Source organism: Actinomycetota bacterium (assembly GCA_035765775.1).
GTDB lineage: Bacteria > Actinomycetota > CADDZG01 > JAHWKV01 > JAOPZY01 > DASTWV01.
Map to the genome: position 1 here is coordinate 1 of DASTWV010000041.1, position 57,174 is coordinate 57,174.

Genomic DNA, 57,174 nt, shown 5'->3' on the forward strand with positions numbered 1-57,174 from the left:
GGCCTCGCCGTCCCCCACCGAGGCCCCGTCGCCCGCCCTGCCCTCCTACGAGCCCTCCGGTGAGGCCCTGCCCACCGGCAACCTGGCGGGCTGGACGCAGGTGTTCACCGACGACTTCCGGGGCTCGTTCTTGAACCGCAGCGCCTGGGGGCCGTACACCGGCATGCCGGGCGGCGACCAGGGCGGCTGGTGGGACCCGTCCCACGTCGGCGTCCAGAACGGCATGCTGCAGCTGAAGAGTTACCGCGACACCGCGCACGCCAACCCGGCCAACCCCGGCGGGTATGTCTCGGGCGGCGTCTCCAGCGCCCCCGCCCTGCGCCAGACCTACGGCAAGTACCTGGTCCGCTTCCGCATGGACAGGGGCGCCGGCATCGCCGGTGTCCTGCTGCTGTGGCCGTCCAACGACATCTGGCCGCCCGAGATCGATTTCGGCGAGGACGGCGGCGGCACCCGCGATCACTCCACCGCCACGCTGCACTACGGCCCGTCCGACCAGCAGATTGCCCGGACTGTGACCGCCGACTTCACGAAATGGCACACCCTGGGCGTCGAATGGACCCCGGGTCAGCTCGCCTTCACGATGGACGACCGGGTGTGGGCGACGATCGCCAACCCCGGCGTCCCGAGCGAGACCATGGAAATGGACCTGCAGACCCAGGCGGGCACCTGCGGCAACGCCGACGACCCGTGCCCGGACGCCAGCACCCCCAACGAGGTGGACATGGACATCGATTGGGTCGCGGCCTACTCCTACACGCCCAATGCCGGCTGACTACACCTCGACGTAGACCACGCCCCGTTCGACCTTGGTCCGGTAGCTGGCCGCCGCTTCGGTGGCCGGGCCCCGCAGGACCTCACCGTTGGTGACGTTGAACTGCGAGCCATGGCACGGGCAGGTCACGGTCGTCCCCTCCAGCGTTCCCTTGGCGAGGGAGCAGCCCTTGTGGGTGCAGAGGTCGCCCATGGCGTAGACCTCGCCGTCGATCTCCGCCAGGAGGACCCAGGTCTCGCAGACGTCGTAGGCGACGAGGTCGCCCTCCGGCAGCTCGATCTTCTTGGTCACCGTCTCGAATTCCATGGGCGGGCTCCTTGTCGTCGTCCGGGCTTGGTCTCCCCTGGTTGATTCCCCCAGCAGCCATATTCTGCTGCCTTCCGGGAAAAAAATCGGGGAAGAGGGTGGTCCGATGGACGAACGAACCTACGACGTGGTGGTGATCGGCGCCGGTCCGACCGGCGAGAACGTCGCCGAACGGGCCCACCAGGGCGGCCTGAGCGCGGCCATCGTCGAGGCCGAGCTGGTGGGCGGCGAGTGCTCTTACTGGGCCTGCATCCCCTCCAAGGCCCTCCTGCGCCCCGGTGCCGCGCTGGCGGAGGCCAAGGCGGTCCGGGGCGCCCGGGAGGCCGTCACGGGGAGGCTGGACACCGCAGAGGTCCTCGCCCGGCGCACCTCCTTCGTCGAGGACTGGAAGGACGCCGGGGGCGAGGAGTGGCTCGCCGGGGCGGGAATCGACCTCTTCCGTGGACGGGGGCGCCTGGCGGGCGAGCGCCGGGTGGTGGTCACCCGGGACGGCACCCCGGCAGCCGAGCTGGTCGCCCGGCACGCGGTCGCCATCGCCACCGGCACCACGGCGGCGATCCCCGACATCCCCGGCCTGGCCGAGGCGTCGCCCTGGATCAGCCGCAACGCCACCGGCGCCCAGGCCGCGCCCCCCCGCCTCGGCATCCTGGGCGGCGGCGTGGTCGGCTGCGAGATGGCCACCGCCTGGAGCCGGCTCGGCTCCCGGGTGACCCTCCTCCAGGCCGGGGACCGCCTGATCCCCGCCCTCGAGCCCTTCGCCAGCGACGCCCTCAAAGCCGGCCTGGAGGCCAGCGGCGTGCGGGTGCGCACCGGTGTCTCGACCACCCGGGTGCAGCGCGAGGGGACCGGGCCGGTCACGCTGGACCTGGCCACCGGCGAGACCCTGACCTGCGACGAGCTCCTGGTGGCCACCGGGCGTCGGCCCGCCACCGCCGACCTCGGCCTCGAGACCGTCGGGCTGGAACCCGGGTCGTGGCTGGCGGTGGACGACACCCTGCGGGTCACCGGCGCCGGCGGCGGGTGGCTGTACGCCGCAGGCGACGTCAACCACCGGGCCCTCCTTACCCACATGGGCAAGTACCAGGCCCGGGCGTGCGGCGATGTGATCGTCGCCCGGTCGAAGGGCGAGGGCCCGGCGGGGGACCCGGCGCCGTGGAGCCGTTTCGCGGCCACCGCCGACCACGCCATCGTCCCCCAGGTGATCTTCACCGAGCCCGAGATCGGGGTGGTGGGGCTCTCTGAGGCCGAGGCTGGCACACGGGGCCTGCGGGTGCGGGCGGTGGACTACGACATCAACAACGTGTCCGGGGCCGGCCTCTTCGCCGACGACTACCAGGGCCACGCCCGGATGGTGGTGGACGAGGACCGCCGGGTGGTGGTGGGCATGACGATGGTGGGCATGGCGGTCGGCGAGATGGTCCATGCCGCCACCATCGCCATCGCCGGCCAGGTCCCCCTCGAGCGGCTCTGGCACGCGGTGCCGTGCTTCCCCACCCTGAGCGAGATCTGGCTCCGCCTGCTGGAGACGTACGGGCTGTAGCCCGGCCCTTGAGCCGGCGGCTACGCCGGCAGGAAGTCGATCAGCAGCCGGTTGATCACGTCGGGGCGGTCCAGCTGCATCCAGTGGCTGGCGCCCTCCACCCGTTCGTAGCGCCACGGTCCCACCACGTAGGCGCCCGAGTCCACCATCGGGGCCTCGGTGAGGAAGCGGTCCCCGGTGCTCCAGAGCCCCATCGTCGGGGCCTGGACCGGCGGCAGATCGGGGAACCCCTCGATGAGCACCTCCGGCGGGACGTTGGCCCGGTACCAGTTGAGCCCCGGGGTCAGGGACCCCGACGCCTCCAGTTCGCCGACCACGGCGTCGTGGTCGGGGTGGCCGCCCCACTCCCGCATGTTCGCCCAGTTGTTGCTGCTCAGCCACTGCTCGGCGATCCCAGCGAACTGGAACAGCAGCATGTACCAGGACTTCTCCCGCTGGGCGAACCCGGCTTTGGCGAATGCTCCGGGAGTCCCCACCGACATCGCAACCAGGTGGTCCACCTGGTCGGGCGCCAGGTGGGCGAACGCCCACGCCAGGGCGGCCCCCCAATCGTGCCCCACGATGTGGGCGCGCGGGGCGCCGACCGCGGCCAGGATGCCGCTCACGTCCTGCAGCATGAAGGGGATGCCGTAGGCATCGACGTCCTCCGGTTTGCCGGAGCGCCCGTAGCCCCGCAGGTCGGGCACGATGACCTGGAACCCGGCGTCCACCAGGGCCGGGACCTGGTTGCGCCACAACCGGCCGGTGTCCGGGAAGCCGTGCAGCAGGACGACGGGCCTGCCGGATCCGTGGACGTCGAACTCGATGCCGACGCCGCCCATGTCGCTCCGCATGCCGCGATCCTACGGGAACGGCCCTCAGGCCGCCGGCTCCAGGTGGGCCACCTCCGGCGGGTGGCAGCACTGCCCCACCGAGGCCTGGGTGGTGGGTGACACCGGCACCGACCGCCGGATCGTCACCAGGGCGATGATGCCCCCGGCTGCCGACAGGCCCGCGGCGATCACCATCGCCTCCCGGTAGCCTGGTCCGAGCAGCGCCGCACTCCCGGTCTGCAACCCGACCACCGCGGGCAGCACCGCCACCGACAGCAGGCCGGCCAGCCGGGACACGGCGTTGTTCACCGCCGAGCCCACGCCCACGTGGTGGTCGTCCACCGCCGCCAGGACCGCAGCGGTGAGCGGGGCGACGGTCATCGCCAGGCCGAACCCGAACACCGCCAGCGCCGGCATGACGGTCGAGACGTAGTGCGACCCCGGGGCCACCCGCGACAGCCACAGCAGGCCCGCCCCCACGATCACGGGGCCGGCCGTCATCGGCAGCCGGGGCCCGGTGCGCTGCGCCAGGGCGCCGAAGCGGGCGGAGAGCGCCAGCATGATCCCGGTGACCGGGAGCAGCGACACGCCCGCCGCCAGGGCGGAGTAGTGCAGCCCGATCTGCAGCTCCAGCACCACCAGGAAGAAGGTCACCCCCAGGCCGGCGTACACCGCCAGCGTCACCAGGTTGGCGCCGCTGAACTGCCGGGAGCGGAACAGGTTGAGGGGCAGCATGGGGGAGGGGCGCCGGCCCTCGATGAGCACGAAGGCGATGAGCGCCGCCCCGCCCACCACCCCGGCAGCGGCGTCGAGGCCGGAGAAGTGCCGGGCGCCCTCGATCACCGCGTAGCACGCTCCCGCCAGGCCCAGCGTCGCCGCCATCGCTCCCGGGATGTCCACCCGCTGGCCGGCGGCCGACTCCCGGGTTTCCGGGACGTGGCGGAGGGCGATCGCCACCGCCGCGGCAGCGAGGGGCAGGTTGATCAGGAACACGTAGCGCCACGAGCCGATGTCCACCAGCCACCCGCCGAGGAAGGGCCCGACCGCGCTCGAGATGCCCGCCAGGCCCGACCAGGCCCCCACCGCCCGGGCCCGGTCCTCCGGGTGGAAGGTGGCGGAGAGGATGGACAGCGAGCTGGGCACCAGCAGCGCACCCGCCACCCCCTGGAGAGCCCGACCGGCGATGAGCACGCCGATGGTCGGCGCTGCGCCGCAGAGGGCCGAGACCGCCCCGAAGCCCGCCAGCCCGGCGACGAACACCCGGCGGCGCCCGAACAGGTCGCCCAGCGACCCCCCGAGCAGCATGAGCGCGGTCAGGGTGATCAGGTAGGCGTCGAGCGTCCACTGGAGGCCGGCGATCCCGCCGTGCAGGTTCCGGCTGATCGCCGGCAGCGCCACATTGACGACGGTGCCGTCCAGGAAGGCGATGCCCGATCCGAGCACGGTTGCCGCCACCACCCAGCGCCCGGCCGGTGTGCCCATCCGGACCTTGGGCGCCGCCGCACCATCGGCCATGTCTCATTATTGCCGGGCATCCAGTCCCAGCCCCCAGTCAACTCGGGGCCGGTCTGCGGTGGTCCCCGGCGCTACGGCGTGACGGTCACCGTGGTGATGTACACGGGCACCGCCGGGGCCCCGTCGTAGCTCGCCTGGCCGCTGGGGATGTCGGCGAAGATCTTGCCGACGACGTCCAGCCCGCTGGTCACGTTCCCCAGCAGCGCGTAGTCCGGCCCGATGTCCGAGGACACCCCGGGCGGGACGATGAAGAACTGGCTGCCGGCGGTGCCGTTGGGGTCGGACCCGGTCTTGGCCATGGCCACCAGGCCGGATCCGTAGGTGCCCGAGTTGAGGCTGGAGGGCACCGGGTCCACCACCGTGTAACCCGGCCCGCCCGACCCGTCGCCGTTCGGGTCGCCCCCCTGGATCACGTTGGCGGTGTGGGAGATCCGGTGGAAGTCCAACCCGTTGAAGAAGCCCTTCTTGGCCAGGTACACGAACGAGTTCACCGTGTTGGGCGACTCCTTGGCGTCCAGGGTCATCACGAAATCGCCGCAGGTGGTCGAGAAGGCAGCCGTATAGGTGGTCGTCTTCGAGATCGTCATGGGAGGCGGTGAGGCCTGCGTGGCGTGGTTGCCCTGGGCCGGCTTGGGCGCCGAGGGACAGGAGGCGGCCGTGGTGGTGGCGGCGGACGAGGCGGCGGTGGACGGGCTCGAGAGGGGGGAGGGCGTGGCGGCGGGGGTCGGGCTGCCGCTGGTGGAGACCGTGGTCGTCGATTTCTTGGTCAGCTGGTGGATGGCGAGGAAGGCGACCGCGGCGACCACGATGACCCCGAGCACGATGTTCAGGTTGCGCTTCCGGCGCTGCTCGGCGGCCTTGGTCTCGGCGGCGATGCGGTCCCGCCGTCCCTGCTTCTTGCGCGCGCGCTTGGCTGCTTTACCCACGGTTCAGTGATCTCCTGTGATCTGGAAGACGAGCCCGTCAAGGATATCTTTCTCCGACACCCGGACGCCGCGGAAGCACCAGCGGTCGGCGATGCAGGACAGGATGGCGCAGCCGGCCACGATGACGTCGGCCCTCCCCGGGGGCAGCGAGGGGATGGCCTCACGCGCCGCCAGCGGCATCGTCGCCAGCGAGGCGTAGAGGTCGTTGATCTGCTCCTGGCTCAGCCAGGACCCGTGCACCGCCTTGGGGTCGTAGGCGGCCAGGCCCAGGGTGATGGCCGCCAGCGACGTGACCGTCCCGGCAACCCCCACCAGCATGGAGTTTCCGGGCTCAGCGAGGGTACCGGCCGCGGCCTCCAGGGTGGCCAGCACGTCGCTCTCCAGGGCGGACAGCTCGGCTCCCCCTGGTGGGTCGTGGTGCAGGTGGCGCTCGGTCATGCGGACGACGCCGAGCGGGAGCGAGACCGCCTGCTCGACCTCCGCCGCCCGGGCCCGCACCCTCCCCACGGCCAGCTCGGTGGACCCGCCGCCGATGTCGCACATCAGGTAGCGGCCCGCGCCGAGGTCCCGGGTCGCCCCGGCGAAGGACAGGGCCGCCTCCTCCTCGCCCGGGATCACATCCAGCTCATGGCCGGTCGCCTCCCGCACCGCGGTGCGCAGCTCCTCCCGGTTGGCGGCCTCCCGGACCGCGCTGGTGCCGGCGATCCGCACCCGGGACACCCCGAGCGCGGCGCACTGGTCGGTGTAGTCCTTGATGGCGGCCACCGTCCGGGCGATCGCCGCCGGCGCAAGGCGGCGATGGGCGTCGACGCCCTCGCCCAGGCGGGTGAAGATCAGCCGGCGATCCAGCTCGGTGAACGTCCCGTCGGCGGCCACCTCCACTGCCAGGAGCCGGGTGGTGTTGCTGCCGGCGTCGATGGCGGCCACCCGGGGGCTCATACGCAGGGCACCGCCGGTTCGACCCAGCCCAGCTCGGCGAGCACCGCCGCCCCCACCGGGTTGTCGCCCGCCACGAGCTGGTGTGCGGTGTGGGCGTGCAGGCACTTGACCCGCCCGCCCGGGGTCCCGCCCCCGCCCGGGTGGCCCCGCCGGGGATTGGTCGGCAACGGGAGCTGGCCCCGCCGGGCGGCATAGGCCTGGGTGGCGCTCGCCAGGGCGGCGGCGAGGTCGGGCTCGGCGGCGAGGCGCCGGTTGCAGGCTGCCATCCACCCCCCCGCCTCCAGGCGCCCGATTGACTTGCCCAGCGACCGGCACGTCAGCCACCACAGCGTGGGGAACGGGGTGCCGTCGGCCAGGGCCGGAGCGGTCTCGATCACCATGGGGAGCCCGCAGGCGCACCGCCGGACGACGGTCCACTGGCCGCGCGGCGGCCGGCCCAGCTGTGCGGTGACCGCCACGGCATCGTCAGGTGTCATGGATCCAGCCGCGCGTCGCCGGGGGCGGCACGCATGGAGGTGGTTTCGGGCTTACGGCCGCTTGGAATCGCGGTGGCGCCGGACGTCCGCAAGCCGCTCCTGGGACTGGCGCATGAACCGCTTCAGCTTGGCCTCGAATTCGGGGTCCCGGTCGCCCTTGCGGGGCGGGTGGGCCTGCCACGAGGGGTCGGCCTGCTTGATCGACAGATCGATCTTGCCGTCCTCCTTGATGGCGACCACCTTGACCGTGACTTTGTCCCCCTCGTGGAGGTGGTCCCGGATGTTGCGCACGTAGTTGCGGTCGACCTCCGAGATGTGCACCAACCCGGTTTCGCCCCCACCGAGCTGAACGAATGCACCGAAATCTGCGATCCGAATAACAGTCCCCTCAGAAATTGCTCCTACTTCTGCCAAGTACCCTCCCACTCATTGCCCTGCACGGTTGTTGTGCCGTCCACTGTATCGTGTCCCGGTTTGCTACCTGATTCGGGTGGCCCGTGCTGAACACTCCTCCCAAACGCCCCGGCTCTCGAGACGGACCCTAGGCGGCGAGAGCCTGGCGCACCCGCTCGGCCACCAGTTCAGGGTGATCCAGGAGCGTGATCCAGACGATGGGCAGCACCCGCCACCCGAGGGCAGCGAGATCCGCCGCCCGCAGGCGGTCCCGGATGAACTTTTCCCGCCCGTAGTGCCAGGTCAGGCCCTCGAACTCGATCGCCAGCCGGTGGTCCGGGTAGGCGAAGTCGATGCGGGCTCGGGAGCCGTCCGGTCGGCGCACCCAGTACTGGCGCACCGGCATCGGGACTCCGGCATCGCGGAGCGCATGCTCGAGCTTCGTCTCCGCCAGGCTCTCGGTGCACGCGGCATCCGGGTCCCGCCGCCCAACGATCTCGGCCAACACCCGTGCCCCTCCTGGCCCCCGAAGGCTGCAGCGACTGAGGCGTTCGATGATGGCGCCCAGCCGGTCCTCATCCCGCCGGAGGGCGTCCTCGAAAGCCGCCTCGACCTGTACCGGCGGGAGGACCGAGCCGAGGTCGATCAAGGTGCGCACGACGCCGGTCACTTCGAACGGCCCGAGCGGGGCGTAGTCGCGCTCCAGCAGCGTGCAGGTCCGGTGGACCCGGATGGCAGCGGGAGCGTCGGTGCGGTGGGCGATGATGCTGACCCGCCCGCTCGGGACACCGCTCAGGGCGAACAGCGCCCCGGCGGCCTCGTGCGAGATGACCGCCCCCGGCTCACCCCACAGCTGCGCCGCCATGAGCTTCTGCTTCCACGAGATGGGCGCCCCGGCAATCCGGTAGACCCGGGGGTGCACCTGCTGCCAGGCCCCGGAGCGGAGCCGGTAGGCGATGGCATCCGCCTTGAGCCCGGCGTCGACCGCCTGCTGGCGGGAGAAGACCCCATATTGACGGGCAGCGATCCGCGCAAGGGGGCGCTTCCTGGCCTCGACATCTGCAACCATGCGCAGAAGTGTATACATGGCGATCGCATATCTGCAACCGGGTACATGTCGGAACAAACTTGTGGATCCTGCCGCCATATTGGCGGCTGTTTCCACATGTTTCTGCCCCGTGCCGCTCAGGTCAGCGGATGCCGGTATCGCACACGATGTTGACGGTCGTCAGCGCACCGGGAGCAACCACCGCAGCCGTATCGGGGCACCGGGGGAACGTGCCCGGCACGACGACGACCAACGTGTAGCTCCCGGGCGCCACGCTGAGGCTGTAGGTGCCCGTGGCACTGGTCTGGGCTGAAGCCACGACGGTGGCGCTGCCCGTCCGGGCCTCCACCCGGCCCACCACGGGGGCCGGGGGGCAGGGGGACCCGACCCGTTCGACGGGGCACGTGGGGCCGGCGCTCACCGTCCCCCGGATCCCGGAGCTCACGGCGGGCGAGGCCGAGGCCGAGGCCCGGACCGTAGCGGCCGGAGGCGTCGCGCCCGGCGGGCGTCCCCCGGCCCCGCGGGCTGCCCCGGGCCCCGCGTTCCCGCACCCGGCGAGCGCCAGGGCCACCACGGCCAGCCCCACCCACCCCCACGCCGGGCGGGCGCGCACGGGGTCTACTCGGCCCGGGCGAGCGGGGATCCCACCGGCTGCACGTGGGCGTGCAGCAGGCCCACGACGATGGAGTCGATCAGTGCCTGCCAGGAGGCCTCGATGATGTCGGTCGACACCCCGACCGTCATCCACGACCCGCTCTGGTCGGTGGTCTCGATCAGCACCCGCACCTTGGCCGCCGTGGCCGAGGCCGGGTCCAGGATGTGCACCTTGTAGTCCGTCAGGTGGAAGGCGGCGATCTCGGGGTACGTCGGGCGCAGCGCCACCCGCAGCGCCCGGTACATCGAGTCCACCGGCCCCTGGCCCTCGGCGGCCGCCACCGTCCGCTCGCCGTCGATCTCCAGGCGCACCGTCGCCTCGGCCGCCGCCGTGCCCCGGGAGGCGCCGGGGGCCTCCTCCACGATGGCCCGGAACGAGATCGGCGTGAAGTAGCGCTGCTGCCAGCCCTGGGCCGAGCGCAGGAGCAGCTCCAGCGACCCGTCGGCCGCCTCGAACGAGAACCCCTCGAACTCGAGGCGCTTCAACCGCTCCAGCGCCGAGGCGATCGCCGGCGGGTCCATCGACAGCCCCAGGGCGGCGGCGGTGGCCCGCAGCGTGGCGGCCCCGGAGAGGTCCGAGGTCAGCAGGTGGCGGTCGTTGCCCACGTCGCTGGGGTCGATGTGCTCGTAGGCCCGGGCGGTGCGGACCACCGCCGACACATGCAGCCCGCCCTTGTGGGCGAACGAAAAGTTGCCCACGTAGGCCCGGTGGGTCTCGGGGGGCTGGTTGAAGACCTCGGCGACATAGCGGCTGACGTCGGTCAGCTCCGCCAGCCGCCCCTCGGGCAGCACCGGGATCCCCATCTTCAGCTGCAGGTTGGCGGCCACCGCCAGCAGGTCGGCGTTGCCGCACCGCTCGCCGTACCCGTTGACGCAGCCCTGGATCTGCGAGGCTCCCGCCTGGACCGCGGCCAGCGAGTTGGCCACCCCGCACCCGGCGTCGTCGTGGAAGTGGCCGGCCACCGCCACCGGCAGGCGCTCCACCATGGACGACACCACGGCGGCCACCTCGTGGGGCAACGTCCCGCCGTTGGTGTCGCACAAGACCACCACCTCGGCCCCCGCGTCGGCGGCACGCTGCACCACAGCCGTCGCATACGAAGCGTCGTCGGCGTACCCCTGGAAGAAGTGCTCGGCGTCGAAGAACACCCGCCGCCCGTGCGCCGTGAGCCAGGCCACCGACTCGGCCACCATGGCGAGGTTCTCGTCCAGCGAGACTTTCAGCGCCTCCCGCACGTGCAGGGTCCAGCTCTTGCCCACGATGCACACCACCGGGCACCCGGCCTCCACCAGGGCGGCCAACTGCTGGTCCTCGTCGCAGGAAACCAGCGGCCGGCGGGTCATGCCGAAGGCGCACAGGGTGGCGGTCTCCAGGGTGCGGGACTGTGCCCGGGCGAAGAACTCGGCGTCCTTGGGGTTGGAGCCTGGCCAGCCGCCCTCCACGTACGGCACCCCGAAGCGGTCCAGCCGGCCGAGGATGCGCAGCTTGTCCTCCACCGAGACGCTGATCCCGGCGCGCTGGGTGCCGTCCCGCAGGGTGGTGTCGTACAGGTCCACCCGGCGCCCGGGGTTCATGTGCAGGCCTCCACCAGGGCATCGCCGATCTGGCGGGTGGACAGTCCCGGGCTCTTGCCCGCCACCGCGGCCACGGCCGCCTCCACCCGGGCGGCGCCGGCGGCCTCACCGAGGTGGCGCAGCAGCAGCGCAGCCGAGATGACGGCGGCGATCGGGTTGGCCCTGCCCTGCCCGGCGATGTCGGGGGCGGAGCCGTGCACCGGCTCGAAGACCGACAGCTCGCCCGGGCGCAGGTTGCCGCTGCCCACCAGGCCGAGGCCGCCCACCAGGCCGGCGGCGAGGTCGGAGAGGATGTCGCCGAAGAGGTTGTCGGTGACGATGACCTGGAAGCGCCGGGGCTGGGTCACCATGAGGTAGCCGCAGGCGTCGACGTGCTGGTAGGCGGTGGGGACGTCGGGGTACGTCGCTGACACCTCGTCGAAGATCGACTTCCACAGACCGCCGGCCCGCTCCAAGACGTTGATCTTGTGGACCAGCGTCAGGCTCCGCCCGGCCGCCTGTGCCAACTCAAAGGCGTAGCGCACGCAGCGCCGGATGGCCCGGTCGGTGTTGACGGAGATCTCGGTGGCCGGCTCCCCGCCGCCGCCGGCGGAGCCCCGGCGGGCGTAGAGGCCCTCGGTGTTCTCCCGGACGATGGTGATGTCGAGGTCCTCGGGGGTGACCCCGGCCAGCGTCGAGGCCACCCCGTCGAACAGCTTCGAGGGCCGCAGGTTGATGTAGAGGTCCAGCTGCTGGCGCAGGGCGAGCAGCAGGCCGCCCTCCAGCACCCCGGGCGGCACCCGGGGGTCGCCGACCGCCCCCATCTGGACCGCCTCCAACGCCGGGAGCTCCTCCAGCACGGACCGGGGGAGCACCTCCCCGGTGCGCAGGTAGCGATCGGCACCGAGGTCGTAGTCCACGGTCTCCAGCGAGAACCCCTCGGCCTCGCCGACCGCCGACAGGACCCGCATCGCCTCGGCCGTCACCTCGGGGCCGATGCCGTCCCCCGGGATGACCCCGATCCGGTGTGAGCGCCGCGCAGAACTCACGCCGCGTCGACCCCCAGCTTCGCCCGGAGGTACGGCACCAGGCCGCCGGCTTCGATGATCGACCGCATGAACTCGGGGAAGGGCACCGCCTGGGCGGTGATCCCCTGGGTCAGGTTGGTCACCGTGCCGGAGACCAGGTCGACCTCCAGCTGGTCACCTTCCTTGGTCACCTCGACGATCTCCCGGCACTCGACGATCGGCAGGCCGACGTTGATGGAGTTCCGGTAGAAGATCCGGGCGAAGGTGGACGCCACGACGCACGCGATCCCCGCCCCCTTGATGGCCACCGGGGCGTGCTCGCGGGACGATCCCGACCCGAAGTTGTCCTCGGCCACGATGATGTCGCCCGGGTTGACCCGCTGGACCCACAGCGGGTCCAGGTCCTCCATGCAGTGCTTGGCCAGCTCCTTGGGGTCGGTGGTCGTCAGGTAGCGGGCCGGGATGATCACGTCGGTGTCGATGTTCGCCCCCATCCGGTGGACCTTGCCCTGAATCGTGCTCATACCAGTGCTCCCAGGTTCTCGGGGTGGGTGATGCGGCCGGTGACCGCCGTGGTCGCCGCCACAGCCGGGTTGGCCAGCCAGACGTCGGCGTCCCGGTGGCCCATGCGGCCCCGGTAATTGCGGTTGGAGGTGGACAGGCAGCGCTCGCCCGGGCCGAGCACACCCATGTAGCCGCCCAGGCACGGCCCGCACGCCCCGGCGGAGATGGCGGCGCCGGCGTCGGCGAACACCTGGATGAGGCCCTCCCGGAGGGCCTGCTGGTACAGGTCCTGGGTCGCCGGGATCACGATGAGCCGGATCGAGGGATGCACCTTGCGCCCGTCGAGGATGGCCGCCGCGGTGCGCAGGTCCTCCATCCGGGCATTGGTGCACGACCCGATGAACACCTGGTCCACCTCCTGGCCCTCGACCTCGGACACCGGTACCGCCCGGGAGGGCAGCGACGGCTGCGAGACCATCGGCTCCAGGGCGGCGACGTCGATCGCCAGGGTGCGGGCGAAGACCGCGTCGTCGTCCGACGCATCGACCGGGAAGGGACGCTCCCGGCCGTGGGCCTGCTGGCGGCTACGGACGTAGTCCACGGTCACCTCGTCGGCGGGCACGATGCCGGACTTGGCCCCGGCCTCGATGGCCATGTTGGTCAGCGTGAGCCGGCTCTCCATCGAGAGGGTGGCGATCGTGTCGCCGGTGTGCTCCATCGCCATGTACAGGGCGCCGTCGTCGCTGATCTCCGAGATCACCTTGAGGATCATGTCCTTGCCCACCACCCACTTGCCCGGCTTCCCGGAGTAGACGATGCGCAGCGTCTCGGGCACGCGCAGCCAGATCTCGCCGGTGGCCAGCACGCCCGCCAGGTCGGTCGACCCGACGCCGGTCGAGAAGCACCCGACCGCCCCGTAGGTGCACGAGTGCGAGTCCGCCCCGATGACCACGTCACCGGGCGCCACCAGGCCCTCCTCGGGCAGGAGGATGTGCTCGATGCCGGCCCGGCCGATCTCGAAGAAGTAGGTGATGTCCTGCTCCCGGGCGAAGGCGCGCATGCGCTGCATCAGCGAGGCGGAGGCGATGTCCTTCGAGGGCACGAAGTGCGACGGCACCAGGGCGACCCGGTCCTTGTCCCACACCTTCGGCACGCCGATCTGGCGGAACGAGTCCACCGCCATCGGGGCGGTGACGTCGTTGGCCATGGCCAGGGACACCCTGGCCATGATCAGGTCGCCGGGCGCAACGGACTCCCGCCCCGCGGCCCGCGCCAGGATCTTCTCGGTAACCGTCATTGGTCTCATGGCGCCTGCACTTTCTGCGAGGGGCTGGTCGATACCGCACGGTTGATGGCGTTGACGTAGGCCTTGGCCGACCCCTCGACGATGTCGGTGGCCACCCCCCGCCCGGTGTAGAAGTTGCCGTTCATCTCGATGCCGATGGTGATCTCACCCAGGGCGTCGGTCCCGCCGGTGATCGCCCCGACGTTGAAGGAGATCAGCCGGGCTTCGACGCCGACCGCCCGCCGGATGGCGCTGCACGCCGCGTCCACCATGCCGTCGCCCAGGGCCGACTCCTCGATCACCTGGCCGTTGTGGCGCACCCGCACGGTGGCGGTGGGGGACAGGTGGGTCCCCCCGGCGACGCTCATCGACTCCAGCGCGTAGACGTCCTCGACCTGGGACAGCTCGTCGGTGACGATGGCCACCAGGTCGGCGTCGGTCAGCTGCACCTTGCGGTCCACCAGGTCCCGGAAGCGGGCCCACGCCCGGTCCAGGTTCTCGCCGGTCAGCTCGTAGCCCAGGTCGGCCAGCGTCTTGGCGAAGGAGTGCCGCCCGGAGTGCTTGCCCAGCACGATGCGGTTGGAGTCCCAGCCCACCGAGGTGGCGTCCATGATCTCGTAGGTGGTGCGTTCCATCAGCACGCCATGGGCGTGGATGCCGGATTCGTGGGCGAAGGCGTTGGCCCCCACGATCGCCTTGTTGGGCTGCACCGGGTACCCGGTCAGCATCGAGATCAGCCGCGAGGTGCGCACGATCTGCGTGGTGTCCACCCCGGTGGCCACCTCCAGCGAGGACCCCCGGGTGTGGATGGCCATGACGACCTCCTCGATCGAGCAGTTGCCCGCCCGCTCGCCGATGCCGTTGATGGCGCCCTCGACCTGCCGGCACCCCGCCCCCACGCCGGCGACCGCGTTGGCCACCGCCAGGCCCAGGTCGTCGTGGGTGTGGGTGGACCAGATGACGCCCTCCGCCCCCTCGACGTGCTCCATCAGGTAGCGGAACAGCTCGGCGTACTCGTGCGGCAGGGCGTAGCCGACGGTGTCGGGCACGTTGCACGTGGTCGCCCCGGCCTTGATCGCGGCCGAGTAGATCTGGGCCAGGAACTTGGGGTCGCTGCGGGTGGCGTCCTCGGCGGAGAACTCGACGTCGGGCGTGTAGCCCCGGGCCCGGGTCACCCCGGCGATGGCGGCCGCCAGCACCTGGTCGGCGTTCATCCGCAGCTTCTTCTCCATGTGGATGGGTGAGGTGGCGATGAAGGTGTGGATCCGGCAGGATTCCGCCTCCTTGATCGATGCCCAGGCCTGGTCGATGTCGCCCGGCACCATGCGGGCCAGGGCGGCGATGACCGGCCCCTTGACCGTGCGGGCGACCGCCGCCACGGCGTCGAACTCGGCGGGGGAGTTGATCGGGAAGCCGGCCTCGATGACGTCGACGCCCAGGTGGGCCAGCTGGGTGGCGATCTCCACCTTCTCCTTGGCAGACAGGTTGATGCCGGGCGACTGCTCGCCGTCGCGCAGGGTGGTGTCGAAGATGCGTACGTGGTCAGGCATGGTGGTCAGGTCTCCTCGTGTGCGTGTGAATGCTGCGACGGGCCTTGCGGTCAAGCCTCGGGCGTTTCCTTACGGCAGCGCCCGAGGCTCCCGAAGGGAGAGCAGCAACCACGTCACAGTGTGGAGCACAGTTATCGCCTCTTCAACCACGGCATCATTGCCCGCAGCTCGGCGCCGACCTGCTCGATCTGGTGGTCGTTGGCCACCGCCCGCATGGCGTTGAAGTTGGGCGAGCCGGCGTCGCACTCGGCCACGAACTCGTCGGCGAAGGCGCCGCTGCGGATGTCGGCCAGCAGCTGGCCCATGGCCTCCCGGGAGGGGGCGCCCACGATGCGGTCGCCCCGGGACAGGTCGCCGTACTCGGCGGTGTCCGAGATCGAGGAGCGCATGTTCGCCAGGCCGCCCTCGTAGATGAGGTCGACGATCAGCTTCACCTCGTGGCAGCACTCGAAGTACGCCACCTCGGGCTGGTAGCCGGCGGCGACCAGGGTCTCGAACCCGTTGACGATCAGGCGGGTCAGGCCGCCGCACAGCACGGCCTGCTCGCCGAACAGGTCGGTCTCGGTCTCCTCGGCGAAGGTGGTCTCGATCAGCCCGGCGCGGGTGGCGCCGATGCCGTAGGCATAGGCGATGGCGGTCTGCTTGGCATTGCCGCTCGGGTCCTGCTGCACCGCCACCAGCGCGGGCGTGCCGATGCCCTCGGTGTAGGTCCGGCGCACCAGGTGGCCGGGGCCCTTGGGGGCCACCATGCAGACGTCGATCTCGGGCGCCGGCTGGATGCGGCGGAAGTGGATGTTGAAGCCGTGGGCGAAGAACAGGGCGTTGCCCGGCTGCAGGTTGGGGCCGATCGCCTCGTCGTAGGCCGCCTTGGCGTGCTGGTCGGGCAGCAGCATCATGACCACCTCGGCCTCGGCCGCTGCCTTGGCGGTCTCCAGTACCCGCAGCCCCTGGCTCTCGGCCTTCTCCCACGAGGCCGAGCCGTCGCGCAGGCCCACCCGGACGTCGAAGCCCGAGTCCTTCAGGTTCAGCGCGTGGGCGTGGCCCTGCGAGCCGAAGCCGAGGATGGCGATCGGCCGCCCGGACAGGACGGTGGGGTCGGCGTCGGCTTCGTAATACATGGTGGCCATGGCGGTCTGTCCTCTTTCCCCTGACGGTACGGCGTAACGGTTAGACGGCGGCTCGGAGCTGGCGGTCCGAGATGCCCCGCGTGCCCCGCCCGAGGGCGATGCGGCCCGTCTTGACCAGCTCGATGATGCCGAAGGGGCGCACCAGGTCCTCGAAGGCCGCCAGCTTATCCGGGGGACCGAGGATCTCGGCGGTCACGCTGTCGCTGGTGACGTCGACGATGTTGGCGCGGAACACCTCGGCCAGCTCGAAGACCTGGCCCCGGGTGGCGGACTCGGCGTGCACCTTGATCAGCATCAGCTCGCGCACCACCGACGACCCCGGCTCCAGCTCGATGACCTTCAGCACGTTGATCAGCTTGTGCAGCTGCTTGGTCACGTGCTCCAGCGGCTTGTCGGGCAGGTCGACCACCACCGTCATACGGGAGACGCCCGGGCTCTCCGTGGTCCCGACCGCCAGCGAGTGGATGTTGAACCCCCGGCGCGAGAACAGGCTGGAGACCCGGGTGAGCACACCGGGCTTGTTCTCGACCAGGATCGAAACGGTGTGCTTCACGCGTCCTCCTCGGGGGGCTCAGGGTCGTAGAGCATGTCGCCTTGGGGTTCATGAACTCTCTCGTGGTCCCGCTCGAACTCCGGGCCCATGATGATGTCGTCGTTCGAGGCGCCCGCCGCCACCATCGGGTAGCAGTTCTCGAAGGGGTCGCAGCGGAAGTCGATGACCACCGGGCGGTCGTCGATGCCCCGGGCCTTCTCGATGACGGCGTCGACGTCGTCCACCGACTCCGCCCGCAGCCCGACGCAGCCGTAGGCCTCGGCCAGGCGCACGTAGTCGGGGATGTCCCAGCCGAACTTCACCTCGGAGTAACGCTCGGCGTAGAACAGCTCCTGCCACTGGCGGACCATGCCCAGGTAGCCGTTGTTGACGATGGCGATCTTGACCGGGATCTTCTCGTAGGCCATCGTCGCCAGCTCCTGGCAGGTCATCTGGAAGCACCCGTCGCCGTCGATGCACCACACCTCGTCGCCGGGCATGGCCACCTTGGCCCCCATCGCCGCCGGCACGCCGAAGCCCATCGCCCCGAGGCCGCCCGAGTTGATCCAGGTACGGGGGCGCCTGAAGTTGATGAACTGCGACCCCCACATCTGATGCTGGCCGACGCCCGAGGCGTAGATGGCGTTGCCGTCGGTGATCTGGCCGAGGCGCTCGATGACGTACTGCGGCTTGATCAGGCCGCCCTCGGGCTGGTGGTAGCGGTAGGGGAACTGGGTGCGCCAGTCGGTCAGCTGGCCGGTCCAGGCGCTGTAGTCCGGCATCGGCCGGGTGGCCAGCTCCGCCTCCAGGACGGCGATCAGCTCCTGGATGACCAGCTTGGCGTCGCCCACGATCGGCACGTCGGCGTGGCGGTTCTTGGAGATCTCGGCCGGGTCGATGTCGGCATGGATCACCTTGGCGACCGGGGCGAAGGCGGCCAGCTTGCCGGTCACCCGGTCGTCGAAGCGGGGGCCGAGGGCGATCAGCAGGTCGGAGCGTTGCAGCGCGCTCACCGCGGTGTAGTTGCCGTGCATGCCGGGCATGCCCAGGCACAGCGGGTGGGCGTCGGGGATGGCGCCCCGGGCCATCAGCGTGGTCACGACGTGGATGCCGGCCAGCTCGGCCAGCCGGCGCAGGTCCTCGGCCGCCCCGGCCTTGATGATGCCGCCGCCGGCGTAGATGACCGGCCGCTCGCTGGCCAGGATCAGCTTGGCCGCCTCCTTGATCTGGCGCAGGTTCGGCTTGACCTTGGGCTGGTAGCCGGGCAGGTTGACCGGCCCCGCCTCGGCGTAGGGGAAGCGGGCCTGCAGGACGTCTTTGGGGATGTCGACCAGCACCGGCCCGGGCCGCCCGGTGGAGGCGACGTGGAAGGCCTCGGCGATGGTCTGGGCGATCTCGCCCGGGTCCATGACCAGCCAGTTGTGCTTCGTGACCGGCAGCGTGATCCCGGTGGCGTCGCACTCCTGGAAGGCGTCGCCGCCGATGGCCGCCCGGGTGACCTGGCCGCTGACCGCCACCACCGGCACCGAGTCCATGTAGGCCGAGGCCAGCCCGGTCACCAGGTTGGTCACCCCGGGGCCGGAGGTCGCCATGCAGACCCCCACCCGGCCCGATGCCTGGGCGTACCCGTCGGCGGCGTGAGCCGCCCCCTGCTCGTGGCGGCAGAGGATGTGGCGGATCGGCGAGTCGAGCAGCGGGTCGTAGGCCGGCAGGATCGTCCCGCCGGGGATGCCGAAGATGGTGGTGGTGCCGACGGCCTCGAGCGCCCGCATGAGGGCCTGGGCTCCGGTGATCTCGTTGCTCACGTCTGCCTCCGACGACTAGTGGGGTATTCCATCAAACAAAAAACCTCTCGGTCCGAGAGGTTTCGTAGCGCACGCTGCTGGCCTGAGGCGCGCGCTACGTGCATACAAGGAGGAGGATGCTGCGGCCGTCCCCGCCCGGCAGGTATGGGTGCTTTCCCGAAACAAACGAGCGCGTCATGTCACTCCTCAAGCGACGGTTATCCGCTTGCATTGTGCTGGAACATGCTCGGTTCGTCAAGAGGGTCGCCCCGGAGGGTGGGCGCCGGGGTGGGCCAGGCGTCGGCCGGAGGGAGGGCAGTGACCGGGTCGCCCAGGCGAACCGCACCGCCGGCAACGATGCGCGCGTTGAGCCCCCGGAGGCGCACGGCACGGCCCACTTTCGAGTTGACGAACGCCAGGACGTCGGTGCCGAAGCGTTCCCGGAACTTGATGCAGCCAAGATGGGGCTCGGGGCTGACCTGGAGCACCACCTCGCCGCCGATTGCCAGGAGCGACCCGGCCGGCAGCCGTTCGGCGCTGAGGTCGAGGTCGACGTAGAGCTGGTCGCCGCACAGCTGCCGCCGGCCGGCGTCGGCAGCCACCAGGGCAGCGGCCCTGACGTTCATGACGGTGATCTGGTGGTCAATGCTGGCCAAGCCACCCGGGGATTTGGATCCCCGTACCAGCCAGTTGTCGCCGATCAGTCCCACCTCGGCGTCCAGCACCGCGGCACCCACGGTCTCCCGCTCGTTGGTCGCCGGCCGGCGGACGATGAGCGCGAGGGTCCCATCGGGGGTGGGGGAGGCCCGGATGTGGCCCAGCCCGGCTTCCAACTCGAGGCGGCTCAGGTGTTTCATGGACCGAGTATGCGCCGGGTTTCTCCGGGTTCCAAGGCTCGAACGGGAGGGTGACCATGCAGGCTGACGAGGCGACGGCGGCGGCGGTCCACGACGCGGTGCAGCGCTTGCTCAAGGTGTATGAGGCCGGTGACGCCGAAGCTGTCGCTGGCCTGCTGGTCGACGATCCGTGCCTGGTGATGATCGGCACGGCCGCCGACGAGGTCCGCCGGGGTCCGGCGGAGGCGAGGGCCCAGTTCGACCGGGACATGGAACAGTCCGAGGCCCGTTCGCTCACGCTTGAGTGGACCTCGGTCTCGGCGTCGGGCGCCGTCGCCTGGATGGCGGGAGGCGTGACCGTCGAGGTGACGGCGGGCGCCGAGCAGCTGCGCTTCCCGATCCGCCTGAGCCTGGTGCTGCTCCGAGACGACGCCGGGGCTTGGAAGGTGGCCCAGGCCCACTTCTCCACGCCGGACGCCTCGACTCCCGAGAGGCAGTCCTTCCCGGAGGCGGCCGGGTAGTTGCTGCTCTGTCGGCGAGATCTCCCGGCGGGGGCTCACGGTGCGCGTCGGGATCCCCACCGCGCAGGGCAAAGACAGACGCGCTCTTGACCTCGGTCCCGGTTCAGTCCGTGCTCGCCCGGACCTGTCCATGGCCAGGGTCCTTTCTTGCCTACCGAGGCGCGGACGACCGAGGAGCGATATGCGATTTCGAGTCAGAGCCGCCTCACCAACCTCGGCACGAACCGGCTCTGCCTGAAGGATCTGGGATGCCCGCCTACCAGAGCATCGAGCCCGGCACGCCCTTGAAGGGGCCGACGATGTCGCCGGTGATCCAGCCACCGTAGAACCGGCCCGGCTGCGGCTCCACCACTTCGCCGTCCACGGCGCAGCGGTCCATCGGGCTGGCGTAGACGGCGACATGGTCCGCCATGTCGGCGTACGGGTCCTTCGGCTCGGCGTAGGCCCAGGCGGCGTTGTGCTCGGTGCGCCCGCCGCCGGTCACGGAGAAGTAGGAGGCCCACCCCTTCCACTCGCAGTAGCTGCCGTGCTTGCGTCCCGGGGTGAGGACGCCGGCGACGAACGCCGAGGGCGGCAGGTAGTAGACCGGCGGGTGGCTGGTCTCCAGGACGCGGAAGGCATCGCTCGTCTCGGCAATGGTCTCGCCGCCGAGGACGATCACGATGTGCTTGGTCGTCCGCTCAAGGCGAGGGGGCCGTGGGTAGTCCCAGACGGACTCCTGTCCGGGGGCGATGGGGAGTGGCTCGGGTCGGCGCACAGGGCCAATAGTATGATCAAAGTATGAGCAATGCCAAGAAGCGGGTGACCTTGACTTTGGACGCCGCCCTCGTCGAGGTGGGTAACCGGGCGGTGGCGACCGGCACAGCCCGTTCGCTGAGCGCATGGGTCAATGACGCGCTTACATCCAAGGTGGCCCACGATCGGCGCCTCAGCGCGTTGGACGCCGTCCTCGCCGACTACGAATCGGAGCATGGCGCGATCACGGAGGAGGAGATGGAAGCCCAGGCGCGCAGCGACCGCGGATCGGCGATCCGCGTCGCTTCCAAGGATCGCCCGGCTTCGGCATGAATCTGGTGCTCGACGCCGGAGCACTGGTTGCCCTTGAGCGGAACGAACGACCCATGTGGCGGCGTTTGTGGGAGGCCCGGCAGCGCGGGGACGGGTTGGCAACGCACGGGGGCATTGTTGGCCAGGTATGGCGGGGAGGTCAGCGCCCATCCCGCTTGGCTGCGCTGCTTCTTACGCTCGAGGTTCACCCCCTCGACGCGACTCTGGGACGGTCGGCCGGCGAACTTCTTCGGGCCACGGGTCTGGCGGACGTGATCGATGCTGCGCTGGTCGCCCTGTGCGCGGATGGCGATTGGATCGTTACCTCGGATGCCGATGACCTCGCGCCCCTGGTGCGGGCCGCTGGGCGTGACATCGTGCTCGTGCGACCGTGAGGGCGATGGCTGCTCCACGCCGCCCCGGGCACCCTCCCGCGCCGGCCCCCGCCCGCCTTTTGGCACACTAGTGTCCGGATATCGACCGCTGACCAGCAGGGCAAGGAGAGCACCCACGATGAGTGAGAGGGACCGTGACGACGAGTACCTTCGGCTGAAGCCCCGTTCCGTCGACGTGACCGAGGGCCCCCAGCGCGCCCCGGCCCGGGCGATGCTCCGCGCCGTCGGGATGCGGGACGACGACTTCCGCAAGCCCCTGGTTGCCGTCGCCTCCTCGTGGAACGAGGTCACCCCGTGCAACCTGCACCTCGACAAGCTCGCCGACCGGGCCAAGGCCGGGGTGCACGAGGCGGGCGGCTACCCGATCGAGTTCACCACCATCGCCGTGTCCGACGGGATCTCGATGGGCACCGAGGGCATGCGGGCATCGCTGATCTCCCGGGAGGTCATCGCCGACTCCGTCGAGCTGATGGTGCACGCCGAGCGCCTGGACGGCGTGGTCACCATCGCCGGTTGTGACAAGAGCCTGCCCGGCATGGTGATGGCCGCGGTGCGCCTCAACCTGCCGGCCGTCTTCGTCTACGGGGGCACGATCATGCCCGGGCGCTTCCAGGACCGCGACGTCACCATTGTGGACGTGTTCGAGGGGGTCGGCGCCCACGCCCTCGGCAAGATGACCGACGCCGAGCTCCACGAGCTCGAGTCCAACGCCTGCCCGGGCGAGGGCTCCTGCGCCGGCCACTTCACCGCCAACACCATGGCGAGCGCCGTCGAGGCCATGGGCCTCTCGCTGCCGGGCAGCGCTTCGCCGCCGGCCATCTCCGAGCGCCGGGCCGAGGCCGCCTTCGCCGCCGGCATGTGCGTCGTCGACCAGCTCCACTCCGGCCTGCGCCCGAGCGACATCGTCACCCGCAAGTCGCTGGAGAATGCCATCACCGTGGTCATGGCCACCGGGGGGTCCACCAATGCCGTGCTGCACCTGCTGGCCATCGCCCACGAGGCGGGCGTGCCGCTGGCCATCGAGGACTTCGACCGCATCTCCCGCACGGTGCCCTACATCGCCGACCTCAAGCCCGGCGGGCGCTACGTCATGGCCGACCTCGACCGGGTCGGCGGCGTCCCCCTCGTCATGCGCCAGCTTCTGGAAGGCGGCCACCTGCACGCCGACTGCCTGTGCGTCAACGGCAAGACCATCGCCGAGAACTACGCCGGCGCCCCGGAAGCCGACGGCTCCATCGTCCATGCCGTCGCCGACCCCATCCGCCCGACCGGCGGCATCGTGATCCTCAAGGGGTCCCTGGCCCCCGAGGGGGCGGTGTGCAAGGCGTCGGCGATGGAAGGCGATTCGTTCCGGGGCCGGGCCAAGGTCTTCGACGACGAGGCCGCGGCCTTCGACGCCGTCATCAGCGGGCAGATCGGCAAGGGCGACGTGGTGGTCATCCGCTACGAGGGCCCGGTCGGCGGCCCCGGCATGCGGGAGATGCTGGCCGTCACCGGGGCGATCTACGGCGCCGGCCTGGGCAAGGACGTCGCCCTGATCACCGACGGCCGGTTCTCCGGCGGGACCCACGGCTTCTCGGTGGGCCACGTCGCCCCTGAGGCGGCGGCGGGGGGCCCGATCGGCCTGGTGCGCGACGGCGACGAGATCGTGCTCGATGCCCCGTCGCGGCGCCTGGACCTCCTGGTGGGCGAAGACGAGCTGGCCCGTCGCCGGGCGGCCTGGTCCCCGCCGCCGCCCCGCTACCCGAGGGGAGCGCTGGAGAAGTACTCGAGGATCGTGAGCTCAGCATCGCTGGGTGCGGTCACGACGCACTGAGGCCTCGAAACCAAAAAGCCCAGTGCCGCAGCCGCCAGGCCCGCGGAGCCGGTCCACTCCCCCAAGCGGACGGCACTCTGCGGGCCCGGCGGCCTGCGGTCCAGGTCGCAGTCCTAGCTTTTCCTAGGCCGCCGTCCAAAGGAATCGTGCTAGCAGGCCCATTTGCTTGGTGGTGCTAGCACCACTATCTTCGCCGGCATACCGCAGGTGCATCCGGGGCACCGGGACCTGATCAGGCGCCCGGCCTTCAGCGGACGGGAGAAATCGCAGTCATGGTGCAGCAGGAGCCGCTGAAGGTCCTGGTGGTCGATGACGACTACCTCGTGCGCGAGGGCGCCCGTAGCGTGCTTTCGTCGGTCCCCGGCGTCGAGGTGGTGGGCACCGCCGCCGACCCGGCCGAGCTGGCGGAGAAGATCGCCGCCACCCACCCCCAGGTGGTGGTCCTCGACATCCGGATGCCCCCCACCTACCGCATGGAGGGCATCGAGGCGGCCCACCAGATGCGCTTGGCGCACGCCTCGCTCGGCGTGGTCATCCTGTCTCAGCACGCCGACCCCGAGTACGCCCTGGAGTTCCTCCGGGACGGCTCCGCCGGGCGGGCCTACCTGCTGAAGGAGCGGCTCGGCAATCCCGCGCAGCTGGTCGAGGCCATCCGGGAGGTGGCGGCCGGCGGCTCGGTGCTGGACCCGAAGGTGGTCGACGGGCTCCTCGAGGCGCAGCGCCGCCGGGCGCAGTCCCGCCTGCAGGGCCTGACCGAGCGGGAGCACGAGGTGCTCGGCCTCATGGCCTCCGGCCGCAACAACGCCGCCATCGCCCGGGATCTGGTGCTGTCGGAACGGGCGGTCGAGAAGCACATCAACGCGATCTTCCGCAAGCTCGGGCTGAGCGAGCAGCTCGACGTCAACCAGCGGGTGGCGGCGGTGCTGTTCTTCCTGCAGCGCTCGGGCTGACCCAGCCGCAGAACACTTACTTCACCGTCACCACTTGGTACATCCCCGCGGCGTAGTGCCCGGGAAGGTTGCAGACGAAGAGGTAGGTGCCCGGGCTGGTCAGATCCACCGTCCGGGTCTGGGTGGTGCCCGGGTCGAGGTTGTCCCCGTCGCTGACCTTCTGGATGCCTGCACCTTCCTCGTCGATGCCGCCGTCCGCCTTCGGGTAGGCGCCCGGGGCGAGGTCGCTGCGGAACACCAGGAGTTCGTGCTGGATCTTGCCCGCGTTGGTGATGGTCAGGGTCACCTGTCCCGGAGCGATGGTCGTGGCCGCGGCCTTGACGGTGAACTCGGTGAGGTCCACGGTGACCGGGCCGGTCGCCGGTGCTGCCCCCGGGGCGGCCACTGCGCCAGCCGGGGCGCCCGGCGGCGCGGAAGGCGCACCGTCCCGCCCCACGGCAACGAAGAGCACGGAAAGCCCCACGCACCCGGCGATGATGCCGGCGAGGGCCAGCACAGCCGTCCTCCTGCCGCCGGGGGGGCGGGTGGTGTCGCTGGGGTCTTCTGCCGGGATCTGCGGGTCCTGCGCCTGCTCCTGGATCACGGTGCTCACGGTCGGCCTCCCTCGGTTGGCTTCTACCGTGATTCTCGGCGGGGGGCCCCGGCTGGCCATGAGCCTATTGCCCCGCGTTCTGGAGGCCATCCGGCACCGCCGCACCGGGCCGGTCGGCTGGCCAGCCGGCCGAGTTGTCGAGCCGGGGGCTACCCGCCGGACGCCAGCGGGGTCACGCCCGATGCGGCTTCAGGAGCGCCGTTGGGAGCCACGTCGGGGGCCATCCCGGGCTCCTCCTCGGCCGCCTCCTCGAGGTTCAGGATCTGCACCCCAGCCACCCGGGCCAGGGACTCGGCCCGCCGGGTCAGGTCCGCCACCACCGCGTCGGTCCGGGCCATGCCCAGCTCCCCGGTGATCCGCCCGGCTTCCTTCAGCAGCGCCATCGCGGCCACGACGTCGCCCGGCCCGTTGCGCGAGGTGAGCATCGCCGCGTGGTGGGCCAGGGTCATCGCCGCCATCGGCCGGTCCCCCAGGGCCACGTTGCGCTTCAGGCCGAGCTCGAAGAGGCGCTGGGCCTCATCGAAGCGGTGCAGTGTCTCGGCGAGCATGCCCAGGAAGGTCGCCGCCGACCCGAGGCAGAACGCCCCGGCGTGCACCACGATGCACCGGTCCTCGTAGGGGCTCAGGAGGTCGAAGAGGGTTGCGGCCCGGGTCGAATCCCGCAGGAAGGAGCACACCAGGCCGCACAGCGCCACCGAGCCCAGCCAGTTGCCGTCCCGGGGCAGGTCTGCGAAGTCGTGCGTGGCCAGGTTCTCGAAGTGCTCCCGGGCGTCGATGATCCGCCCCATCTCGGCGTAGATCACCGCCAACCCGGTCCGCCAGCCGGGGAGCCACGGGTAGCTGTTGTTGAGCTCCCGGGCGGCCACCTCCATCTCGTCCAGGCGGCCCACCACCCAGTGGTGGAAGAACAGCTCGGCCCCGAAGCGGATCATCGCCGCCTGTCCGGGCCCCTGCCGGTTGGTCTGCAGCGCCTCCCGCATGTGGGTCTCGCCCTCGGCGAAGCGGCCCTCCATCAGTGCCACCATCGCCTGGAAACACAGCGCCTGCCAGCGGTAGAGCGGTTGGCGGAGCTCCTCGGCGAGGGTGATCCACTCGCCGAGTGCGGCGTCCAGGGCCTCCCGGTCGCCCAGTTCCAGCAGGGTGAGCAGCCGGAAGTGCCTTCCCCGCACCGCCATCTCCGGGTCGCCGATCTCCTCGGCCAGCCGGACGATTTTGCCGGCATCGTCCAGCCGCTCGTCGAGCCGGTCCGGGCCGAGCATCGACCGGAACCGGCTGTACAGGGCGATGAGCTCCGTGGCCGGGTCCCCCAGCTCCTGCGCCAACTCGACGGCCTGTTGCGCCAGGCTGGCTCGCCGGTCCACCTGGTCGGTGTAGTAGAGCTCGACCGCCAGCCGGGCGAGCACCCGCACCCGGTATCGGGCGGCAGTGACCTCGGGCTTCTCGGCGGCCGCCTCGGGGCTGTGGCGCCCCCGCCCGGCCGGGCGCGGCGGCCACTGCTCGATCGCCGTGAGGGCCTCCTCGAGCCGGCCGACCAGCACGTCGTCGGCGCCCTCGGCGAATTCGAAGCTGCCCAGGCCCTCGCCGTACCCGACCGCTGCCCGGGCCAGCCGGTTGGGGTCGTGCAGGCGCCGCGCCATGGTGGCGGCCTGGGTGAAGCTCTTGCGGGCCGATGGGGTATCGCCCGCCCGCCACTGGGTCTCGCCGAGGGCCAGCAGCAGGTCGCACTGCATCGGCTCCGATCCCTTGGCCCCCCGCTCCTCGCCCAGCGCCCGCAAGGCCCGCTCGTAGTGCCCGGCCGCCTCCTCGAAGGCGAGCAGCTTCGCTGCCCGGGCGCCGGCCCAGGCCGAGTAGTAGATCGCCTTGGCCCGGCTCCGCCCCCGGCCTGCAGCCTGGTACTGCACCGCCAGCTCGGCGGGGCGGGCGTTGGGGTCGCCGGTGTAGATCCCCTCCAGCACCTGGCCGATGCGCCGGTGTAGGCGGCGCCGCTGATTGACCGGGATCTGGCCGTAGATGGTCTCCCGCATCAGGGCGTGGTTGAACCGGAAGCTCCGGCCCCGGGGCGAGGCGGTGGGCAGCTCGACCAGGACCCGGGCGGCCGACGCCTCCTCGACCGCGCTCACCAGGCGGTGCGGGGTCAGGTCCGAGGCGCGCTGCAGCACGCCGATGTCGAACTCCCGGCCGATGGCCGAGGCGACGGAGAGGACCTCGTTGCACTGGGGCGACAGGTAGTCGAGGCGGCGCTCGATGGCGTCGCGCACCGAGATCGGGATGTCGATCTCCCACGAGGCCCGCTCCGCGGCATCCTGCAGGTGGCCCTCGGAAGCCAGCAGCCGCACGACCTCCCGGACGAACAACGGGTTGCCTTCGGTCCGGCTGAAGACCGCGGCCACCAGGTCGGGCGAGGGCCGGCGCCCGGTGGCCACCTCCATGAAGCGGGCGACCTCCCGCTCGTCCAGGCCCCGCAGCGTCAATGTGGTCGAGAGCTGGCCGATCTCCAGGCCGGTCAGCGTGCTGCTCAGGGGGTGCCCGGTCGGCCAGGTGGCATCCCGGTGGGTGCCCACCAGCAGGACCCGGGCGGTGCGCAAGGTGTCCGCCAGGAACTCGAGCAGGCGCAGCGACGGCTTGTCCGCCGACTGGAGGTCGTCCACCACGATCAGCATCGGGCGGGCTTCGGAGGCCCTGCGCAGGAACGAGGAGATCGAATCGAAGAGCCGGAAGCGGGCCTGGCGGGGGTCGGCCAGCTCGGCGTCATCCGCCGGGGGGAGCGGGGGCTCGACCGCCGTTTGCAGCCGGGTGGCCAGCTCGGCGTCCATCTGCGCGATGTCGGTGGCGCCCGGTCCCATCTCCTCGAGCAGCTCCTCGACCCGCCGCCGGCGGACGTAGGTCCGGATCACCTGGATCCAGGGCGAGTAAGCCGGGGTCCCCTCGGGGTCGAAGCACCGGCCTACCAGCACCACGGCGCCCCGGGAGGCGGCGTAGGTCGCCAGTTCGTTGGCCGTGCGGGTCTTGCCGATGCCCGGCTCGCCCGCCAGCAGCACGAGGCTGCCGTGCCCGCCGAGGGCGGATTCGAACGCCGCCCGCAGGGCGTCGATCTCCTCCTCCCGGCCGACGTACGTCCCCGCCCCCGAGGACTCGACCAGGAGCTGGTCCACCGACGGCGTCGCCTCTCCCGGCGGCCGGGCCGGCATCCGGAGGGGGTTGAGGGGCAGGAGGGCCCGGATCGCCGTGCCCGCCGATCCCGAGGTCACGAACATGCGGCCGCCCAGCGAGCGGATGCGGTCGTCGAGGAAGGTCAGCCCTCCGGCGGTCGCGCCGGCCAGGTCGGCCTCCCGTTGGAACCCCCGCCCGTTGTCGGCGACGGCGAGGGCCAGGCAGTCGTTCTCGATCGCCAGGTCGATGGTGGCCTCCGTGGCCCCCGAGTGCTTCAGCACGTTGGCGATCGCCTCGGACACGATGAAGTAGGCGCTGGATTCGATCTCCCGGCGCAGCCGGGGCAGCGGGTCGGGGTTGCTGGAGAGGTGGGTCGTGATCGGCAGCCGGCCCGCCTGCGAGCGCACCGCGGCGGTGAGCCCGGCGTCGCGCAGGATCGAGGGGTAGAGGTCCTGGCTGACCTCGCGCACCCGCTCGATCACCCGGTCGAGCTCGGCCCCCAGCTCGGCGAACACGTCCTTGGCCTGCTGGCCCCCGCTGCGCACCCGCTCGGGGGCCATGCCGATGCCCATCCGCAGCACGACCAGCTGCTGCTGCAGGCCGTCGTGGAGGTCCCGGGCCAGCCGGCGGCGCTCCTCGTCCCGGACCGTGGTCAGCCGGAGCGAGCTTTCCCGCAGGGCGTCGGCCTGGCTCTGGATGAGGTCGAGGTGCGAGCGCAGCTCCAGCTTCATGGTCTCGAGCGCCCCGGCCAGCTGGCCGATCTCGTCGTTGGAGCGCTGGGCGAAGTGGGCCTCCAGGTTGCCCGCCGCCACCTGCCGGGCGGTGCGGGCCAGGATGCCAAGCGGCCGGGTCACCGCCCGCAGGGTCAGCAGCGAGAGGACGACGGCGGCGAGCAACAGCACGAAGACGATGAGGACGATGTCCAGCACCGACCCGGTCTTCTCCGGTGCCCCGCTGGCGGCGAAGATCGCGGTCACCAGGCTCCCGATGGCGAGTGCGGCGGCCAGTGACCACACGATCTTGATGAGCACCGTCGCCCGCATGCGGCCCGGGAGGGCCCGCAGGGTGGCGGCGGTCGAGTGGTCCACCCGCAGCCCGCTGGGGGAGCGCGCCGCCCGCCCGGCCCGCGCCGCCCGCCCGCCCCGGCCGAACCGGCTCCCGTCGCGGGGGTGCACGCCGGCGCTCACGGGCGCCCCGCTTCCGGGCTGAGGAGGCCGCGCGCCGCCCGCGACGCCCCCGGTGCGCGCCGCCGGGAGGCCCCCGAGGGGCCTGCGGTTCGCAAACTATGCATACCGGACTGGAGCAGGTCTGTCTCCGTCCTGTTGGGTTCCCCGTTGTTTACTCGGCAAAACGGGTGAGACCTGTAGGAAAACATCCCGAGCCGGTCCGGGGTCGACGCATGCGACCCCCGGCCGAGGTCGGGGACATTCGTCCCGGGGCGTGGGACAAATGTCCCCGAGATGTTGTGGGCGGCGGCCCGGGTGCCACTCTGGCCTGCCCCCCCGCCGCCGGGCGGCTAGAACCAGCTCCCGATGGCGTCGATCGCCCGGTGCAGCCACATCTTGTGCCCGGCGTGCGCTCCCGGCGTACCCGCGGGCGCGGATGGCGCGGACGCGGCTGACGGGGACGGGGCGGCCTTCGCCGCCGCGGGCGCGTGGGCCTGGCCGGCCGCCCCGCCCGCCGGCGGCTTCACCGTGAAGTACGACGTCTCACCCGGCCGCACGTAGCCGAGCTCGGCCCGGGCGAGCGCCTCGATCGCATGGGGATCCTGCAGCTCCTGCAGCCGGTTGGTGAGCCGGTTGGTCTCGGCAGTCCCGGCGGCGAGCCTGCCCTGGTCGGCATGGATCGCACTCTCCTCGTGGTAGAGCTGGCGGGCCGGGCCGACGGCCATCATCGCCAGCACCAGGAGGATCAGGGCAAGCAGCGTCCCGTGGAAGGTGATGCGGATGGCCATGTCAGCCTGCCCGGGCGCCCAGGCGGGGGAAGGCGGCGGTGCCTGCGTAGCGGGCCGAGTTCCCCAGCACGCCCTCGATGCGCAGGAGCTGGTTGTACTTGGCCACCCGGTCGGTGCGGGCGGGCGCCCCGGTCTTGATCTGCCCGGCGCCCCAGGCCACCGCCAGGTCGGCGATGGTGGCGTCCTCGGTCTCGCCCGAGCGGTGGCTGATCACGGCCGCGAAGCCCGAGGTCATCGCCAGGCGCACGGTCTCGGCGGTTTCGGTCAGCGAGCCGATCTGGTTCACCTTCACCAGCACCGCGTTGGCCGACCGGCTCTCGATCCCCTTCCGGAGGCGGACCGGGTTGGTGACGAAGAGGTCATCGCCCACCAGCTGCACCTGGCCCCCCAAGGCGGCGGTCATCGACTCCCAGCCCGCCCAGTCGTCTTCGGCGAGGGGGTCCTCGATGGAGACGATGGGGTAGCGTTCCACCCAGCCACCGAAGCGGCCGGCCAGGCCGGGGGCGTCCAGGGTGACGCCTTCGCCCGCCAGGACGTAGGACCCGTCCTTGAAGAGCTCGTTGGCGGCGACGTCCAGGGCGAGGGCCACTTCGGCGCCGGGCTCGTAGCCGGCGGTCTCGATCGCCTCCACCAGCAGGCCGAGGGCATCCTCGTTGCGGGCCAGGTTGGGGGCGAAGCCACCCTCGTCGCCGATCCCGGTGGACAGGCCCCGGGTGAGCAGCACCTTCTTGAGCGTGTGGTAGACCTCGGCGCCCATCCGGAGGGCCTCGGAGAACGAGGGCGCCCCGTGGGGCACGATCATGAACTCCTGGACGTCGAGGGTGTTGTCGGCGTGCGCGCCGCCGTTGAGGACGTTCATCATGGGCACCGGGAGCAGGTGGGCATCGGCTCCGCCCAGGTAGCGGAACAGGGGAAGGTCGAGCTCGTCGGCCGCCGCCTTGGCCACCGCCATCGAGGCGCCCAGGATGGCATTGGCCCCCAGCCGGGACTTGGCCTCGGTGCCGTCGAGGTCCAACAGGGCGGCGTCGACCCGGCGCTGGTCGCCGGCCGGCAGGCCGTGCAGGGCCGGGGCGATGACCTCGTCCACCGCCCGCACCGCCCGGCGCACACCCTTGCCCAGGTAGCGACCGTCGCCGTCGCGCAGCTCGAGGGCCTCGAAGCTCCCGGTGGAGGCCCCGGAGGGCACCGCCGCCCGGCCGTGGCCGCCGGATTCGGTGGTGACATCGACCTCCACCGTGGGGTTGCCCCGGCTGTCGAGGATCTCCCGGGCCCCTACCTGCTCAATCGCACTCATGAGCGAACTCCTGTTAACTGAAGTAACGGCAGTGTACCTGCCGCACCGGGCGGGAGGCGGCTTTCGGCCGCCCACGGACGTACCTGGCTGCTTCTACGGTTCGGGGTCAGGCCCCCCGGCCGCTCGGGCCGCATCGGCGGCGGACAGGTTCCGGGTGGCGACCCGGCGGAGCGCCCCCTCGGGGTCCACCCCCGCCCGCAGGGCGAGGGCCGAGATCCCGTACAGCACTTCCCCGAACAGCATGTCGGTCTCGGCCCGGGTCTCGGGCCCCGGCTTCGCCGCCGCCGCGGCGGCCAGCAGGCTCGCCAGACGGCCCTCCGGGACCTCGGGCCCCAGTCCCGCCCCCGACAGCCGGCGCAGCACCTTGTGGGCGTACAGCAGCGCCGGCAGGCGGGTGGGGATCCCTTCCCCGAGCGATGCCCGCTGCTTCTGCTCGTGCTTCAGCGCCTCCCAGTTCGCCACCACCTCGCCGGCCCCGCTCACCGACACCGAGCCGAAAACGTGCGGGTGGCGGTGGATGAGCTTGGCAGTCAGATCTTCCACCACGTCGCCGATCTCGAAGGCCCCCACCTCGGCGGCCATCTGGGCGTGGAAGACGATCTGCAGCAGCAGGTCGCCCAGCTCCTCCCGAAGTTCCACCAGGTCGCCCCGGTCGATGGCGTCCAGGACCTCGTGGGTCTCCTCCAGGAGGTGGATCGCCAGCGAGGTGTGGTCCTGCTCGGCGTCCCAGGGGCACCCGCCCGGCCCCCGCAGGCGGGCCATCACCGCCACCAGGCGGGCGAAGGCCTCGGCGCCCCGCACGGCCGCCGGCCCCACCGCGACCGGGCCGCGTATGGGGTCCGCCGGAGACACCTGCTCCACCCGGCCTCAGCCCCCCAGGCCGCTCAGGCCGCCGAGGCCGGAGGAGCCCGACGTCGACTGGTCGGCGTTGGGCGCGCTGACCGACCCGGCCGGCGAGGACACCGCCAGCGTGTCCGCATCGAAGGACCCGAAGGCGGGATTCACCTCGATGCGGGTGTGGGCCACGGCCTGCTGCAGGAACGAGTTGGCCGCCTGGTTGCGGGCGCTCTGCTCCAGGGTGGCATTGATCTGGTCGGCCGCCGCCGCCTCCGGCTCCCCCTTGGCGATCAGCTTGATGACCTGGTACCCCACCGCCGTCTGTACCGGCTGCGGGGTGACCTGGCCCGGCTGCAGGGCCAGGGCGGCCGATTCGAACGCCGGGATCAGCGCCCCGGCCTGCTGCCAGCCCAGGTCCCCGCCCGTCGCCTTGGTACCGGTGTCGTCGGAGTACTGGCGGGCCAGCTGGGCGAAGTCCCCACCCGCCTGGGCCTTCTGCGCCACCTGCTGGGCGATGGCCAGGTCGGCGGCGGTCGGGGCGCAGCTGTGGTCCGGGGCGGGGTGCGAGCAGATGAGGATCTCGGCGGCGTCGTAGCTGCCGGCGAAGGTGGACTGGTTCTGCTGGTAGAAGGCGTGGATCTGATCGGCGCTGGCGTCGATCCCCTTGGTGACTGCAGTGCTCACCGCCTGGACGGCAAGCTCCAGCTTCTGGGCTTGGCGGTAGTCGTCCAGGCTCAGCCCCACCTTGCCCAGCGCGGTCTCGAACGCCGCCTCGGACGGGTACTGCGCCGCGGTCCGCTGCACGGCGGCATCGACCGCCCCCTGCGTGACGGCCGCCCCGGCGGCGGTGCCCCGCTGGACGAAGGCGGTCTCCTGGATGAGGTTGGTCAGCTCCTGCTGCTTGGCGTTGAGGGCCACCACATTGGCGTTCGGCCCCTGGAGCAGGTTCGGGTACTGGTTCTGGGCGTGCTGGAGGCGCACATGGGCATTGACCTCGGCCTCGGTGATCTGCGTGCCACCCACCACGGCGGCCACCGGGGCGGCAAAGGTGCCAAAGCCACCCCCGCAGGCGGTGAGCACCACCGCGGCCGCCAGCGCAACGGGGAGGCCCCGCCAGTGAGACCTCATAGTCAGGCGAGGATAGCGCGCAGGGTCTCCAGCACCCACCCCGGGATGTTGCGGGCCGGGGCGGGCAGGATCACCGTGCCGGTGACCGGCTTGTACGCCGAGCCCGGCCATTTGCGCTCCAGGCGCACCTCCTGGGAGTCCAGCAGCGACGGCAGCGGCGAGGCCTTCAGCACCCCGTTGCGCACGCTGACGTCCAGGATGCCGACCGAGCCCATGTACGCCCGCAGCTCCGCCACCGCCAACAGGTTCTCGGTGGGCTCGGGCGGCGGGCCGTAGCGGTCGGTGAGCTCCTCGCGGAGGGCGGCGACCTCCTCGGCGGTGCGAACCTTCTCGATCTGGCGGTAGGCCTCGATGCGCAGCGACTCCCGCCCGATGTACTCCGGCGGGACGAAGGCGTCCACCGGCAGGTCGATCCGCACATCGACCGAGGGCGCCACCGGCGTGCCCGCCAGCTCCTGCACCGCCTCCTGCATCATCTTCACGTAGAGATCGAGGCCGACCGCGGCGATGTGGCCCGACTGCTCGGCGCCCACCAGGTTGCCCGCCCCCCGGATCTCCAGGTCCCGCAGGGCGATCTTGAAGCCGCTGCCCAGCTCGGTGAACTCCGAAAGCGTCTTCAGCCGCTCGTGCGCCTCCTCGGTCAGCACCGCCTCGTCCGGGAAGAACAGGTAGGCGTAGGCACGCTCCCGGGCCCGCCCGACCCGGCCCCGGAGCTGGTAGAGCTGGGCCAGCCCCAAGCGGTCGGCCCGCTCGACAATCAGCGTGTTCATCGCCGGGATGTCCAGGCCACTCTCGATGATGGTGGTGCACACCAGGACGTCGGTGTGCCCCTCCCAGACGTCCACCATGACCTTCTCCAGCTCGGCCTCGGTCATCTGGCCGTGGGCCACCGCCACCCGCGCCTGGGGCACCAGCGCCTGGATGCGCCGGGCGGCGCCCGGGATCGAGCGCACCCGGTTGTGCACGTAGAACACCTGGCCGTCCCGGGCCAGCTCCCGGCGGATGGCGGCGGTCACCATGCGTTGCTCGTAGGCCCCCACATAGGTGAGGACCGGGCGCCGGTCGGCGGGCGGGGTGTCGACGATCGACAGGTCCCGGATCCCGGTGAGCGCCATCTCCAGGGTGCGGGGGATCGGGGTGGCGGTGAGGGCCAGTGCGTCCACCTCGGCCCGCAGCCGCTTCAGCGCCTCTTTGTGCTTGACGCCGAAGCGCTGCTCCTCGTCGATGACCATCAGGCCGAGGTCGTGGAACTTGATATCGCGCTGCAGCAGCCGGTGGGTGCCGATCACCACGTCCACCTTCCCGGTGGCCAGGCCCTCCACCACCTCGGCCTCCTCCTTGGCGGTCAGGAAGCGGGAGAGCTGGGACACTTTGACCGGGAAGCCGGCGAAGCGGTCCCCGAAGGTCTGGGAGTGCTGCTGGGCGAGGATCGTCGTGGGCACCAGCACGGCCACCTGCATGCCGTCTTGCACGGCCTTGAACGCCGCCCGCACCGCGATCTCGGTCTTGCCGTAGCCCACGTCGCCGCAGATCAGCCGGTCCATCGGCACCGCTTTCTCCATATCGGCTTTGACCTCGTCGATGGCCCGGGCCTGGTCGGGCGTCTCCAGGTAGGGGAAGGCGTCCTCCAGCTCCCGCTGCCAGGGCGTGTCGGGGGCGAAGGCGTGCCCCACGGCGGCCTGGCGCTTGGCGTAGAGCACCACCAGCTCCTTGGCGATGTCCGCCACGGCCCGGCGCGCGCGGGACCGGGACTTCTCCCAGTCCCCGCTGCCCAGCCGGTTGAGCCGGGGGGCCTCGCCGCCGGCGTACTTGGTGATCACCTGGAGCGACTCCACGGGCACGTAGAGCCGGTCGTCGCCGGCGTACTCGATGAGCAGGTAGTCCCGGGAGATGCCGGCGATGGTCCGGGTCACCATCCCCAGGTAGCGCCCGACGCCGTTGGTCTCGTGCACGACGTAGTCGCCGGTGGCCAGCTGCAGCACGAGGGCGGAGGCCCGGGCGCCCGCCTCGGCCGGGGCCGACACCACCGGCCGCCGCTTGCCGAACACGTCCCCCTCGCCCACCAGGGCGAGGGCCGGCGTGCCGTCCAGCTTGAGGAGGAAGCCCCGGTCGATGGCCGCCGTGGTGATGGCGGCGTCGCCGACGGCCGGGGGGTGCAGGGGCAGCCCGATGCCGGCTTCGCCCAGCACCTCCCGCACCCGGTTGGCCGACCGGCCCCCGGCCACGGCCACCGTGGTGCCCGCCGCCCGGAGGGCCTGGAGCGAGGCCGCCAGCTTCTCGGGCGCGCCCAGGGACTCGTCCCACCCGGTGACGTCGAAGTCGATGCCTTCCTCGCCCCGCCGGAAGGGCCACAGGTCGATGACCGGGGCACCGGCATCGGCCTCGTCCCAGGGGAGAAACATTGTCGCCGCCTCGGCTGAGGCCCACTCGGCGGCCTGGGCCAGGAAGTCGCTCGCCCGGTCCCGGCACGATTTGGGGTCGCACACCACCACGGCGCCGCCGGTCGAGCCGGCCAGCAGCGCCGCCGGGGCGTGCAGCGGCCCCCCCACGATCGCCAGGTAGCCCTCCATCCCGGGGAAGGCGAGCCCGGCGGCGATGCGCTCCAGGTCGCCCGGCCGGGCGGGCTCCCGGGGGGACTCGTCGTCGTCGGCGTCCTCGACCGCGGGACCCGGCTGGGCGGTGCCGTGGTCGTGCCCGGTCCGGAGCAGCTGGCTGGCCCGCTCCATCGTCGCCGCGTTGAGCAGCAGCTCGCGCACGGGCAGGAGGTCGACGGGGCCGGCGTCGGCGTGGCTGCGCTGGCTGGCCAGCGAGAAGACCCGGAGCGAGGTGATCTCGTCGCCGAAGAAGTCGGCCCGCACCGGGTGCCCCCCGGGCGGGTAGACGTCGAGGATCCCGCCCCGGACCGAGAACTCGCCCGCCCGCTCCACCAGGTAGTTCCGCTCGTAGCCGAATGCCGCCAGGGCGCGCTCCACGGCTTCGAGGCCGACGCTGGCGCCCGCCTCCAGTCGGAGGGCGCCGGCGCCCGGTTCGCCGACCCGCTGCAGGTAGGCCCGTACCGAGGTCACGACGATGCTCGGCCGGTCCGCATCCGGTCCCCCGCCCCCCACCGCCCACAGGGTGCGCAGGCGCTGGCCCATCACCTCCAGCGTGGGCGACATCGCCTCGCCCGGCAGCACCTCCCAGGCAGGGAACAGGGCGACCTTGTGCGCTGGCAGGAAGGGGGCCAGCGCGGTCACGAAGGCCTCGGCGTCCCGGCTGCGGGGCAGCACCACCAGCAGGGGCGAGACCCGCCCGGCCAGCCCGGCCACGGTGAAGGCGCGCGCGACGTCGGGGAGCCCGGCCTCGCCCTCGTCGACAACGGCATCGAGAAGGGTGCTGCGGTCCCACAGGGCGAGAAGCTGCGACAGCTCGGCGGACACTCTTGGAAGCGGCTCCGGATCCCTAGGCGGTGCCCGAAACGGGCTGCGGTGTGAGGTTGGCCCTCGGGCCTCGGGAGCCCGGGCTCCTCACTGTACCCGGCACCCGCCCGGCCGGGCTCGGGGTCTCACAGGAATATGCAGAAGTTGACAGGGTGCGCACGAGAAGGGCCTGAACCGGGCGTGCATCACCTGCCCCACATCCGTCGGGGCACTGTCGATTTGCATCCCGATCCGGCCCTGGCGTAGCCTGTCGCGCCGGAATCGAGACGTTGCCACGTTTGCAGTCCGAGGACCGTTTTTCAGGCCCTGGGGCGCCACCTTTTGGAGGGCTTCTGTTGCACGGCACCCCCCGGCCCAGTAAACCCGATACCCGCCGGAAACATCGCCAAACATCTCACCGCACAAGGACCACATCCCTCTGGGTAATCCGGCCCCGTGCCCGCCGCCGGGTGCCCCGGGGCCGCCCCTTGCTGTTCCGCTCCTGGTCCCCGACCGGCCGGATCGGGGCGGTCGCCCTGGTGGTGTCCCTGATGCTGACCACCGCCGGCATCGAGGCGGGGCTGCAGAGCCTGGCCGCGGTCCCTACCCCGGTGGTGAACGGGGCGGTCATCGAATCGGACACCTTCAGCGGGCGCACCACCGCCGGAGGGTGGGGCACCGCCTCGAACGGGGACCCCTGGACCGTGCAGACCGGTAGCGCCAGCGTGCTCTCCGTATCCGGCGGCGAAGGCCATGTGAACGGATCGCTCGCCATGGCGATGCTGGTGGCAACTCTGGGGACCAAGACCGCCACCAACAGCGAGGTGCTGGCCCGCTACACCTCGGGGCACTACGCCAACGACGACGGCCATGTGCTCCTGGCGTTCTCCGACGCATCGACGTTCTACGTTGCCGGCCTGGACTCGCCCAACGCTTCACCGGTGGTCAACATCTGGCGGACTTCCCGAGGCACCGAGACCCAGGTGGCCAGCGTGCCCTTCCCGGCTGCCACCGGGACGTCCTACTGGGAGCGCGCCCGGGTGACCAACACCGGGGCCAGCGCGCAGATCTCGGTCCGGGTCTGGGCCGACGGCACCGTCGAGCCCACCGGCTGGACCCTGCAGTGGACGGACTCCTCGCCGCTGCCAGCAGGCCGGGTGGGCGTCGAGGCGTGGGACGACGGCCTCGGCTGGACCATGGACAACTTCGCCGCGGGGAACCTCGACGCCGCCCCCACGCCGAGCCCCTCGCCGTCCCCGTCCCCGAGCCCGTCGCCGTCCCCCAGCCCGTCGCCGTCCCCGAGCCCGTCGCCGTCCCCCAGCCCGTCGCCGTCCCCCAGCCCGTCGCCGTCCGGCAACGTGGCGGGTGGCACGCTCATCGAGCAGGACACCTTCGCCGGGCGCACCACCACCGGGGGCTGGGGGACCGCCTCCAATGGCGATCCCTGGAGCGTCCAGGCGGGCAGTGCCTCCGTCCTCTCGGTCTCCGGCGGCCTCGGCATCGTCAAGGGTTCCGGCTCCATGGCCCTCCTGCGGGCCACGCTCGGCTCGCAGATTGCCGGCGACACCGAGGTGCTCAGCCAGTACACCTCCAAGGACTACGCCAATGACGCCGGCCACGTGATGCTGCGCTTCTCGAATACCTCGTCGTTCTACGTCGCCGGCCTCGACTCCCCCAACGGCTCCCCGGTCGTCAATGTGTTCAAGGCCTCGGGTGGGGGGGAGAGCCAGGTGGCCAGCGTGCCGTACCCGGCCACCAACGGGACGTCGTACTGGGAGCGGGCCCGGGTGCAGAACTCCGGGGCCAACGCGGTGGTCTCGGTGCGGGTATGGCCGGTGGGCGCCACCGAGCCCTCAGCCTGGACCCTGACCTGGACCGACTCCTCGCCGCTGCCCGCCGGCCGGGTCGGGATCGAGGCCTGGGACAGCGGTCTGGGCTGGACCATGGACAACTTCTCGGCCGGCAGCCTGTCGGGGCCGGGCCCCAGCCCGAGCCCCAGCCCTTCGCCGAGCCCCAGCCCCTCGCCGAGCCCGAGCCCCTCCCCGTCGCCCACGCCAAAGGCTTCCCCGTCGCCCAACCCGTCGCCCACAGCGCCGCCCTCGGCTCCCGCGGTCACCGGGCTGAGCCCGAACTCGGGGAGTACCGCCGGCGGCACCTCGGTGGCGATCACCGGCACCAACCTCTCCGGGGCCACGACGGTCACCTTCGGCGGCGCTTCGGTCGGCTTCACCGTCGACTCCTCGACGAGGATCACCGCCACCTCCCCCGCCGCCTCGGCCGGGACGGTGGACGTCCGGGTTACGGGCGGCGGCGGGCAGAGCGCCGTCACCGCCGCCGACCGGTTCACGTTCGTGACCCCCACGGGGCCGCCGGCGGTGACCTCGGTGAGCCCGCCCTCCGGCGCCTCGGCGGGCAGCACCTCGGTGGTCATCACCGGCACCAACTTCACCGGCGCCAGCTCGGTCCAGTTCGGCGGGGTCGCGGCCAGCTACACGGTCAACTCGGCCACGCAGATCACGGCCACCGCCCCCGCCGGCTCGGGCACCGTGGACGTGATGGTGACCACGCCCGGCGGCGGCACCAGCGCCCGGGTGGTGGGCGACGAGTACAGCTACACCTTCGCCCGGAACGGCTACTCGGTGTCGCTCGTGGCGTCCACCGTCTCCCCGGCGCTGGGTGGCATCGTCAGCCTCAACGCCACCGCCAACCAGGACATCACCACCTCCGGGTTCGGGATCTCGATCTTCGATGCCAGCACCGGCGTCGAGCTCACCCACGTCGTGGTGGGCTCCACCGCCGTGGCGCTGGTCAGCCAGGCCTCGGCCCTCACCCAGCGCTACGTGGCCGAGGTCTCCAATGCCGGGGGCACCAACGCCCAGGCGGCGTCTGCACCGGTGATCGTCACCTGGTCGGGCGGGGCACCGCCGCCCCCACCCGCGGTGACCGGCGTCTCGCCCGGCTCCGGGCCGGCAGGTACCGCGGTGACCATCAGCGGGACGAACTTCACCGGCGCTACGGCCGTGGCCTTCGGCAGCGTGTCCGCCGCCTTCACCGTCACCTCGCCCACCCAGATCTCGGCCACCTCCCCGGCGGGGAGCGGGACCGTGGACGTCCGGGTGACCACCCCCGCCGGCACCAGCCCCTCGGGTGCCCTCGACGTCTACGCCTACACCACAAGCGGTGGCGGCGGGTCGCCCTCCGGCCTGGCCATGCCCACGGGCGACATCCCGGGCTGGCACATGGTGTTCTCGGACGACTTCACCGGCAGCTCGCTGAACAGCAACGCCTGGGGGACGTACTCGGGCCAGCCCGGCGGCGACTCGGGTGCCTGGTGGGACCCCTCCCACGTGGTGGTGAAGAACGGGATGCTCGTGCTGGAGAACTTCGTCGACCCGTCCCATGACGGCGGCAAGTCGGGCATCTACGTCTCCGGTGGCGTCTCCAGCGCCCCGGCCCTGCAGCAGCTGTACGGCAAGTACCTCATGCGTTTCCGGGCGGACGGGGGCCTCGGCATCGCCCAGATCGGGCTCCTGTGGCCGGCCAACAACTCATGGCCCCCGGAGATCGACTTCGACGAGGACGCCGGCGAGGACGGCTTGGCCCGGGCGCACTCGACGGCCACCTACCACTGCGGCTCGAACGGCAACGACTCCTGCCAGGTTGCCCACACCCTCAGCAATGTCGACCTCACCCAGTGGCACACCATAGGCGTGGAGTGGACCTCCTCCGGGCTCGTTTACACCTTCGACGGCCAGAACTGGGCGACGGTCCCCGCCAGTACGCAGCGGCCGCCCTCCATCCCCATGGAGTTCGACATCCAGACCCAGGCGGGCGACTGCAGCCAGTTCCTGCCGTGCCCGACCTCGGCCAAGACGCCGCCGGAAGTCGACATGGACGTCGACTGGGTGGTCGCCTACGCCCCCGGCCCGTAGCGCCGCTTCGGCAGCATCCACAACCAGGGATTTCGCCGAGATCGACTCAGGCATCGGAGGCCGGGGGGGCGAGACCGTCGGGGCCAAGCTCCGGGACCACGCCCGGGCCGGAGCGCCGCCCCGGTACGAAGCCACCGGCGGCCCAGCCGCCCCGCCTCCCCCAGCCGCCCCGCCGCCTTGTTGGCGGAGTGGTACATCTCCTGGCTGTACCACTCCACCAGGTATGGGCCGCTGCCTCAGCTGCTCCGGGTGTTGTAGCGGTTCATCGCCGCATCCAGGCCGTCGGTGATGATCGCCCGGGCGGCGTCGCCGGCTTCGCCCTCAGCCACCGCCAGGGCCTCGGCGGCAGCCTTGGGCAGCCGGTCGAGCACCCAGTCGATCGTCGCTTCCACCCGGGCCGGCTTCCCGACACCGATGCGCACCCGGTAGAAGTCCTTGGTCCCCAGCATCCCGGCGATCGAGTCCAGCCCGTGGTGGCCCGCCGTGCCGCCGCCCCGCTTCAGGCGGAGCTGGGCGAAGGGGAGGTCGAGCTCGTCGTGCAGCACGATGAGCTGGCCCGGGTCGATTTTGTAGAAGCGGGCGAGCGGCTGCACCGCCTGGCCGCTCTCGTTCATGTAGGTCGTCGGCCGGGCGAGTTTCACCGGCACGCCGTCAACGCGGGTCTCGGCCAGCAGCGCCCGGAACTTCGAGCGCCCGAGGGTGGTGTGCAGTGCGGCGGCCAGGCGCTCCAGGGCTCGCGCACCGGCGTTGTGGCGGGTGTGCTCGTAGCTGCGCCCGGGGTTGCCGAGCCCCACGATGAGCCAGGGGGTATCCATGGTCGGCGGCGACCGGGCGACGCCGGGGGAGCGCTACTCGGCTACGGGTTCGCCGGTCTCCACCTCGGCGGCCTCGGCGGCCTTGATGGCGTGCGGCTCGATGACGGAGAGGACGATGGCCTCCGGGTCGTCGTGCAGGTCCACGCCCCGGGGCGCCACGATGTCGGACACCCGCAGGTGGTCCCCGATCTGCAGCGCGGAGATGTCGGCCTCGATGGAGGTGGGGATGTCGCCGGGCAGCGCCCCCACCTTCAGCGCCCAGATGTGGTGCTCGATGACGCCGCCCTCCCGGATGCCCTGGCTCTCGCCTACGACCGTGACCGGCACCTCGGCGTGGGTCTTGACATCCCGGTCGGTGTTGACGAAGTCGACGTGCACGAAGTGGCCGCGGACCGGGTGCTTGACCACCTCTCGGACCATGGTGAGGTAGCTCTCGCCGCCCTCGACCTCGAGGTTGACCAGCACGTTGGCCCCGGCGGTGGTGTGCATCACCTGGCCGAGCTGCTTGGCATCGACCGCCAGCGAGACCGGCTCCATGCCCCGGCCGTACAGCACGGCGGGGACGCGGCCGCCCAGCCGGGTCTGGCGGGCAGGGCCCTTACCGGATCCGGAGCGCGTACGAGCACGAAGGGTGACTTCCATGAGCCCCGAGAGTATGCCAGAAAGCGCCGAGGGCCGCCGCTAGGGCGTCTTCGGTTCGTCGGCAGTCCCCGGGCGCCGGCGCTGGCGGCCCCGCTTGCGGTTCTCGGGCGGGATTGCCTCCTGGTTCTCGCCCTGGAAGATCTCTGACACCGACTCGTCCTGGAACACGGCCCGGATCGTGTCGGCCACGATCGAAGCGATCGACACCACCTTCACCTTGGACGGTGGGGGATCGGGCAGGGGCATGGAGTTGGTGACGATCACCTGGGACAGCGGGGACTCCTGCAGCCGCTGGATGGCCGGCCCGGAGAACACCGCGTGCGTGGCGGCGGCCATCACCTCGCTGGCGCCGTGGGTGATCAGGTGGTTCACCGCCGCCACCAGGGTCCCGCCGGTGTCGATCATGTCGTCCACCACCAGGCAGCGCTTGCCGGCGATGTCGCCCACCACGTCGAGCACCTCGGCGGACGCCGCCCCCTTGCCCTCGATCATCCGGCGCTTGCGCATCAGGGCCAGGGGGGCGTCCAGGTGGAGCGAGTACTTCTCCGCCACCCGCACCCGGCCTGCATCCGGCGCTACCACCACCAGGTTCTCCCGGTGGTGCAGATCCACGTAGTCGGCCAAGATGGGCAGGGCGGTCAGGTGGTCCACTGGGATATCGAAGAACCCCTGGATCTGCCCGGAGTGCAGGTCGATGGTGAGCACCCGGTCCGCCCCCGCCACCTGCAGCAGGTCGGCCACCAGCCGGGCCGAGATCGGCTCCCGGGCGAGCGACTTGCGGTCCTGGCGGGCGTAGCCGAAGAAGGGGATGACGGCGTTGATGCGGTGGGCGCTCGCCCGCTTCAGGGCGTCGATCATGACCAGCTGCTCCATGATCATCTCGTTGACCGGGTGGCAGTGGGTCTGGATGACGAAGGCGTCGGTGCCCCGGGCGGACTCCTGGAAGCGCACGTAGATCTCGCCGGAGGCGAACCGGTTGATGGCCACCTCGCCCAGGGCCATGCCCAGGTGGTTGGCGATCTCGCGGGCCAGGGGAAGGTTCGACGTCCCCGAATACAGCGTCGCCCGCTTTTTAATGCCGATTTCCATGCGGATCCCCCAGTCCCGGCGCCACTTTACCCGGCCCTCGGCCTGCGCTTCCTCACCGGCCGTGCCGGCGCCCCGACCACGACGGTGTCGGCCTCGACGTCCCGGGTCACCACGCTGCCCGCCCCGGTCATGGCCCGGTCGCCGACGGTCACCGGGGCTACCAGCATGGTGTCGGAGCCGATCAGCACCCCGTCGCCGATCACCGTCCGGGACTTCACGCCCGCCTCGCCGTCGTAGTTGCAGGTGATGGTCCCCGCCCCCACGTTGACGCCGGAGCCGATCTCGGTGTCGCCGATGTAGGACAGGTGGGGAACCTTCGACCCGGGCCCCACGGTCGAGCCCTTCACCTCGACGAACGACCCGGCCTTTGCCTTCTCGGCGAGGCGGGTGGCGGGGCGAAGCGAGCTGAACGGCCCCACCTGCGCCCCGGGGCCGATCACCGCCGAGCGCACCACGGCGAAGCTCACCTCGGCTCCGTCCTCCACCGTGGTGTCGATAAGCCGGGCCGACGGGCCGATCACGCACCCCTCCCCGACGACGGTGGCGCCCTCCAGGAAGGTCAGCGGCTTCAGGACGGTGTCGGGGCCCACCGTGACCAGGGCATCGACGTAGGTCACCGCCGGGTCCTCGACCGTCACCCCCGCGCCCATGAGGGCGTCGATCTTGCGCTCCCGCAGGTGCCGGGTGGCCTCCGCCAGCTGGCGGCGGTCGTTGACCCCCAGCACCTCGGACGGATCCGGCGCCCGGAAGGTGGCCACCCGGCCGCCGGCTTTGGCCAGCAGGGGGACGGCGTCGGGCAGGTAGTACTCGCCCTGGGCGTTGTCGGCGGTGACCTGGGCGAGGGCCTCGAACAGCGGCGCCCGCTCGAAGCACCAGAAGCACATCGAGACCTCGGTGATCTCCTTCTCCGCCGGGGAGGCGTCGGCCTCCTCGACGATGCGCAGCGCCCCGCCCGCCTCGTGCACGATGCGCCCGTAGCCGGTGGGATCGTCCAGCACGGCGGTGAGCGCGGTCACCGCCGCCCCCGCCCGCTCGTGCTCGGCGAGCTGGGCGGCCAGGGTCTCGCTCGTGATGAGCGGCGAATCGCCCGAGACGACGAGGACGGGGCCGTCGAAGCCCTCCAGGGCCTCCCGGCACACGTTGACGGCATCGCCGGTCCCCCGGGGTACGGGCTGCTCGACGAAGACGGCGCCGGGCTGGCGGGCCTGCACCGCGGCCATGACCGCTTCCTTGCCGTGGCCCACCACGACGATGAGGCGCTCGAGGCCGGGCAGCCCGGCGACCGCCCGCAGCACGTGGCCCACCAGCGGCTCGCCGGCGGCGGGGTGGAGCACCTTGGGCGTAGCGGCCGAGCGGAAGCGCTTGCCCAGCCCGGCGGCGAGCACGATGGCGGCGAGGCGGTTGTCCGGCACAGGCCAAGGATACGGGAGAGCGGGGTGGGTTGGGTTCCATGGAGCAGCGAGCTCCGGAGCCGCGATTCGAACGCGGATAGCGGGCTCCAAAGGCCCGAGTCCTGCCTGTTGGACGACTCCGGATAGAGCCGGCCCGATCATGCTACCCGCCGCACCCGCCGGCCCCGGTTACGCCCGGCGGGCGATCACCTCGGCTCCCAGCGGCGTACTGGCCACCACCTCCACCCGGTCGAAGGCGGGCTCCGCCCGGGCGGCGACCTCCTCGGCGTGCGCCTCGTCCCGGCACAGGCCCGCCAGGGTGGGCCCGCTGCCGCTCACCACCACCCGCAGGGCGCCAGCCGACCGGAGCCCCTCCGCCGGCCCCCGCAACCGGGGGGCCAGGTCGAACGCCGCCGCCTGCAGATCGTTGCGCAGCAACGGAGCCAAGGCCTTCGGGTGCCCGGCAGCGAGGGCCTCCACCAGCTTGTTCGGCCGGACTAGGCCCCCGGCGCCAACAGCGCCCCCCGCCCCATCCGCCGCGCCCACAGCGTCCTCCCCGACGCCGGGCTCCCCGGAGCTGGCGCCGCCCTCGACGGCCAGCTCGTCGAAGCGACGGTACACGTCCGGCGTCGCCAGGGGGAATGCCGAGATCCCCAGCACCCACCAGATCCGGTGCCGGCAGGGGAGCGGGCTGAGCCGCTCGCCCCGGCCCGTGCCCAGGGCCGAGCCGCCCCGCAGGCAGAACGCCACGTCGGAGCCGATCCGGCGGCACAGGGCCTCCAGCTGCCCCCGGGGGGTGCGGGACCCGTTGACCGCGTCGGCGCCCAGCAGGGCGGCGGCGGCGTCGGCGCTCCCCCCGGCCAGGCCGGCGGCCAGCGGGATCTGCTTCACGACACTCGCCGACAACGTCGGGCCGCGCAGCTCGGAGCGGTACAGGGCCAGTGCCGCGGCCACCAGGTCCGGAGCCTCGGGCAGCGGTCCCCGGAATGCCGGTCCGGCGGCGAAGGTCACAGACGGCTCCTCCGCCCGGGTGAGGGTCATGGTGTCCTCCAGGTCGAGGGACTGCAGCACGGTCACCACCTCGTGGTAGCCGTCCGGCCGCCGGGGTCCGACCGCCAGGAACAGGTTCAGCTTGGCCCGCGCCACCACCTCCACGCTCTGGGCGGGGGGATGCTCGACATCCAGGTCGGGAGCGACCCTCACGGTGCGACCCTCACGGCGCGGCCCTCACGGTGCGCCCCTCACGCCAGCGCCTGCGCCAGCGCCACGAAGGCCTCCAGGCTGAGCGTTTCGGCCCGGGCTCCGGGGTCGATCCCGGCCGCCACCAGCGCGGCCTCCACCGGCGGGACCGGCACCCCGAGCCCGGCGGACAACGCATTGCGCAGCATCTTTCGCCGCTGCCCGAATGCGGCGTGCACCACCCGCATCAGCTGCTCCGCGGGCACGCCAACGGGGCCGTGACGCACCAGGCGCACCAGGACCGAGTCCACGTCGGGCGCGGGCCAGAACACCGAGGCGGGCACCCGTCCGACGACGCTCCCCGACGCGTGGGCGGCCACCAGCACGCTCAGGGCGCCATAGGTTTTCGAGCCGGGCGCCGCCACGAGCCGCTGGCCCACCTCCCGCTGCACCATCACCAGGAGGTCCACCACCTCGGGCACCTCCTCCAGGAACCGGGTGATGAGCGGCGTGGCGATGTTGTAGGGCAGGTTGGCCACCAGCCGGTGCGGCCGTCCGGCAAGGAGGGGGGCGTAGTCCAGCGCCAGAGCGTCGCCCTCGACGATGGTGACGGTGGGCACCCCGCCCACCACCTCCCGGAGGGCAGCGATCACCCGCCGGTCGATCTCGACCGCCACCACCCGCTCGGCCTCGGCCGCCAGGGCCACGGTCAGCGACCCGGCTCCCGCCCCGACCTCCAGGACCGCATCGCCCGGCTCGAGTGCCGCCAGGCGCACGATGCGCCGGATGGTGTTCGGATCGATCACAAAGTTCTGGCCCCGCGCCTGCGACGGCTTGAAGCCGTGGCGCCGGGCAAGATCCCGGATCTGGGTGGCGGTGAGCGCGGCGCTGAGCGAGCCGGTGTCCATGCCCGCCAGCGTAGTTCCCGGGGCTACCTCACCACTGCAGCTTCACGCTGATGACCCCCGAGCCCAGGGACGACAGGTGCGAGAAGGCGGTCGGGGACAGGTCGATCACCCGGCCCCCGCCGGTGGACGGCCCCCGGTCGCGGATCACGACGTTGATCGTCCGGCCGTTCGACACGTCGGTCACCTTGACCACCGTGCCGAAGGGCAGCGTCGGGCTGGCGGCGGAGAGGCCCGCGGTGGCGTACCAGCTCCCGGCTCCGGACTGCGACCCGCCGTGCGACACGAAGGTGGGCTGGCCCGACCCGACGAGCGTCACCGCATCCCGCTCCGGCACGATGATCTTGGTGGCCGACAAAACGTCGGACATCAGCCGCCCGTCCTGGTAGGTCTTGGTGTAGTCCTTCTCCGTGGTCCCGTTGACCCCGGTCGAGGCGGTCGCCGTCAGGCCCATCTCCACCGTGTTCGAGGACTTGGTCACCTTCTTGTAGTGGATGGACACCACCGTCGACGTCACCGTCTGGGTCACCCGGTACACCCGGATGGTCGTGCCGCCGGTCAGCGGGGTGGCGGGCGCCGGGCTCACCTTGTCCAGGCTGCTCAGGTGGATGGCGGACCCCTGCAGCATCTGGCCGACGGTGCCCGCCGTGGTCGTGACCAGGTTGGTCTGCCCGTCGTGTACGACCCATACCGTGACCGTCACCACCGGGGCCGGTGCCACCGGTGCGGCGGCGGGCGCCGCGGTCGTGGTGGTGGCCGGGCTGCCCGGGTCGGCAGGTGAGGCAGCGGCCTGGATTGCCGCCTGGCCAGCAGGCCCTCCCCCGGCGGCTGGGCCCGGTGCCGGGGCGCGCGCGGCTGCACCGACCGTGCCCTCTTCCCCGGTAAGGGCCATGGACGCCACGCTCGACGCCCCCCGAGTACGCGTGGCGTTCCTGTCGGCGAGGGTCGCCCTGCCGTCAGCGTGCAGGTACCCGGCGGTACCGGCGGCGACGAGCAGGGTGAGCAGTAGCCGTACAGCTCCCCGCACGCCGGCACCGTACCAATGGCCACATTGGGAAATCAACCCAGCCAAAGGGCGGCAAGAGGCCGAAGGCTGCGACGGTGAGGAGGGTGCGAAGGTCTAGTTGCCGAGCAGATCGGAAGGCAGGCCAAAGGCGGCGATGGTGTTGGCCATCGAAGCCTGGGCCACCTGCTCCGGCGGCACACCGACCGCCGCCGCGACCGCCTCGCCCACCGCCACCACCCACGCCGGCTCGTTCGGTTTGCCGCGGTGCGGCACGGGCGCCAGGTACGGGGAATCGGTTTCCACCAGCACCCGGTCGAGCGGGACCACCGCTGCCGCCTCCCGCAGCAAGCCGGCATTCTTGTACGACACGTTACCGGCGAACGAGATGTAGCCCCCCAGCGCCAGCCCCCGCTCGGCGTCCGCCGGGCCCCCGGAGAAGCAGTGGAAGATCAGGCGCTCAGGCGGCCCGACCTCCTCCAGCGTGGCAAACAACTCGTCGTGTGCGTCCCGCATGTGGATGACCACCGCGGCGCCCAGATCCCTCGCCAGCGCCAGCTGGCGGCGGAAGGCATCCCGCTGGGCATCCCGGGGCGAGAGGTCCCGGAAGAAGTCGAGGCCGATCTCGCCGATGGCCACCACCCGGGGCTGCGCCGCCAGCCCGGCAAGGGCGGCCAGGGTGTCCCCGTCCAGGGTGGTGGCGTCGTGCGGGTGCACGCCGACGGCCGCCCACACTGCCGGGTTCGCCGCCGCGATTGCTGCTGCCTCCCGGCTGGACGCCAGGTCGGTGCCGATGGTCACCATCGCCACCACGCCGGCCTCGCCGGCCCGCGCCACGGTTGCCGCCACCGGCCCCTCGATCGAGTCGAGGTGGCAGTGGGCGTCGATCCACGCCGTCCCCACCGGCGCACCGCCTCCAGCCACCTCAGGGCTCCGCCGGCGTCTCGGCCTCGACCGTGGCCTCGACCCGTGGGAAGATCCCCGCCCCCCGGTGGACGGTCGTTCCCGGGGCCAGATCGGCCCACAGCAGCGCTTCGGCCAGCGGGCGTTCCTCCGGGCCGAGGCCGAGCTGCTCGCGGATCCGCCGGCAGGCCGCCGGCATGGCGGCGGCGAACAGCACCGAGCACCACCGGATCGACTCGCACACCGAGTACAGCACCGTGGCGAGCCGTTCCCGCTGCTCGGGCTCCTTGGCCAGCTTCCAGGGGGCTTCGGCGTTGATGAAGAGGTTGGTCGCCCGCACCAGACCCATGGCCGACTCCAGGGCCCCGCCGAGGTCCAGCGCATCGACCCCGGCTGCCATCCCGTCGGCGGCGGTCTGGGCCGCGGCGGCGAGGTCGGCGTCGGCATCCCGCGCCGGCCCCGGGGAGGGGACGGCACCGTCGAAGTAGTTGGTCACCATCGCCAGCGCCCGGCTCACGAGGTTGCCGAGGTCGTTGGCCAGGTCGGCGTTGTAGCGCGCCACCATTGCTTCCCACGAGAACGCCCCGTCCTGGCCGAAGGTCCCCTCCCGCAGGAAGTGGTAGCGGTACCCGTCGGCGCCGAAGGTGTCGATGAGGGTGTGGGGCGAGATCCCGGTCAGGTTGGTCTTCGACATCTTCTTGCCCCCGACCGTCAGGTAGCCGTGGGCGAAGACGTGGCGGGGCAGCGGGAGGCCCGCCGCCATCAGCAGAGCGGGCCAGATCACCGCGTGGTGGCGCAGGATGTCCTTGCCGATGAAGTGGTAGTCGGCCGGCCAGCACGCCTCGAACCTGGCTTCGTCCGAGCCGTAGCCCACTGCGGTGATGTAGTTCTGCAGCGCGTCCACCCACACGTACATGACGTGCGCCGGGTCCCACGGGATGGGGATGCCCCACGAGAACGACGTCCGGCTCATCGACAGGTCCTGCAGCCCGCCCCGCACCAGCGACACGACCTCGTTGCGCCGGCTCTCGAGGGCGACAAAATCGGGCTGCGCCTCGTAGAGCGCCAGCAGCCGGTCGGCGTAGGCCGACAGCCGGAAGAAGTAGTTCTCCTCCTTCAGCATCTCGACCGGGCGCTCGTGGATCGGGCAGCACCCATCGACGATTTCCGACGGCTGGTAATAGGTTTCGCACGCGACGCAGTACGGGCCCTCATAGGTGCCGAGGTACACGTCCCCCTGGTCGTAGAGCTGCTGGGCCAGGCGCTGCACCGGCTCGATGTGGCGCGCCTCGGTGGTGCGGATGAAGTCGTCGTAGGAGATCTCCAGGCGGCTCCAGACCTCTCGCCAGCGGGGCACGACCTGGTCGGCCCAGGCCTGCGGCTCGATCCCCCTGGCCGCCGCAGCCTGGGCCACCTTCTCGCCGTGCTCGTCCGTGCCGGTCAGGAAGTGGACTCGCTCGCCCCGCATGCGGTGCGTCCGCGCGATGAAGTCGGCAGCCACGGTGGTGTAGGCGTGCCCGATATGGGGAACATCATTGACGTAGTAGATCGGGGTTGTGAGGTAGAACGTGTTCTTAGGCATGGGCGCGGTCCTCGTTCCTCCCGCCGGAGCCGGGGCGCCTTCCAAGGGCCTGAAGAGGGCTCTAGGAAGGTCCAAAGGCGGGGATCAGCGATATTATCGGTCAATCCAGATGGGCGGCGGGGCAGGATGAGAAGTACAGGGATGGCTCGCAAAGTCGACGAGCTCGGCCGGGTGGTACTCCCCTCCGAGATCCGGAAGTCCTTCGGGATCCGGGAGGGCGACTACCTCGATATCTCGGTGGACAGCGACCGGATCATCCTGGCCAAGCGCCAGACCACCTGCGTGTTCTGCCACTCCTCCGAGGACCTCAAGGAGTTCCGGGACCGGATGGTGTGCGCCTCCTGCATCGGCGAGCTCTCAGGCAGCTCCGACGACGGGGCGGCCTCCTGGGACCTGTTCGCCGAGCCCGACGCCTGACCGAAGCAGACCCACCGGCGCAGCCCCGGAGTTCTGGGGAAATTTTTCCGTCAAAAACACGGCAAAGAGTCCCCAGAACCTCGCCGGCCGTTTAGTCCCCGACGCTAGCCCCCGGCTCACCCCTCCTCCAGCAGGCCCTCGTACACCGCCCGCCGGGGCACGCCGTGCTGCGCCGCCGCCTGCGCCGCCGCCCCGGACTTCGGCGACCCCGCCGCCACCAGCTCCCGGGCGAGGGCCACCGCCTCCTCCAGCGCCCCGGGGGCCTGCGGCGCACCCTCCACCACCAGCGCCACCTCGCCCCGGAGCTCCTCGCCCGCGACCCCGGCGGCCAGTTCGGGCAGCGGTGCCCGCCGGACCTCCTCGTGCAGCTTGGTGAGTTCCCGGGCCAGCGCAGCCCGCCGGGGGCCGAGGACGTCCGCCATTGCCGCCAGCGTGCCCGCCACCCGGCTCGGGGCCTCGAAGAAGACCAGGGTCCGGTCGTCGGCGGCCAGCGCCTCCAGGCGCCGCCGACGCTCCCCGGGCTTGCGGGGGAGGAAGCCCTCGAAGGCGAAGCGGGCGGTGGGGAGCCCGGAGGCGACCAGGGCCGCCAGCACGGCCGAGGGGCCGGGCACCACCTCGACCGCGATGCCCGCCGCCAGGGCCCCGGTGATCAGGTGGTAGCCCGGGTCGGAGACCGCCGGAGTGCCGGCGTCGGTCACCAGGGCCACGTGCTCGCCCCGCTCCAGCCGGCCCAGCAGCTCCTTGGTGCGGGCCGGCTCATTGGCGTCGTGGTAGGAGACCATGCGGGCGTGCAGCCCGTGGGCGGACAGCAGTTTCGCCGTCCGCCGGGTGTCCTCGGCGGCCACGACGTCCGCCTCGCCCAGCACCCGCAGCAGCCGGAGGGACACGTCCTCCAGGTTGCCGATCGGCGTGGCGCACACCGACAGCCGCCCGGTCCCCACCGCCGCTACGAGACCCGCTGCAGCGTGGTGCCCGCCACGATGCCCAGGCGGGCGGCCTCGCCCTCGGCCAGCTCCAGGATCCACTTCGCCTTGAGCACCAGGGGCCCGATGCGCCCGGGCGCCATGGTGGCCACCCGGATGACCAGGTTCCTGGCCGACAGGTACACGACGTCGATCGTGAAGTGCATGCCCACGGTATGGACTTCCTTCGCCCGCAGCAGCATCCCGGTGGCGGGCGGCAGCCCGCGCTGGCCGAGGAGGCCCTGGAGGCTGGAGAGCCCCCTTGCCTCGATGAGGCGGATGACCACGGTGTCGGGTCGCTCGGGATCGATGAGAGGCATGGGAGGCTGTCTATACTGCCCGAGGGCGGTCATGCACGCAGGTGTGCATGCCTTCGTGGGTGAGGGGGAGTCCGTCGGCCGAGGAGTCTGAGGCACCAGAGGCGCCCCCCGGGGAGCCCACCGGCTCCGCCCCCCCGGCCCCGTGGGACGTCGCCTTCGACGAACTGCCTGACGCCGCCCCGAGCCTGGCTCCCCCGCGGGCCGCCCCGTGGCGCCGCGCCCCGGCCTGGGCACGCATCGACTGGTTGCTGCTCGGTGTCATCACGGTCCTGGGCGGGGTGCTGCGCTTCGTCCGGCTGTCCTTCCCGCACGCCATCGTCTTCGACGAGACCTACTACGCCAAGGACGCCTGCCTGTACCTGAACCGGGGGATGGCGTTCTGCAAGACCGCCCAGGCCACCGAGCAGTCCTACGTCCACCCGCCGCTCGGCAAGTGGATGATCGCCATCGGCGAGCGGCTGTTCGGCTACAACTCCTTCGGTTGGCGCTTCATGCCGGCGGTGTGCGGCACCGCCATGGTCGTCATCGTGTTCTGCATCGGCCGCAAGCTCTTCGGCCGCTGGGGGGCCGCCCTGGCCGGCCTGCTGGTGGCCACCGACTTCCTGCTGATCGCCCAGAGCCGCATCGCCACCCTGGACATCTTCGTGGCGTTCTGGGTGGCGCTCGGCTTCCTGTTCGTCGTGCGGGAGCGGGAGCGCATCCTCACGCTGAAGGAGCGGGGCGAGGGGCGCCTCGACCTGCGCTGGCGGGTGGCGGCCGGGCTGTGCTTCGGGGCGGCCGCGGCGTGCAAGTGGTCGGGCGTCTACAGCCTCGCTGGCGCCGGCCTGATGATGCTGGTCTGGAGCGTGGCCTCGTCCCTGCGCATCCGCCACCGAAACCTGGCCGACGGGGTCCCGCCCAGGGCGCCCGGGCCGGTGGCCGAGCTCCACGCCACCGTCCTCGGGGTCGCCATCCCGGCGGTGGCCGCCTACCTGGCGAGCTACCTCGTCTGGTTCAAGGACCACCAGTGGTCGCCGTCGGCCTTCTACCGGTTGACCAACAGCATGTGGCAGTTCAACGTCACCCTCCACGCCAAGCACCCCTATGCCTCCAAGATGTGGACGTGGCCGCTCGTCATCCGGCCGGTGGCGTACTACTTCCAGCAGGTGACCGTCCATGGGGTCCTGAAGAACGAGCACATCCTGGCCTTCGGCAACCCCGCCACCTGGTGGGCGTCGATCGCCGTCTTCGTCTACCTGGTCATCCGGGCGGTGCGGCGGAAGTACGGGGCGGAGCGCCTGATCCTGAACGGGTGGCTGTTCGCCTACGTGCCCTGGATCGCCGCTTCCCGCACGTCGTTCTTCTTCTACATGACGCCGGTGGTGCCGTTCATGATGCTGGGGCTCACGGATGCGCTCCTGGACTTCGCCCGCTGGGCCCGCCGGGCGGCGCCGGCGCACGCCGAGGAGCCCCACCACCGGGCACTGGCGGCCCGACTCCTCGACCGCTGGGGAGCGGGCGTGGTCACCCTCTACGTGGTGGCGGCCTGCGGCGTGGCGCTTTGGTTCTGGTACCCGGTGATCACCGGCGTGGCCATCCCGGTCCCCTGGTGGCAGATGCGGATGCTGTTCAACCGCTGGATCTGAGCCCCGGGGGCTCTACACCTGGGCCCGCCGGCAGTCGGCTGTTTACCGCTTGCGGGCGTACTTGCCCATCAGCTGCGCCTGGCCCAACACCTTGCCGGACAGGGCGTAGGGGACGTCGTCCCGGGGGCTGGCGCCCTCGCCGAGCCCGCTCGGCTCCTTGATCGCCAGCAGCGTGAAGATGAAGCGGTGGTACCGGCCGACCGGCGGGCACGGGCCGGCGTAGTCGATGCGGCCGTAGTCGTTCTTGCCGCACACCGCCCCGGCCGGGGCTTTCCCATCGAGGATGCCCTCGGCGGCGGGGTCGATCCCGAAGACCGCCCACTGCACCAGGGTGCCGCCCGGGCTGTCGGAGTCCTCGAACAGCAGGACCAGCTCGGCTGTCCCTTCGGGGAGGTCGGACCAGGTGAGGACCGGGGGGACGTTGTCGCCGTCGCAGGTGCACCGGGCGGGGAAGTTGCCGCCGTGGGTGTACTCGGAGCTTGTGAGCGTGAGGGCCATACCGCCGGATGCTACCAGCAGCCAGCGGATACACCGGCGGGGTGGGGAGGTGGGGCCTGCCTGGGGGCCGCCACCTCCCGCCGCCCGCCGCGAACTGGCGCACGCCCGGCCTCCGATCCGGGCAGGTCGAACCGGGGGGGACAACCCCCCTGGTGGTGGGTGGTGCACGGGGGACCGCCTACGCGGTCAGGTACGGGTCGATCAACACGCCCAGCTGCAGGGTGAGCATCTGCATCCAGGCCTTGCCGACGCCCGCCAGGGCTCCCGGGTCGCCCAGCTCCCCGAAGGTCGCCGCCCCCTCCGGCGACAGGGCGATGGTGTTGAGCGCGGTCATCACCCGCATCTCCACCCACCCCATGAGGGCGATGGTGAGCTGCGGCGGGATCTCGACCGTCGGGTGCGTGCCGCCCCCCGTCACGTGGGCGTTGGCCACCTTGCGCAGGTAGTCGCCGAACTCGCCTTTGGACTGGTAGGGGTCCGCCGATGTCCGGATCCACCACGCCTTCAGCGTCTGCTTGCGCTGGGCGAGGTGGTCGGACTCCGAGAAGAAGCCCGCCGACTCCGGGCGGCTCAACAGGTAGCTGTACGCCAGCGAGATCACCCCACTGGCCGCCGGGGCCAGCAGCGCCCCGGTCTCGCCCAGGATGCGGCCCTCCGCCATGCCGAAACCGGCGAGTTCAGCGAACGGGTGCAGCGCCGCCTGGTGCTCGAGGGTGTAGTCCTTCGGCCCGGCCGGGTGATCGTCCAGGACGGGCTCGAGCATGATCCCGAGCTGCAGCATCAGCTGGTCCATCCAGATCCCGCCGACGCCCGACAGCGTGACGGTGTCGCTCACGTCGCCGAGGTAGGTGAGGATCTGGCCCTCCAGCCAGGCGATCATCCCGACCAGCATCTGGGGCGGGATGGCCGCGGAAAGCCCGGGGAGCGTCGTCCCGCCGCCGACGTGGGTCAGACCCCGGAGGGAGTCGGCGAAGGACTCGTCGAACGGTCCGGTGCTGGAGTGGGTCAACCACTCCTCGATCGCGTCCAGATCGACGCTGAGCCCCTCGATGCCCATCTTCGGGAACTGCCGACGGACGTAGCGGGCGATGGCCTCGGCGATCGATTCGGTGAACACCTCGAGGTCCGAGCCGACCTCGGCCAGCATCGTGGCCTCGCCCGGGCCGAAGTTGGCGAAGTCGGCCAGGGGGTGGAACCCCGGGGTCACCAGGGGCGCCGCCGGGATGAGGGCGGCGAACCCCGTCGGCGCTGGCGGCACCTCAGGAGTCATGCGGGTGCGGAAGGCTTGTGCCATGGCGGGAACTCCCTTCTGGCGAGGGGCACACGTGTGCCCCCGCCGTTGTGCTGGGACCGGTCCCGCAGTAAGCTGATTGCCAGTCGGGGCTGCCCTGCGGGGCCGGCCTAGATTGCGAAGGGTCCGTCTGGCCGGGCGGACCCTTCTCCATCTCGTCACCGCCAGCCTAGGGACCGGGAGTTACAGCCCGGTTACCGCACGGTGAATCCTGTGCGACAACTCTGCGTTCCCCCGGGCTGCCCGGGGCTGCCCGTGCGGGCCACCCGCGGGGCTCCGGGCGGGCTATCTGCGCCCGCGAATGGGTGATCGAGCGCCTCGGGTGCCCGGCCGATCCACCAAGAGACATGAACGCCAAGCGGCTCGCGCCGATGGTGATGGTGCTGGGTGGCATCGGCTGGGTGCTGGGGCACGCAGTGCTGCCGGCGGTCGCCCAGGCCGCCCCCGCTCCGCCCGCCTCCTGCTTCGTTGCCGCCATCAACAGCGCCCGGGCAGAGGCCGGCCTCCCCGGCCTCGCCACCGATCCCGGCGTTGGGGCCACGGCCGCCGCCCACTCCACCGAGATGGCCGCCGCAGGTGACATCTTCCACAACCCCGACCTCGCCCATGCCATGCCCAGGGGGTGGGCCGAGGCGGGCGAGAACGTCGGCATGGGGCCGAGCTGCGCCACCGTCGCCACCGCGCTCTTCCGCTCCCCGGAGCACCGGGCCAACATCCTCGACTCCACCTTCAGCGTCGTGGGGGTGGGGGTCGCCGAGGGCCGGGACGGCACCGTCTACGTGACCGAGGACTTCCTGGGAGGCCCCACGCCCGCTTCCTGATCCGCGGCCGCCAGCCCTGTCAGCACCCCTACCCCGCCCCGGCGGGGTTTTTGTTTCTCCTGAATCTGCCAGTTTTCCCCACAATGGGTGAGGTCCGGGCCTAGTCCCCGGGCGGCGGATCGGGCCGCCGGCGGGGCCCGCAACCCTGCCCGGGGGCCGGGGGAACCCGGTCCCGTGCCTGGACGATCCGGTCCCACGGTGCAGGGAGTCCCCCGCGACCCCCCTGGACCCCCGTGGGATCCTCCGCGGGGGGGCCGGTTCGTGATCCCACGGCACCATGCGCGGCATCCCCCAACCAGACTGATTCGCTCGGTGCAAATCCCGCGCCAACGCGCCATGGAGATGCGGGGACGCGCTGCCGATCCTTCAAGTGCAACACCCGAAAAAGGCAAAGCAGGGGTGACCCTGCGACGCAAAGTCATGGACCTCCCGGGCCCCGCGTGAGCGGAAAGCGGAAGGCCGCCAGACCGCCGAAGGAGGAAGCAGATGAGGACGCCAGCCGTCCGAGGCCTCATGGTCGCCGGGGTGATGGGTGCCATGGTGGTAGGTGGGGTCGCCGCCCCCGCATCGGCCAGCACGAACGATCCCTCCTGCTTCGTCGCCGCCATCAACACCGCTCGCGGCTCGGCCGGGGTCGCCAGCCTCGCCACCAACGCTGCCCTCGCCCTCATCGCCCAGACCTGGTCGGGATCGATGGCGGCCGTCGGGCAGATCTCCCACAACCTGAACCTCCCCAACCTGGCCCCGTCGAACTGGATTGCGCTCGGCGAGAACGTGGGCGTCGGCCCCTCGTGCGACTCCCTGGCGCAGGCGTTCATGAACTCGCCCGAGCACAAGGCCAACATCATGAACCCGGCCTACTCCAGCGTCGGCGTGGGCGTTGTGATCACCGCCGACGGCACCGTGTACGTCACCGAGGACTTCATGGGGACCGGCAGCCCGGCGCCTGCCCCAGCGCCGAAGCCGGCCCCCGCCCCGGTGACCCCGCCCGCCCCGGCCCCCAGCCACACGACCCCCCCGGCCCCCGTCCCGGTGCCAGTGGTTGTCCACACCACCGCTCCGGCCCCCAAACCGGCCCCCAAGCCAGCCCCGGTGACCCCGGCCGGGGGGGGGGGGGGGGGGGGGGGGGGGGG

General features: G+C 71.7%; 51 protein-coding genes and 1 riboswitch. Of the genes, 12 read left to right on the plus strand and 39 right to left on the minus strand.

Annotated elements, in window-relative coordinates:
- Window positions 1-775, plus strand: a 775-nt coding sequence (locus tag VFW71_08790; protein ID HEU5002861.1) for a glycoside hydrolase family 16 protein, incomplete at its 5' end; no start/stop codon positions are given.
- On the opposite strand, the gene VFW71_08795 is transcribed toward VFW71_08790, so the two are convergent.
- Window positions 776-1,081, minus strand: a complete 306-nt coding sequence (locus VFW71_08795; GenBank protein ID HEU5002862.1) for a Rieske 2Fe-2S domain-containing protein — start codon at window positions 1,079-1,081, stop codon at window positions 776-778.
- Between the two features lie 106 nt (window positions 1,082-1,187).
- On the opposite strand from VFW71_08795, the gene VFW71_08800 reads away from it, so the two are divergent.
- The gene (locus VFW71_08800; protein ID HEU5002863.1) at window positions 1,188-2,621 is read left to right on the plus strand and encodes an NAD(P)/FAD-dependent oxidoreductase; all 1,434 of its coding nucleotides are present in this window, start codon (window positions 1,188-1,190) and stop codon (window positions 2,619-2,621) included.
- 20 nt (window positions 2,622-2,641) lie between these two features.
- Here the strand turns inward: VFW71_08800 and VFW71_08805 are convergent, their stop codons facing one another.
- The 17 genes from VFW71_08805 to VFW71_08885 form a co-directional block, all read right to left on the minus strand.
- Window positions 2,642-3,454, minus strand: a complete 813-nt coding sequence (locus VFW71_08805) for an alpha/beta fold hydrolase (protein ID HEU5002864.1) — start codon at window positions 3,452-3,454, stop codon at window positions 2,642-2,644.
- A 24-nt stretch (window positions 3,455-3,478) separates the two neighbouring features.
- A complete protein-coding gene (locus VFW71_08810) occupies window positions 3,479-4,948 on the minus strand; it encodes an MFS transporter (GenBank protein ID HEU5002865.1) in 1,470 nt (489 codons plus the stop codon).
- A 71-nt stretch (window positions 4,949-5,019) separates the two neighbouring features.
- Window positions 5,020-5,874, minus strand: a complete 855-nt coding sequence (locus VFW71_08815) for a peptidylprolyl isomerase (GenBank protein HEU5002866.1) — start codon at window positions 5,872-5,874, stop codon at window positions 5,020-5,022.
- A 3-nt stretch (window positions 5,875-5,877) separates the two neighbouring features.
- A complete protein-coding gene (locus VFW71_08820; protein HEU5002867.1) occupies window positions 5,878-6,801 on the minus strand; it encodes a Ppx/GppA phosphatase family protein in 924 nt (307 codons plus the stop codon).
- 8 nt (window positions 6,802-6,809) lie between these two features.
- Window positions 6,810-7,289 (minus strand): DUF501 domain-containing protein, encoded by a 480-nt coding sequence (locus tag VFW71_08825; protein HEU5002868.1) that lies wholly within the window; start codon window positions 7,287-7,289, stop codon window positions 6,810-6,812.
- Window positions 7,290-7,340: 51 nt separating this feature from the next.
- On the minus strand, window positions 7,341-7,715 hold the full coding sequence (locus tag VFW71_08830; protein ID HEU5002869.1) for a S1 RNA-binding domain-containing protein: 375 nt from the start codon (window positions 7,713-7,715) through the stop codon (window positions 7,341-7,343).
- A gap of 115 nt (window positions 7,716-7,830) precedes the next feature.
- A complete protein-coding gene (locus tag VFW71_08835) occupies window positions 7,831-8,751 on the minus strand; it encodes a type IV toxin-antitoxin system AbiEi family antitoxin domain-containing protein (protein ID HEU5002870.1) in 921 nt (306 codons plus the stop codon).
- 121 nt (window positions 8,752-8,872) lie between these two features.
- Window positions 8,873-9,343: a hypothetical protein gene (locus VFW71_08840; protein HEU5002871.1), complete on the minus strand. Its 471-nt coding sequence runs from the start codon at window positions 9,341-9,343 to the stop codon at window positions 8,873-8,875.
- Window positions 9,344-9,348: 5 nt separating this feature from the next.
- Window positions 9,349-10,959: a citramalate synthase gene (cimA, locus tag VFW71_08845; GenBank protein HEU5002872.1), complete on the minus strand. Its 1,611-nt coding sequence runs from the start codon at window positions 10,957-10,959 to the stop codon at window positions 9,349-9,351.
- Window positions 10,956-11,987, minus strand: coding sequence for a 3-isopropylmalate dehydrogenase (locus VFW71_08850; GenBank protein HEU5002873.1), 1,032 nt, complete (start codon window positions 11,985-11,987; stop codon window positions 10,956-10,958). The genes cimA and VFW71_08850 overlap by 4 nt, the downstream gene beginning before the upstream one ends.
- The gene (locus tag VFW71_08855) at window positions 11,984-12,490 is read right to left on the minus strand and encodes a 3-isopropylmalate dehydratase small subunit (GenBank protein HEU5002874.1); all 507 of its coding nucleotides are present in this window, start codon (window positions 12,488-12,490) and stop codon (window positions 11,984-11,986) included. Before VFW71_08855 ends, VFW71_08850 begins: the two co-directional genes overlap by 4 nt.
- Complete coding sequence (locus VFW71_08860; GenBank protein HEU5002875.1) at window positions 12,487-13,767, minus strand: 3-isopropylmalate dehydratase large subunit; 1,281 nt, start codon at window positions 13,765-13,767, stop codon at window positions 12,487-12,489. Before VFW71_08860 ends, VFW71_08855 begins: the two co-directional genes overlap by 4 nt.
- A gap of 5 nt (window positions 13,768-13,772) precedes the next feature.
- A complete protein-coding gene (locus VFW71_08865; protein HEU5002876.1) occupies window positions 13,773-15,305 on the minus strand; it encodes a 2-isopropylmalate synthase in 1,533 nt (510 codons plus the stop codon).
- A 131-nt stretch (window positions 15,306-15,436) separates the two neighbouring features.
- Window positions 15,437-16,432: a ketol-acid reductoisomerase gene (gene ilvC, locus VFW71_08870; GenBank protein HEU5002877.1), complete on the minus strand. Its 996-nt coding sequence runs from the start codon at window positions 16,430-16,432 to the stop codon at window positions 15,437-15,439.
- A 40-nt stretch (window positions 16,433-16,472) separates the two neighbouring features.
- Window positions 16,473-16,985: an acetolactate synthase small subunit gene (gene ilvN, locus VFW71_08875; GenBank protein HEU5002878.1), complete on the minus strand. Its 513-nt coding sequence runs from the start codon at window positions 16,983-16,985 to the stop codon at window positions 16,473-16,475.
- A complete protein-coding gene (locus VFW71_08880; GenBank protein ID HEU5002879.1) occupies window positions 16,982-18,757 on the minus strand; it encodes an acetolactate synthase large subunit in 1,776 nt (591 codons plus the stop codon). The genes ilvN and VFW71_08880 overlap by 4 nt, the downstream gene beginning before the upstream one ends.
- 209 nt (window positions 18,758-18,966) lie before the next feature.
- Window positions 18,967-19,605, minus strand: a complete 639-nt coding sequence (locus tag VFW71_08885; protein HEU5002880.1) for an MOSC domain-containing protein — start codon at window positions 19,603-19,605, stop codon at window positions 18,967-18,969.
- 56 nt (window positions 19,606-19,661) lie between these two features.
- Here VFW71_08885 and VFW71_08890 point away from each other — a divergent pair, with 56 nt between their 5' ends.
- A complete protein-coding gene (locus VFW71_08890) occupies window positions 19,662-20,105 on the plus strand; it encodes a nuclear transport factor 2 family protein (protein ID HEU5002881.1) in 444 nt (147 codons plus the stop codon).
- Window positions 20,106-20,361: 256 nt separating this feature from the next.
- Here VFW71_08890 and VFW71_08895 read toward each other — a convergent pair whose 3' ends face one another.
- A complete protein-coding gene (locus VFW71_08895; GenBank protein ID HEU5002882.1) occupies window positions 20,362-20,862 on the minus strand; it encodes a DUF427 domain-containing protein in 501 nt (166 codons plus the stop codon).
- Between the two features lie 23 nt (window positions 20,863-20,885).
- Between VFW71_08895 and VFW71_08900 the strand changes: the two genes are divergently transcribed.
- The 4 genes from VFW71_08900 (at window position 20,886) to VFW71_08915 (ending at window position 24,313) form a co-directional block, all read left to right on the plus strand.
- Window positions 20,886-21,173 (plus strand): hypothetical protein, encoded by a 288-nt coding sequence (locus VFW71_08900; GenBank protein HEU5002883.1) that lies wholly within the window; start codon window positions 20,886-20,888, stop codon window positions 21,171-21,173.
- Entirely contained in the window at window positions 21,170-21,547 is a 378-nt protein-coding gene (locus VFW71_08905) for a twitching motility protein PilT (GenBank protein ID HEU5002884.1), read from the plus strand. Before VFW71_08900 ends, VFW71_08905 begins: the two co-directional genes overlap by 4 nt.
- A 118-nt stretch (window positions 21,548-21,665) precedes the next feature.
- The gene (ilvD, locus tag VFW71_08910; GenBank protein HEU5002885.1) at window positions 21,666-23,363 is read left to right on the plus strand and encodes a dihydroxy-acid dehydratase; all 1,698 of its coding nucleotides are present in this window, start codon (window positions 21,666-21,668) and stop codon (window positions 23,361-23,363) included.
- Between the two features lie 272 nt (window positions 23,364-23,635).
- A complete protein-coding gene (locus tag VFW71_08915; protein HEU5002886.1) occupies window positions 23,636-24,313 on the plus strand; it encodes a response regulator transcription factor in 678 nt (225 codons plus the stop codon).
- A 16-nt stretch (window positions 24,314-24,329) separates the two neighbouring features.
- On the opposite strand, the gene VFW71_08920 is transcribed toward VFW71_08915, so the two are convergent.
- The 7 genes from VFW71_08920 to mfd form a co-directional block, all read right to left on the minus strand.
- Entirely contained in the window at window positions 24,330-24,905 is a 576-nt protein-coding gene (locus VFW71_08920) for a plastocyanin/azurin family copper-binding protein (protein HEU5002887.1), read from the minus strand.
- A 149-nt stretch (window positions 24,906-25,054) separates the two neighbouring features.
- Window positions 25,055-29,242 (minus strand): AAA family ATPase, encoded by a 4,188-nt coding sequence (locus VFW71_08925; GenBank protein ID HEU5002888.1) that lies wholly within the window; start codon window positions 29,240-29,242, stop codon window positions 25,055-25,057.
- A gap of 329 nt (window positions 29,243-29,571) precedes the next feature.
- A complete protein-coding gene (locus tag VFW71_08930; GenBank protein HEU5002889.1) occupies window positions 29,572-30,009 on the minus strand; it encodes a septum formation initiator family protein in 438 nt (145 codons plus the stop codon).
- Window position 30,010: 1 nt separating this feature from the next.
- Entirely contained in the window at window positions 30,011-31,303 is a 1,293-nt protein-coding gene (gene eno / locus VFW71_08935) for a phosphopyruvate hydratase (GenBank protein ID HEU5002890.1), read from the minus strand.
- 93 nt (window positions 31,304-31,396) lie between these two features.
- A complete protein-coding gene (locus VFW71_08940; protein HEU5002891.1) occupies window positions 31,397-32,164 on the minus strand; it encodes a MazG family protein in 768 nt (255 codons plus the stop codon).
- 6 nt (window positions 32,165-32,170) lie between these two features.
- Complete coding sequence (locus VFW71_08945; GenBank protein HEU5002892.1) at window positions 32,171-33,268, minus strand: peptidylprolyl isomerase; 1,098 nt, start codon at window positions 33,266-33,268, stop codon at window positions 32,171-32,173.
- A 2-nt stretch (window positions 33,269-33,270) separates the two neighbouring features.
- Complete coding sequence (mfd, locus tag VFW71_08950) at window positions 33,271-36,687, minus strand: transcription-repair coupling factor (protein ID HEU5002893.1); 3,417 nt, start codon at window positions 36,685-36,687, stop codon at window positions 33,271-33,273.
- A gap of 449 nt (window positions 36,688-37,136) precedes the next feature.
- Between mfd and VFW71_08955 the strand changes: the two genes are divergently transcribed.
- Window positions 37,137-40,598 (plus strand): IPT/TIG domain-containing protein, encoded by a 3,462-nt coding sequence (locus VFW71_08955; protein ID HEU5002894.1) that lies wholly within the window; start codon window positions 37,137-37,139, stop codon window positions 40,596-40,598.
- A gap of 236 nt (window positions 40,599-40,834) precedes the next feature.
- Here VFW71_08955 and pth read toward each other — a convergent pair whose 3' ends face one another.
- From pth to metG, 9 genes are all read right to left on the minus strand, one after another.
- Window positions 40,835-41,413 (minus strand): aminoacyl-tRNA hydrolase, encoded by a 579-nt coding sequence (pth, locus tag VFW71_08960; GenBank protein HEU5002895.1) that lies wholly within the window; start codon window positions 41,411-41,413, stop codon window positions 40,835-40,837.
- 33 nt (window positions 41,414-41,446) lie between these two features.
- Complete coding sequence (locus VFW71_08965; protein ID HEU5002896.1) at window positions 41,447-42,055, minus strand: 50S ribosomal protein L25; 609 nt, start codon at window positions 42,053-42,055, stop codon at window positions 41,447-41,449.
- A gap of 39 nt (window positions 42,056-42,094) precedes the next feature.
- Complete coding sequence (locus VFW71_08970) at window positions 42,095-43,144, minus strand: ribose-phosphate pyrophosphokinase (protein ID HEU5002897.1); 1,050 nt, start codon at window positions 43,142-43,144, stop codon at window positions 42,095-42,097.
- 26 nt (window positions 43,145-43,170) lie between these two features.
- Window positions 43,171-44,556, minus strand: a complete 1,386-nt coding sequence (gene glmU / locus VFW71_08975; protein ID HEU5002898.1) for a bifunctional UDP-N-acetylglucosamine diphosphorylase/glucosamine-1-phosphate N-acetyltransferase GlmU — start codon at window positions 44,554-44,556, stop codon at window positions 43,171-43,173.
- A 168-nt stretch (window positions 44,557-44,724) separates the two neighbouring features.
- Window positions 44,725-45,738 carry a 4-(cytidine 5'-diphospho)-2-C-methyl-D-erythritol kinase gene (gene ispE, locus VFW71_08980; GenBank protein HEU5002899.1) on the minus strand — a complete coding sequence of 338 codons (1,014 nt, stop codon included), beginning with the start codon at window positions 45,736-45,738 and terminating at the stop codon, window positions 44,725-44,727.
- Window positions 45,739-45,776: 38 nt separating this feature from the next.
- Window positions 45,777-46,622 carry a 16S rRNA (adenine(1518)-N(6)/adenine(1519)-N(6))-dimethyltransferase RsmA gene (rsmA, locus tag VFW71_08985; protein ID HEU5002900.1) on the minus strand — a complete coding sequence of 282 codons (846 nt, stop codon included), beginning with the start codon at window positions 46,620-46,622 and terminating at the stop codon, window positions 45,777-45,779.
- 28 nt (window positions 46,623-46,650) lie between these two features.
- The gene (locus VFW71_08990; protein ID HEU5002901.1) at window positions 46,651-47,646 is read right to left on the minus strand and encodes an RlpA-like double-psi beta-barrel domain-containing protein; all 996 of its coding nucleotides are present in this window, start codon (window positions 47,644-47,646) and stop codon (window positions 46,651-46,653) included.
- Window positions 47,647-47,739: 93 nt separating this feature from the next.
- Window positions 47,740-48,525 carry a TatD family hydrolase gene (locus tag VFW71_08995; protein HEU5002902.1) on the minus strand — a complete coding sequence of 262 codons (786 nt, stop codon included), beginning with the start codon at window positions 48,523-48,525 and terminating at the stop codon, window positions 47,740-47,742.
- Window positions 48,526-48,547: 22 nt separating this feature from the next.
- Window positions 48,548-50,107: a methionine--tRNA ligase gene (gene metG / locus VFW71_09000; GenBank protein ID HEU5002903.1), complete on the minus strand. Its 1,560-nt coding sequence runs from the start codon at window positions 50,105-50,107 to the stop codon at window positions 48,548-48,550.
- A gap of 141 nt (window positions 50,108-50,248) precedes the next feature.
- Here metG and VFW71_09005 point away from each other — a divergent pair, with 141 nt between their 5' ends.
- A complete protein-coding gene (locus tag VFW71_09005) occupies window positions 50,249-50,524 on the plus strand; it encodes an AbrB/MazE/SpoVT family DNA-binding domain-containing protein (GenBank protein HEU5002904.1) in 276 nt (91 codons plus the stop codon).
- Between the two features lie 116 nt (window positions 50,525-50,640).
- Here the strand turns inward: VFW71_09005 and rsmI are convergent, their stop codons facing one another.
- Together rsmI and VFW71_09015 are read right to left on the minus strand one after the other, a co-directional pair.
- Window positions 50,641-51,465 carry a 16S rRNA (cytidine(1402)-2'-O)-methyltransferase gene (rsmI, locus tag VFW71_09010; protein ID HEU5002905.1) on the minus strand — a complete coding sequence of 275 codons (825 nt, stop codon included), beginning with the start codon at window positions 51,463-51,465 and terminating at the stop codon, window positions 50,641-50,643.
- 5 nt (window positions 51,466-51,470) lie between these two features.
- Window positions 51,471-51,806, minus strand: a complete 336-nt coding sequence (locus tag VFW71_09015; GenBank protein ID HEU5002906.1) for a DUF192 domain-containing protein — start codon at window positions 51,804-51,806, stop codon at window positions 51,471-51,473.
- Between the two features lie 59 nt (window positions 51,807-51,865).
- Here VFW71_09015 and VFW71_09020 point away from each other — a divergent pair, with 59 nt between their 5' ends.
- The gene (locus tag VFW71_09020) at window positions 51,866-53,431 is read left to right on the plus strand and encodes a phospholipid carrier-dependent glycosyltransferase (GenBank protein ID HEU5002907.1); all 1,566 of its coding nucleotides are present in this window, start codon (window positions 51,866-51,868) and stop codon (window positions 53,429-53,431) included.
- A 42-nt stretch (window positions 53,432-53,473) separates the two neighbouring features.
- Here the strand turns inward: VFW71_09020 and VFW71_09025 are convergent, their stop codons facing one another.
- Together VFW71_09025 and VFW71_09030 are read right to left on the minus strand one after the other, a co-directional pair.
- Window positions 53,474-53,929 (minus strand): YbhB/YbcL family Raf kinase inhibitor-like protein, encoded by a 456-nt coding sequence (locus VFW71_09025; protein HEU5002908.1) that lies wholly within the window; start codon window positions 53,927-53,929, stop codon window positions 53,474-53,476.
- Between the two features lie 178 nt (window positions 53,930-54,107).
- Window positions 54,108-55,223: a protoglobin domain-containing protein gene (locus tag VFW71_09030; GenBank protein HEU5002909.1), complete on the minus strand. Its 1,116-nt coding sequence runs from the start codon at window positions 55,221-55,223 to the stop codon at window positions 54,108-54,110.
- Window positions 55,224-55,567: 344 nt separating this feature from the next.
- Here VFW71_09030 and VFW71_09035 point away from each other — a divergent pair, with 344 nt between their 5' ends.
- On the plus strand, window positions 55,568-56,041 hold the full coding sequence (locus VFW71_09035) for a CAP domain-containing protein (GenBank protein HEU5002910.1): 474 nt from the start codon (window positions 55,568-55,570) through the stop codon (window positions 56,039-56,041).
- A gap of 377 nt (window positions 56,042-56,418) precedes the next feature.
- Window positions 56,419-56,516: riboswitch (cyclic di-GMP riboswitch) on the plus strand.
- Window positions 56,517-56,527: 11 nt separating this feature from the next.
- Window positions 56,528-57,174, plus strand: a 647-nt coding sequence (locus VFW71_09040) for a CAP domain-containing protein (protein HEU5002911.1), incomplete at its 3' end; no start/stop codon positions are given.

Bases quoted from the DNA above. Each gene is read 5' to 3' on its own strand.
- VFW71_08795 (HEU5002862.1), bottom strand. From the start codon at position 1,081: ATGGAATTCGAGACGGTGACCAAGAAGATCGAGCTGCCGGAGGGCGAC.
- VFW71_08800 (HEU5002863.1), top strand. From the start codon at position 1,188: ATGGACGAACGAACCTACGACGTGGTGGTGATCGGCGCCGGTCCGACC.
- VFW71_08805 (HEU5002864.1), bottom strand. From the start codon at position 3,454: ATGCGGAGCGACATGGGCGGCGTCGGCATCGAGTTCGACGTCCACGGA.
- VFW71_08810 (HEU5002865.1), bottom strand. From the start codon at position 4,948: ATGGCCGATGGTGCGGCGGCGCCCAAGGTCCGGATGGGCACACCGGCC.
- VFW71_08825 (HEU5002868.1), bottom strand. From the start codon at position 7,289: ATGACACCTGACGATGCCGTGGCGGTCACCGCACAGCTGGGCCGGCCG.
- VFW71_08835 (HEU5002870.1), bottom strand. From the start codon at position 8,751: ATGGTTGCAGATGTCGAGGCCAGGAAGCGCCCCCTTGCGCGGATCGCT.
- cimA (HEU5002872.1), bottom strand. From the start codon at position 10,959: ATGAACCCCGGGCGCCGGGTGGACCTGTACGACACCACCCTGCGGGAC.
- VFW71_08855 (HEU5002874.1), bottom strand. From the start codon at position 12,490: ATGAGCACGATTCAGGGCAAGGTCCACCGGATGGGGGCGAACATCGAC.
- VFW71_08860 (HEU5002875.1), bottom strand. From the start codon at position 13,767: ATGACGGTTACCGAGAAGATCCTGGCGCGGGCCGCGGGGCGGGAGTCC.
- VFW71_08865 (HEU5002876.1), bottom strand. From the start codon at position 15,305: ATGCCTGACCACGTACGCATCTTCGACACCACCCTGCGCGACGGCGAG.
- ilvC (HEU5002877.1), bottom strand. From the start codon at position 16,432: ATGGCCACCATGTATTACGAAGCCGACGCCGACCCCACCGTCCTGTCC.
- VFW71_08885 (HEU5002880.1), bottom strand. From the start codon at position 19,605: ATGAAACACCTGAGCCGCCTCGAGTTGGAAGCCGGGCTGGGCCACATC.
- VFW71_08890 (HEU5002881.1), top strand. From the start codon at position 19,662: ATGCAGGCTGACGAGGCGACGGCGGCGGCGGTCCACGACGCGGTGCAG.
- VFW71_08900 (HEU5002883.1), top strand. From the start codon at position 20,886: ATGAGCAATGCCAAGAAGCGGGTGACCTTGACTTTGGACGCCGCCCTC.
- VFW71_08905 (HEU5002884.1), top strand. From the start codon at position 21,170: ATGAATCTGGTGCTCGACGCCGGAGCACTGGTTGCCCTTGAGCGGAAC.
- ilvD (HEU5002885.1), top strand. From the start codon at position 21,666: ATGAGTGAGAGGGACCGTGACGACGAGTACCTTCGGCTGAAGCCCCGT.
- VFW71_08915 (HEU5002886.1), top strand. From the start codon at position 23,636: ATGGTGCAGCAGGAGCCGCTGAAGGTCCTGGTGGTCGATGACGACTAC.
- VFW71_08930 (HEU5002889.1), bottom strand. From the start codon at position 30,009: ATGGCCATCCGCATCACCTTCCACGGGACGCTGCTTGCCCTGATCCTC.
- eno (HEU5002890.1), bottom strand. From the start codon at position 31,303: ATGAGTGCGATTGAGCAGGTAGGGGCCCGGGAGATCCTCGACAGCCGG.
- VFW71_08945 (HEU5002892.1), bottom strand. From the start codon at position 33,268: ATGAGGTCTCACTGGCGGGGCCTCCCCGTTGCGCTGGCGGCCGCGGTG.
- pth (HEU5002895.1), bottom strand. From the start codon at position 41,413: ATGGATACCCCCTGGCTCATCGTGGGGCTCGGCAACCCCGGGCGCAGC.
- VFW71_08965 (HEU5002896.1), bottom strand. From the start codon at position 42,055: ATGGAAGTCACCCTTCGTGCTCGTACGCGCTCCGGATCCGGTAAGGGC.
- VFW71_08970 (HEU5002897.1), bottom strand. From the start codon at position 43,144: ATGGAAATCGGCATTAAAAAGCGGGCGACGCTGTATTCGGGGACGTCG.
- rsmA (HEU5002900.1), bottom strand. From the start codon at position 46,622: ATGGACACCGGCTCGCTCAGCGCCGCGCTCACCGCCACCCAGATCCGG.
- metG (HEU5002903.1), bottom strand. From the start codon at position 50,107: ATGCCTAAGAACACGTTCTACCTCACAACCCCGATCTACTACGTCAAT.
- VFW71_09005 (HEU5002904.1), top strand. From the start codon at position 50,249: ATGGCTCGCAAAGTCGACGAGCTCGGCCGGGTGGTACTCCCCTCCGAG.
- VFW71_09015 (HEU5002906.1), bottom strand. From the start codon at position 51,806: ATGCCTCTCATCGATCCCGAGCGACCCGACACCGTGGTCATCCGCCTC.
- VFW71_09025 (HEU5002908.1), bottom strand. From the start codon at position 53,929: ATGGCCCTCACGCTCACAAGCTCCGAGTACACCCACGGCGGCAACTTC.
- VFW71_09030 (HEU5002909.1), bottom strand. From the start codon at position 55,223: ATGGCACAAGCCTTCCGCACCCGCATGACTCCTGAGGTGCCGCCAGCG.
- VFW71_09035 (HEU5002910.1), top strand. From the start codon at position 55,568: ATGAACGCCAAGCGGCTCGCGCCGATGGTGATGGTGCTGGGTGGCATC.